This is a genomic window from Microbispora sitophila (assembly GCF_014892245.1).
In the GTDB taxonomy this organism is placed as follows: Bacteria; Actinomycetota; Actinomycetes; order Streptosporangiales; family Streptosporangiaceae; genus Microbispora; species Microbispora siamensis.
On sequence record NZ_JADBGC010000003.1, the window covers coordinates 31,951 to 88,824 of the forward strand.

Sequence of the window (56,874 nt, forward strand, 5' to 3'; positions counted from 1 at the left end):
GGTTTGTGCCCCCCCCCACCCTGCCCGCGGGGGGGGCCGGGTTGTGCCCCGCCCCCCCCACACCCCCCGCCCCCACCGCTCCCCAGCCCGGTCACGCGTCACCCGCGTCCGCTCCGGACACGGCTCCCGGCGAGCCGGGGCCGGAAACCGGGCCGCCCCTGCTGGTGGGCTACGGCGTGACGGGTCACGCGCCCGCGCGCCGTGCCCGCAGACGACCGGTTCCCGCCCCGCCCGCCGACCGGCGGGTTCTGGCCAAGCCGCCCGTCCGCAAGCTGGCCAGGGATCTGGGCGTCGATCTTCGTGACGTCGTGCCGTCCGGGACCGACGGGGTGATCACTCGCGCGGACGTGCAGCGGGCGGGTGAGAGGTCCCCGGAGCCGGATCCGCCGCCCCGCGACTCCGCCCCGGTCCCGACGCCGGGAGAGCGGCGGATACCGGTACGCGGGGTGCGCAGAGCCATGGCCGAGGCCATGGTGGCCAGCGCGTTCAGCGCCCCGCACGTCACCGAGTTCATCACGGTGGACGTCACGCCGACGACCGAACTCGTCGAACGACTGCGGCGCGACCCGGATTTCGCGGGCCTTCGAGTGACGCCCCTGCTGCTGGTGCTCAAGGCGTTCCTGGTCGCCATCAGAAGGCACCCGGACATCAACGCGTCCTGGGACGACGCGGCGCGGGAGATCGTGGTCAAGGACGCGGTGAACCTCGGCGTCGCCGTGGCCACTCCACGCGGCCTCGTCGTCCCTCACATCAAGGACGCCCAGTCCAAGACCCTGCCGCAGCTGGCGGAGGAGCTGCGGAGCCTGGTGGAGGAGGCTCGGGAGGGGCGGACGGCCCCCGCGGCCATGACCGGTGGCACGGTCACCGTCACCAACATCGGGGTCTTCGGGGTGGACTCCGGCACGCCGATCCTCAACCCCGGCGAGGCCGCCATCCTGGCGGTCGGCGCGATCAAGACCCGCCCGTGGGTGTGCGGCGACCGGGTGGTGCCCCGCCAGGTCATGACCCTGGCGCTGTCGTTCGACCACCGGCTGGTCGACGGTCAGCTCGGCTCCGCCGTCCTCTCCGCGACCGCCGCCGTCCTGGAGCGCCCCGAGCGCCTCATGACCTGGTCCTGACCCGGACATCCGTCCGGGCCGCCGTCGCTCGCGAATGCCACGAGAAATGTGAATGGCGCGCGGCCTTTCCCGCGGAGGCGGCGGCCGTTTTCCGGACGTTTGCTTTGCGCGGATTTCGCTGCAGGCGGCGGCCGGGCGGGTGTGCCGGCGCCGGAGGTTGTACAGGCTTCTGGTCCGCCGGCCCAGCGGCTATAGTCGCCGGTATTGGCGCGGAACCACCGGTTCGCGCGATTTCCCCCAGCGTTTCCCCGTCGTCTGCGGAATCGTTCCACCGCGCGCGGTCCATTCAACGCGGCCCCTTCACCGAAAGTGCCCCGGCTCTACGATCGTTATGGAGGAATTCCATGCACAGCCGTCTCGGAGTCTTTCTCTCCCCCGTTCACGAGCTGGGGCAGGATCCGCATCTGGCGATTCAGCGCAACCTCGACCTGGTGGAGTCGCTCGATCGGTTGAATTTCGACGAGGCGTGGTTCGGCGAGCACCATTCGCTGGGTTGGGGACTCGTAGGCGCCCCGGAGACCCTCCTGGCCGCGGCGTCCCAGCGGACGCGGCAGATCAAGCTCGCGCACGGAGTGGTCCCGCTGTCCTGGCACCATCCGTTCCACGTCGCGACGCGTGCGGTCCACCTGGACCACCTCACCCGGGGCCGGTACATCCTGGGCGTGGGCCCGGGAGTCCCCACAGACGCTCACATGCTCGGCCTGAACCCGGCCGACCAGCGCACCCGGCTCGCCGAGGCGCTACCCAGCGTCATCGAGCTGGTCAACGGCGACGGGCGGGTGAACGACAAGACGGACTGGTACGGCCTCCAGGACGCCAAGCTGCACCTTCCCCGCTTCAGCCCGTCAGGTCTGGAGATCGTCATCGCCAGCGGCGGCACCACTCCCACGGCACCGAAACTGGCCGGCGAGTACGGGATCGGCATGGTGTCGTTCGCGCTGACGCAGCCGGGTATCCCGAACGGGATCAGCCTGGCCGACCAGTGGCGGTTCGCGCAGGAGAGCGCCGAGGCCCACGGCCACACGATGCGGCGCGAGGACTGGCGGATCGCGCTGCCGGTCCACGTCGCGGAGACCCGAGAGGAGGCGTTCGCCGACGTCAACGAGGGCTTCGCCCGTTGGCTGTTCGACTACTTCGGCCGGGCGAGCGGCCGTGACGTGTCCACCCCCGGCGTACGGAGACAGGACGAACTCCAGGCCCGGGTCGAGGCGGGAGGCGCGATCGTCGGCTCGGTCGAGGACGTGATCGCCGGGGTGGAGCGGCTGCAGGACCGCACGGGCGGTTTCGGCACCCTGCTCGTCTACGTGCCGGACTGGTGCTCGTGGGACAAGACCGACCGGAGCATGGAGCTGCTCGCCCGCTACGTGGCCCCGCACTTCACCCGCACCGCCGACCGCCCGCGCGAGTCGATGGAGTGGGCCGTCTCCCGCCGGGAGCAGCGCTGACCGCTGCGACCGACGGGGAGCTCCGGTGATCACGAGCCCTGGGCGCGGCCCGGGCGCCGCCAGGCGAGCAGCCTTCTTCGACGTCGACGAGACGCTCATCACGGCCAAGAGCATGTTCGAGTTCCTGCGCTACTGGCTGGCCCGCAACGGCGACGACGGCACGGACTACAGGCGCCGGGCCGCCGAACTTCTGGACATCGCGGCACGGGGACTGCCTCGCGCCGAGGGGAACCGTGCGTACTACCTGAACTTCAAGGGCGCGCCGTGCGCCGACGTCGCCGAGGCCGGACGCGCCTGGTACGCGGACTATCGGGAGGGGCCCGGCTCCTTCGTCTCCGCGAGCCTGTCCGCGCTCGCCCGGCACCGTACGGCAGGGGATCTCATCGTGCTGGTCTCCGGCTCGTTCGGCGCGTGCCTGGGGCCACTCGCCGCGGACCTGGCCGCGGACCTGGTGCTGTGCAGCGATCCCTCGGTGGCCGAGGACGGCACGTTCACCGGGGAGGTCACCGTGCCGATGATCGGCGCGGCCAAGGCCGACGCGGTCGCCAGGACGATCCGCGAACGCGGCTTGAACGCGCAGGACTGCTTCGCCTACGGCGACCACGTCAGTGATCTCGAAATGCTGCTCGTCGTGGGGAACCCGGTCGTCGTCGGCGCCGACCCGGTCCTGCGCGAGCACGCACGGAGCCGGGACTGGCCGGTGCTGCCGGCGACCGGCGGACGGAGGGAAGTCAGATGAACGGACTGGACGGCAAGGTGGCCCTGATCACCGGGGCCGATCGCGGCATCGGGCGCGCCCTGGCCCGCAGGCTCGGCTCCGAGGGATGCAGGCTCGTCCTCCACTCGAACAACGAGCAGGGACTGCGCAAGGCCGTCGCGGACGACGGCCGGCCCGCGACGGACGTGCTCACCGCGGTGCACGACGTGTCCGACGTCGCGGCGGTCGAGGCGTCGGTCGCCGAGGCGATCGCGGCCTTCGGCCGGATCGACTACCTGTTGAACGTCGCGGGGGTCGCCTTCTTCGGCGGGGTGCTGGACACCACGACGGAGATGTGGGAGCGGACCCTGCGCACGAACCTCACCGGCTATTTCGTCGCGGCCCGCGCCGTCCTCCCGCATATGAAGCAGGCGGGCGACGGATTCGTCGTCAACATGTCCTCGATCTGGGGCAGGCGCGCCGCCGGCCCGGGAGGCCTGGCCTACTCGGTGTCGAAGTGGGGGGTGGAGGGCCTGACCCGGGCGCTCGCCGCGGAGGCCAGGCCGTGGGGAGTCAGGGTCTCGGGTGTCGTCCTCGACAAGGTCGACACCGCGTTCAGCGAGAACATGCCGGGCGAGCTCACCGCGGAGCAGCGTGGCCGGATGCTGACGGTCGACGATGTCGTCGACGCGACGCTGGCCATCCTCACCTCCTCTCCCAACGCCCATGTATCCACCATCGAGCTCGACGCCTGGTTGTGGCGTTAGCCGGGCCGCGGCACAAGGGGGTTGACAGAGATGCCTGTCAGCGAGAGCACGACGCTGTTCATCGTCGGTGACCGGTTCGCGGACTTCGCCGAGCAAGCGCCGGCCAGGAGCGTGTCCCGGTTCGTCGCCGACCTGCGCGCGGGCGTGTTCCGGGACGAGACGAAGGAGCGGAGGCTCGTGCTGGCCGAGGGCCAGGGCCTCACGTCGTACGACTGGGACCTGATCCGCGACGAACTCGAATTCCAGGGGTTGTCCGAGCGCACGGTCATCCACAGGAGCACGCGCGGCCCGCTCGGCGGCCACACCGACACGCACAAACGCCGCGAGGAGAACGTTCTGATCGCCGGGCTCACCCGGCTCACCGAGACCCTGTTCCAGGCGTCCCTGCGACTGCACAACGACCAGGAATTCCAGCTCGACCACCAGGCGGGCCATGTGCAGGGAATGGTCGTCCTGGAGGCCGCCCGGCAGATGTACCTGGCGGTGTGCGAACGCCATTTCGCTCCCAACGACGCCGGACACCGTTATGCCTACGTCTTCGACACGCTCGAGGCGGGCTTCCGCAACTTCCTCTTCCCTCTCGAGACGCTGATCGAGGCCGAGGTGCTCCACACGGACCGGAGCGATCCGGAAATGCTCGTCTTCGACATTCAGATCAGCTTCCGGCAGGCCGGGCTGCAGGCGGCCCTCATCCGGATGAAGGGCACCGCCTTCCACCGGGCGCTGATGGCGAAGAGGGAAAGCAGAGGGGCGCAGCGGGCACTGCGGCACGCGCTCAGGCAACTCCCCGCGGAACTCGCGGAGCCGGATCGGCTCGCCTGGGGCGAATGACCGATCGAGGCACGTCCGTCCGACACCGATCGAGAGGAAGACCACCCATGACCTCCCCATTGCTGCTCGTGAGCGAGTTCCCCGTCGAGCCGAACGCCGTCGACAAGGCGGTCACGGTGATCCGGGAGCAGGTCTCCGGTGACGGCCGGCCCCAGGGGTCGCTCTACCGGGGGCTGGAGGCTCCGACCGTTCTCGAGCTGACGCCGGTCGACACGCTCGCGCAGCTCGACCCGCTCCTGGAGGGCTGGGGCGCCCTGTTCGCCGAACTCGCCCCGCTGCTCACCGGCGACGTACGCCGTCAGGCGCTGCGGTTCGTCGGGGCGCCCAAGCCCGCCGCGGAACAGCTCCCGGACACCCGGTATGTCCAGCTGCGCCATGTCGAGGTCAGGCCTCCCGTGTACGAGGAGTATCTGGCCTGGCGGGAGGGGACCATCTTCGCCGAGGTCCACAAGTCCCCGAAGATCGAGACGTTCCTTGCGTACCACTCCCTCGTCAGCACCGAGCCCGGCGTGATGTTCGTCTCCGGGTTCTCGTGCCCGCCGGAGGAGTACCTGCAGGTGTTCACCTCCGAGCGGTACGCGGAGATCGGCAGGCAGGCGCACCCCCGTTTCGTCACCGACGAAGGGCTCTACACACGGCTCTACGAGCGCCTGACCGGTGCCGAGGGAGCGTGACGGTGACCCGTTCGCGAACCTACGAACTCAGCATGACGACGCAGGGCCCGCTGTATCCGCCGAGCGAGGTGATGAACGCCGACGGGCATTTCGTGGTGATCGGCGGGATCAACCGCGCCCGGCCCGGTGGCGGCGTCGTCACGGAATGGGGCGGCGCGATCGTCGCCCCGGACAGCGAGCTGCCGCCCTTCGGGCAGAACGCGCCCTATCGCATCGTCAGGGAGTTGCCCGCGGACCTGTCGGACGCCGATCGGGCGATGGTCCTCCACACCCTGCCGTTGCCTCTTCCCTGCAACAACTACCCGATGGTCTTCGCCCCGGAGCAGTTGCCCGAGCCGCTCTCCGTGGTGCGGCCGAGCTATCCGTTCCACCAGGTGCCGATCCCCGACCTGCAGCCGGAGGACGGCCCCAAGGTGCTGGAGCCCATCACCCTCGGCCAGTGGGTGAAGGCGGCGGGCGTGCTGACGATCAGCCTGGTCGAGGGCGACACGGCGGCGGACTTCCACGGGGAGTTCACCGGGCTGATTCCGAACACCCTCTATACGGTGATGGCCATACGAGCCCGGGACATGCGACCGGACGGCCGTGCCCATCCCAGCCCTCTGGGCGTCCCCAACGTCCTGATGGCCGATCAGAAGGGCGAAGCCTCCTATCACGCGCGGCTGCCGAACCCCTTCCCCGCGCCCGGGACCGCGCAGGCCCAGAACCGCATCGTCAACGTCGTCCTGCTCTGGATGAGTTACCAGCAGAACTACGGGGGCGCGATCGGCCGGTTCGGGCTCGGCGGGGACGTCCACGCTCAGCTCAAGCTGGCCCGCCCGGGTTTCGCCGAGTTCACGACCCACGCCTGACACTCCGGCCGGACGGTCCTGCCAGGACGCACCCAACAGCCGAGAGGAGACGGTTGTGCTGACCCAGCGTTCTTTCCGCGATGTGCTCGGACGCTTCACCACCGGGGTGGTCCTGGTAACCGCTCGAACCGAGGACCGCCTCGCCGGGATGGCGGCGAACTCCTTCACCTCGGTGTCACTGGACCCGCCGCTCATCGCCCTGTGCGCGGCGCACACCTCCACGACCTGGCCCCTCATCCGCTCGTCGGGTGGTTTCGCCGTGACCATCCTCAGCGACCACCACGAGGAGGTCTGCCGGCTCTTCTCCACTCCGGGCGCCGATCGGTTCGCCGGCCGGACCTGGGCGTCCACTCCCAGCGGGCATCCGGTCCTGCCCGACGGGCTGGGCTGGCTGGACTGCCGCATTCAGAGCGTCCAACGGGCCGGCGACCACGAACTCGTGATAGCCGAGGCGGTGGACTGGAATGTCGCGGCCGCCGGTGTCCCGCTCATTTTTCATTCCGGTAGATACGCCGGGTGGCCGCCGGATTTTTTATAATGCGAGGCGAAGCGTCTTGGTAATCGCCCGGGCGCCCGTTCTCGACTTCGTGGCGGAGGCTATGCCCTATACCGGTGATGTCCATGTCGGTGGTCCGGCGGACGTGCGGGAGACGACGCACCTCACGATCGCCAAAATCGCCGTCGGAAACATCGACAACAATGCGTACCTGCTGCGGTGCCGGGCCACCGGAGAGCAGTTGCTGATCGACGCGGCGGACGAGCCGGAGACCCTGCTCGGGCTCATCGGCGAAGGGGGGCTCGCGGCGGTGCTGACCACTCACCAGCACTGGGACCACTGGCGTGCGCTCGCCGAGGTGGTGGCCGCGACGGGAGCGCGGACGCTGGTCGGCCGGGCGGACGCCGAGGGCATCCCGGTGCCGACGGACGTGCCGCTCGACGACGGCGACGTGGTCCGGGTGGGCGAGGTGGAACTGGTCGCCCGTCACCTGGTGGGGCACTCGCCGGGGAGCATCGCGCTGGTGTACCGCGATCCGCTGGGCCATCCCCACGTGTTCACCGGCGACAGCCTGTTCCCGGGCGGTGTGGGCAACACCCAGAAGGATCCGCAGAGGTTCGCCTCCCTCATCGACGACGTGGAGACGAAGATCTTCGCGGAACTGCCGGACGACACCTGGGTGTACCCCGGGCACGGCCGCGACACGACGCTGGGCGCCGAGCGGCCGCATCTGCCGGAATGGCGCAACCGGGGCTGGTGAAACCTCCGAATAACGCGGCGGTCGCCCGAACGGGCGGCCGCCGCGTTTTTTGTGTCGCAATCCGTTCATCGGTTGCCGACGCGGGCGTGCGGCCGGATCCGCGTTGACGGTGCATCCTGAACCTGCCTATATTGGCGTTCACCGCGAGCGATAAAGCGCGACGCGCATTTCTCCCGGACGCCGAGGTGTTTCCCGTCCGGATCCCCATTTCCGCAAGAGATCTTTTTCGTCATGCCGACGTTCAGCCGACAGATCGGACCAACGAAAAATGCCCCGAGATCTGCTCGCCCCGGCGCAGCCGGCCGAAACCACCGGCGCCCCGTTCGCGAACGCCGCGGCCGGGCTCGCACGACCGGTGGGAATCCACGCGACGGGCCTCTACGTGCCCGAACGGATCGTGACCAACGACGAGCTGACCCGGACGCTGGACACGTCCGACGCCTGGATCACCACGCGCACCGGGATACGGGAGCGGCGTTTCCTGGAGGACGGGCTCGCCACCTCCGACATGTGCCTCGCGGCCGCCCGGGAGGCCATGTCCCGCGGCGGCGTGGCGCCCGACCGTCTGGACGCGATCATCGTCACGACCTTCACCCCTGATCAGCCGCTCCCGTCCACCGCGCTCATGGTGAAGCAGGCCCTGGGCGCGCACCGCGCGATCCCCCTCGACCTCACCCAGGCCGCCTGCGCAGGGGGGATCTACGCGATGCTGGTCGCGGCGCACCTGCTGCAGAACGAGAACTTCTCGCACGTCCTGGTGATCGGGGCCGACTCCGGATCCCGCGCCACCGACCCCGCCGATCGCGGCACCCGGGTCTTCCTCGGCGACGCCGCCGGAGCCGCCCTCCTCGGCCCCACCTCGCCTGGGTTCGGGCTGCTCTCCTGGGACACCGACTCGGAGCTGTCCTACGAGGTGGAGATCCCCGCAGGCGGCTCGCGGATGCCCACGAGCCCGGAGACCGCCGACCTGCGTGCGCAGTACCTGAAGATGAACGGGAAGGCCGTGTGGAACATGGCCACCGACCGGCTCCCGCGCAGTGTGCGCAACACCGCCAGGCTCGCGGGAGTCGAGCTCGACGAGGTGCGGCACTTCCTGTTCCATCAGGCGAACATCAACATCATCAACGAGGCCATGTCCAGTCTCGGCGTTCCCGCCGAGCGGGCTCCGACCACCGTCGCCTGGTTGGGCAACACCGCCGCGGCCAGTATGTTCACCGTTTTGCACGAGACCATGCGCGATGACATCCGGCACGGCGACCTCATGATCATGGCCGGAATCGGCGCCGGTTTCCTCTGGGGATCGGTCTGTTTCCGGCACTGTGCACAGTCCTGATCCGATCGTCGCGAGGAGCGTGTTCCCATGACCAATCCCACCCTCACCCGGGAGACCATCGACCAGTTCGTGTTCGACGCGATGACCAAGCTCGGCGTCGAGCCGTCGGAGATCACCGTCGACGCGTCGTTCGACGACCTGGGCCTGGACTCACTCGACGTCACCGAACTGGGGCAGTCGGTCAAGCGGGAGTACGGCGTCGACCTGTCCCCCCGGGACCTCGAGGACGCGCTGCTCGTCCGGGAGGCGCTGGCCGTCATCTACGCGAAGGCCGGCCTGTGAGAGGCGTTTCCACAGGTCCGGACGAATCCTTCGCCAAGAGAGGAGCACGGTGACCGTCACACTGGCCGGTGCGGGAGCGGCGTTGCCCGAGCGTGTGCTGCGCAACGACGACTTCGCCCATCTGAACACCTCTGACGAGTGGATCGTGAAGCGCACCGGAATCCGGGAGCGCCGCTGGCTGGCGGACGACGCCAGCCTCGCCGAGCTGGCGGAACACGCCTGCGCGCGGGCGCTGGAGGACGCGGGTGTCGCGCCGCGCGATGTCCGGCACGTGGTCGTCGCCACCTCCACCGGAGACAGGATCAGCCCCGGCGTCGCCGTCGAGGTCGCGTGGCGGCTGGGCCTCGACCAGCCCGCCGCCTTCGACGTGAGCGCCGGTTGCGCGGGGTTCCTGTGCGCGCTGGACCACGCGATCGCGGTGGTCGAGTCCGGACGTGCCGAGCACGTCCTCGTCTGTGGCGCGGAGGCCATGTCGCGCCTGACCGACACGACCGACAGGTCCACCGCCGTGCTCCTCGGCGACGGCGCGGGGGCCGTCGTCGTCTCGGCGGCGGGGCGGGCACGGCGGCCGTACTTCGCGCTCGCCTCGGACGGCCGGCAGATCGAGTTGCTCTACGTCGATCGCCGGGAACGGCTGCTGCGGATGCGCGGACGCGAGATCTACGAGCACGCGGTGGAGGCCATGGCCGGGCACACCAGGCTCGTTCTCGACGCCTGCGGGCTGGGTGCCGAGGACCTCGATCTGTTCGTCGCCCACCAGGCCAACGCGCGCATCGTTCGCGCGGTCGCCCGGGAGCTCAAGGTGCCGGACGACCGGGTCTTCCTCAACATCGACCGGGTCGCCAACACCTCCGCCGCGTCCATCCCGCTCGCTTTGGCGCATGCGCAGGAGGAGCGGGTCCTCCGACCCGGAGCGCTGCTGGGCCTCGCGGTTTTCGGAGCGGGGTTCACCTGGGGCGCGGGGGTCGTCACCTGGAAGGACGGGGTTCCCGCGGCGCCCGCCGGGCACGAGGGCTGAGCGGGCGTCCGCGGGAGAAGGGAGGGGCACCCTCACGACTGGCGCCTCGGGAGGGTGCAGGCGGCTACGGCGGTGACCAGCGCGAGGGCGGCCTCGACCAGTTCCGCGGTGACGGTGGCGGAGCCGAACCCGTGTCCGGCGGCCACCGAGAAGAACAGGGTGCCGATGCCCGCGACGCCCAGCGCTGTCGCCGTCTGCTGGGTGGTGGTCAGCACGCCGCTGGCGACGCCGGCCCGTTCCGGAGGGACGCCGATGAGGACCAGGCCGGTCAGGGGGATCGCGATCAGCCCCTGACCGAAGCCGATCACCACCAGCGCGGGCGCCAGCGACAGCGGGGTCAGGCCGTCGTAGTTCGACCAGGCCTGCAGGGCCGTGATGGCGAAACCCACGGCGAGCAGGAGAGCGCCGGCGACGGTCACGTACTTGCCGAACCTGGGGACCAGCCGGGGGCACAGCAGCGAGGCGGTCAGGAAGGCGATGGCGTAGGAGATGTAGGTGAGACCCGACTCCAGGGGCCCCAGGTGCATGCCGTACTGCAGTGAGATCGTGGTCGTCAGGATCATGCCGCCGAACGCGGGGAAGAAGGCCAGCGTCGTCAGCAGGCCGCGCCGCATGCTCGGAGCGCGCAGCAGTGACGGCGGCAGCAGCGGTGCCTTGCCGTGACGCTCCTCACGCGACTGCACGACGGCGAAGCCGACGGCGGCGAACGGTACGGCGGCCAGGAGGATCCAGCACCACAGCGGCCAGTTCTCGTCCCGGCCGAGGGTCAGGGGCAGCATGAGCAGCAGGACGGTGGTGGCGAGCAGGGCGGTGCCCGGCCAGTCGATGGACAGGGCCTTGGGCGCGCGGCTCTCCGGGACGACGCGGCGGGCGGCGAGGATGCCCAGAATGCCGATCGGGATGTTGACGAGGAAGATCGGCCGCCAGGACAGGCCGAAGAGGTCGGCGGACACCACCAGCCCGCCGAGGATCTGCCCGGCGGCCGCCGAGACGCCCAGCGTCGCGCCGAAGATCCCGATGGCCCGCTGGCGTGCCGCGCCCTGGTAGAAGACCTGGATGGTGGCCAGCACCTGCGGAACCATGAGGGCGGCGGTGCCGCCCTGGAGCACCCGAGCGACGATCAGCAGCGCGGCGTTGGGCGCGAGCCCGCAGATCGCCGAGGCGACGGTGAAGCCCGCCATGCCCGTGACGAACAGCCTCTGGCGTCCGAAGGCGTCACCGAGCCGCCCGCCGATGACCAGAAGGCAGGCGTAGGCGACGGTGTAGCCGGCCACCACCAGCTCCAGCTCGGCCGGACCGGCGCCGAGAGTGCGGGAGAGAGTGGGCAGCGCGACGTTGACGACGAACACGTCGATGATGTTGAGGACGTATCCCAGCAGGATGACGGGGAGAAGCCAACGGCCCGGTCTCGTGACCTCGCCGGCTGAGGTGGGGACGGTAACTGCCATGTGTGCACCGTGCCCGGCTCTCCTACCTGGTGCCAGGAGCCGGTTTATCCTATTACTGGCACAACCCTGGTCCCGCGCCGCCGACGGCGGCATGCTGGCATGGTGACAGTCACGATCCTCGGCACCGAGACGGGCGCACAAGGCAGCGCGACGGGAGCACAACGCGGCGCGACGGAAACCCAGCGCGGTGAAAGGGGAGCGCAGCGCGGCGAGACGGGATCACAACGCAACGCCGACGCCGCGCGGCGGCAGGAGCTCGGCGCCTTCCTGCGGTCGAGGCGGGACCGGCTCGCGCCCGAAGCGGTGGGCCTGCCGTCCACGGGCCGCCGCAGGGCGCCCGGCCTGCGCCGGGAGGAGGTCGCCCAGCTCGCCGGCGTCGGAGTGACCTGGTACACCTGGCTGGAGCAGGGGCGGCCGATCAACGTCTCGGCCCAGGTCATCGACGCGATCGCCCGGGCCCTGCGGCTGGACAACGACGAGATCGCCCACCTGTTCACCCTGGCGGGGCTGCCCGCACCCACCGTCGTCAGCGAGGACGAGGTCATCGCCGCGTCGCTGTCGGCCATCCTCGACGGCCTCGACCCGCTGCCCGCCTACGCCGTCTCCGCCCGGTACGACCTTCTGGCGTGGAACCGTTCCTGCACGAAGCTGATGGGCGACTTCGCCCGGCTGCCTCCGCACCGCCGCAACATGCTGTGGCTGCTGTTCGTCGAGCGGTCGTTACACGAGCTGGTGGGCGGCTTCGACACCGAGACCGGAACCCAGTGCGTGGCCAGGTTCCGCCGGAACTTCGCCGCCCACATCGGCGACCCCGCCTGGCAGGCTCTGGTCGACGAGCTGTACGAACGGTCCGAGGAGTTCCGCCGGCTGTGGGACCGGCACGACGTCGCCTCGAACTCCTCGAAGATCAAGAACTTCCGTCACCCCGTGGTCGGCCATCTTCGCCTCGCGTCCACCACGCTCTGGCTGGCGGACCAGCCCGGGGCGCGCCTGGTCGTCTACAACCCCGTGGACAGCCGGGGCCGGGATCTCCTCGAACGGCTGACGTACCTCACCGACACGACCTAGCCACCGAGAGGTCAGCGGGGGATGAGCCGCCCCGCTCACGACGGCGTTCTGAACGGAGCCATACGTTCATCGGATCGAACCGGCATCCGCGTCGTTCGCCGCGAGGGCGTCGCCGAGGGGCGTGCGGTAGTACAGGACCGATCGCCCCGTCCGGCGGCGCCGTACGAGACCGGCGTCGAGGAGCACCTTGAGGTGGCGGCCCACGGACCCCAGCCCCTGGCCGGTCAGCGCCACGAGGTGCGTGGTGCTCTTCGGCGCGGAGAGCAGCACGAGCACCTGCGCCCGCGCCGGGCCGAGCAGCCTGCCGAGCGCCTCGGGCGCCGGCGCCCGGCCGGGCTCGGCCAGCGTGCCCGAGCAGGGGTAGACCAGGGCGTAGTGCCGGCCCGCCGTCCAGGCGGTCCACGCCTGGCGGGGAGTGACCGGGACGAACATCAGCCTGGCCCCGCCGATCTGCCTCGGCGGGTAGTCATAAGTGTTGATCTGCAGCCGGTTGTCGCCGAGCCAGCGCATCCCCTTGCGCATGTCGTTCAGCGCGGCGGCCCACCCGCCCTGGCTCACATGGCCCACGCGGGCGACGATGTCGGCCTCCATGATCCGCCGGCGGCGCGGCCAGTCGGGCAGCACGGTTCGCGTCCACACCCACTCCAGCAGGCCGGCCGCCCGCTCGGGCAGGTCGGGACGGCGCAGCGGCTCCGGCAACGGGCCGCGCAGCGCCACCTCGATGTCGGCGTGCGCGGTCTCGGGCGGGGTCGCGCGGACGCGGGCCAGCTCCTCCTCGAAGGCGGGCTCGCCCTCGCCGGTGGGCGCGGGCGTGAGGAAGTCGGCGGTCCAGTTGCGTCCCCGCGCGGCCTTCAGCAGCAGCGCCGTGATCGGGTCGCCGGCCAGGCGGGACCGGTAGGCGGGCAGGTGCGTGTCGAGCCATGCCCGCTCGCCCGGATGCGCCGCCGACGCTCTTTCCAGCGTGAACAGGCAGGCCGTGGCCTCGGCCAGCGGGGAGATCACGAACCGGCTCTCCGCGAGGGTGTCGGCGTTGACCAGCCACCAACCCATGTTTCGCCTCCCCGCGAAACAATAACGGCGCAGCGCGGCGGTGATCGAGGCTCCCCTCATGCGTACCTATCGGGAACTGTTCCGCACCCCGGAATTCACGCCCTTGTTCACCGTCGCGTCCGCGCAGGTGGCGGCATCGACCGTGAGCGGCCTGGCGCTCGGCACGCTCGTCTACGGGGCGACGGGGTCGCCGCTGCTGTCGGCCCTGAGCATGTTCGGCGCGTCCTTCGCACAGGTGCTCGGGGCGACGGTGCTGCTGTCGGCCGCCGACCGGCTGCCCCCGCGCGCCGCGATGACGGCGCTGGCGTTGGTCCACTGCGCCGGCACGGCCGCGCTCGCCGTGCCCGGGCTGCCGCTGTGGGCCGTGTTCGCCGTCGTCCTCGGCATGGGGCTCGCCGCCTCCCTCGGCGGCGGAGTCCGGTTCGGGCTGCTCAACGAGATCCTGCCCAGGGACGGTTATCTGCTCGGCCGCTCGGTGCTCAGCATGTCGGTCGGCGTGCAGCAGATCATCGGCTTCGTCACCGGAGGCGTGCTCGTGACCGCGCTGTCCCCGCGCGGCACCCTGCTCGCCGGGGCGGTGCTGTATCTCGCCGCCGCGGCCGTCGCCCGGTGGGGGCTCACCGCCCGCCCGCCCCGCGCGCAGGGACGGCCCTCGCCCGCGGAGACGTGGCGGATCAACCGCGCGCTCTGGTCGTCAGGGGCGCGCCGCCGCCTCTATCTCGCCCTGTGGGTGCCGAACGGCCTGATCGTCGGCTGCGAGTCGCTGTACGTCGCCTACGACTCCCGGCACGCCGGGCTGCTGTTCGCCTGCGCCGCCGCCGGGATGCTCACCGGTGACACGCTGATGGGACGGTTCGTCCCCAAGCGGTGGCGCGAGCGGCTGAGCGCTCCGCTGCGGCTGCTGCTCGCCGTGCCGTACCTGGTCTTCCTCCTCCACCCGTCACTGCCGGTCGCGGTCGCCGCCGTCATGCTCGCCTCGGCCGGATATTCGGCGAGCCTGCTGCTCCAGGAACGCCTCATGGCGGTCACTCCGGAGGAGATGAGCGGGCAGGCGCTCGGGCTGCAGTCGTCCGGCGTGCTCACCATGCAGGGGGTCGGCGCGGCGATCGCGGGGGCGGTGGCCCAGTTCACCTCGGCCGCGGCCGCCATGGGCGTGATGGCGGTGGCCTCCGTCGCGGTCACCCTCGCGCTGGCGCCCGGCCTGCGGGCCGACGCGGCTGCGGGGGTCCGCTCCTCCACACCTGCTGTGGGGGTGGCTCGGCCCCGCCAGGGACGCGCTACTCCTTATGGGCGAAAGTGATGGACTCCTTGTGCGCGAACGCGGCGGGCTCCTGGGCGCGCGCCAGGGCCGCGACCGCGGCGATGGCCGCGAGAGCCTGGGCGCCCGGCGGGCCGCCGTGGCCGTGGCCGTCCACGGCGGCCCGCGCGACGGCGAGAAGCGCGTCGAGTACGCCCTCCCGGGGGTGGTAGTGCGCGACCGTCAGCAGCACACCCCCCACGGTGTCGTCCAGTTCCTTGTGAGCCTGGGCCGGCGTGTCCTGGACGAAGTCCCGCAGCCGGTCGAGAGAGGTCTCGCTGACCAGCCCGACGGCGTTGAGGTATTCACCGGCACGCAGCAGCGTACGGATCCGGACCTCGGCGGGGCTCCCGTCGTCCCCGTCCAGATCGGGACTGTTCAGTGCGGCTTCCACAGCCCAACCGAGCCGAGCCGCCTCGTCCAGAGAGATGCTCATGGGGGATTCCTCTCGTCTACCGGCTGTTGTCGAGTATCACGGCATCGTGGACTCGGGTGACGGAGGTTGACGAAAATGGACGGCTCAGAACGGCGGCTCAGAACGGCGGCTCACAGTTCGGCCAGGTGCCGTCTCACCTCGTCCGCCTCGGGGAGGTCCAGCTCGTCGAAGAGCGTGAGCGCCCGCCGCCACGCCTCGGCGGCCCGCGGCGTGGCGCCGTGCAGGCGGGCGATCCCGACCAGAGCCCTGGCCTCCTCGTAACGGTCGCCGGTCGAGGCGACGCGGGCGAGCGCGGCGTCGTAGTGCGCCTGCGCCGGCTCCCGCTGGCCCATGGCGCTCAGCGTGTCGCCCAGGCCGACCAAGGCGCTGGTCTCCGTCTCGGCCTCGCCGATCTCCCGTGCCGTCGTCACGGCCAGGTGGAACTGCTCGAGCGCCTCCTGGTGCCGTCCCTGCCGCAGTTCGAGCGTGCCCAGGCCACACCTGCTGTCGGCCTCGCCCACCCGGTAACCGGCCTCCAGGTAGATGGGCAGCGCCGAGTCGTGGCAGAGGCGCGCATCGTCCCAGCGGCCCAGCTTCGTGCGGACGTTGCCGAGGTTGGTGAGCGCGACGGCCACGCCCACCTGGTTGCCGATCTTCTGGTTCAGCGCGAGCGCCTGCTCGTAGTGCTCCTGCGCCTCGCCGAGGCGGCCCAGCCGCTCGTACGCGGCTCCGAGATTGTTGAGGGCGCGGCTCTCGCCGAGCTGGTTACCGGTATCGCGGTGCAGGCCGAGGGCGCGCACATGGTGCGCGATGGCCTGCCGATACTCGCCGAGCTGAAGGTGGACCGTGCCAAGGCCGTACAGGACGGTTCCCTGCGCCGTCCGATCGCCCAGCGTCTCCCACAGGGCCAGCGCCTCGAGCAGGTGGTCGCGGGCCTCGATGTAGCGCCCGCCACGCCAGCACACGATGCCCAGCCCGTGCAGGGCCTCGGCCTGCCCGGCCAGGTCGCCGCCGTCCCGGTACAGGCTCAGCGCCGCGCGGTGGTGCTCCCCCGCGGCGGCGTAGTCGCCGAGCCGCCGGTGGGTCACGCCCAGCCTGTTCAACGCGCCGGCCCGATCCTCGGGGGAGCCCGCGGCATCGAGCGCGTGGCCGTGCAGCGCCAGTGCGGCGCCGAACTGCCCCAGCGTGTCGAGACGGCCGGACAGCGCGGCCGAAAGGGGGCCCGCGTGGCTCGGTCGCGTACGCGCCAGGGTCAGCAGGTTGGGCAGCTCGCGCACCAGCCACTTCCCGTCGTGCAGCGCCACGGCGGCCTGGTAGTGATCGGCCAGCCGGGTGAGCGCCGGCGCGGCGTCGGCGTGATCCTGCTCGGCCCCGTACGCGCGGAGCAGGTCGTGCATGCCGTACCGGCCCATGGGGGTCTCCTCCACCAGGTGGCTCTGGCACAGGACGTCCACCAGCCGGGCGGCGACGGTGTGGTCGAGCCCCAGGAGGGCGGCGACCGCGGGGAGGTCGAGGTCGGCGTACGGGTGGGCGCTCAGGAGGAGGAAGGCGCGGTCCGCCGCGGCCGACAGGTTCCTCCGTGACCAGGAGAAGACGGCGCGTACGGCCGTGTACTCGTCGTCTCCCGCCGCGAGGAGGTCGAGCCTGCGCGACTCGTCCCGCAACTGGCCCACCAGGTCCGCGAGCGTGAGGCGGGGACGGGCGATCGCCAGCTCCGCCGCCACGCGCAGGGCGAGCGGCAGCCGCGCGCACAGCTCCGCCAGCGTCGCCGCCTGCTCCGGCTGGGCGTCCACCCGCCCGCCGAGCAGCGTGCGCAGCAGCGCCACCGCCTCCTCGCCGGTGAGCAAGTCGAGGCCGATCCGTACGGCACCGTGCCGGGCGACCAGGGCGGGCAGCGTGTCGCGGCTGGTGATCAGGACCAGGCAGGTGCCCGACCCGGGCAGCAGCGGGCGCACCTGGGCCACCGTATGGGCGTTGTCCAGGAGGACCAGCATGCGGCGATCGGCCGTCAGCGTGCGCAGCCGCGCGGCGCGCTCGCTCTCGCGCTGCGGGATGGCCGAGTCCGGCACGCCCAGGGCACGCAGGAGCGTCTCCAGGGCCTCGCCGGGCTCCAACGGCTGGTCCGGATCGTAGCCGCGCAGGTTCAGGTAGAGCTGGCCGTCGGGGAAGTGCGCGGCGACGCGGTGGGCCCAGTGCACGGCCAGAGCCGTCTTGCCGACTCCCGCCGGGCCGGAGACCAGCGCGATGGGGGCGGGGCCCGAGGGGCGCAGGAGGGGATCCAGGGCGGCGAGCTCGTGGGCACGCCCCGTGAACCCCCTGACGTCGGTGGGAAGCTGGCGGGGCACCGCGGCGGGCGCCCCGGCAGACGCCGCGGTCTCGGCGGCGGGCGGCCGGGGCGTCGTGGCGGCCAGCCAGAGCCGGTGGAAGTGCTCGACGTCGCCGTGCAAGGTCTCCACGATCAGCTCGAGCAGCCCCCACCGGGGGACCCTCGCCGTGGAGAACGCCGCCGAGATCGTCGTACGGCTGCAGCCCACCTCGCCCGCCATCTCGCGCAGGCTGGGCCAGCCCGCCTGATGGTGCAGATCGTGCAACGCGTCGAAGAGCTGACGGACCGGACCGTCCGGCAGCCGAGGTCTCGGTAACGCCGCCACACCACGACGGTGCAGGGAGCCGTCCGGTTTCGTCAACATCCGGCAACCGGCTTCCGGGCGCTCCAACACTCGGAGTCGTTCCCAGCGAACGTCGTCCCCAGCGAACAGGGGAAGGAGCCCCAATGCTGACGTCAGATCTTTCCGACGGCTTCTTCGAGGCCGTCACGGCCACGTCCGACACCCTCGGCTGCGCGCCGCTCGACCTGCTCGGCGTGATGATGAACGAGAGCGGTGTCAAAGCCGCGGCGCACAACCCCAACGGCGACGCCAGCGGCCTGATCCAGTTCATGCCGCAGACCCTCGTCAACCTCGGCTGGACCGAGGGCCACGACGCGTTCAGGAGCCTGAGCGCCGAGGAGCAGATGCCCTTCGTGGAGCGCTACTTCACGCCGTACGTCCACCAGGACCTGAGCTCCGCCGCCCGCCTCTACCAGGCCACCTTCCTGCCCGCCACGCTCGGCCTCGGCTCCGGCTTCGACGTGGTGATCTGCGACAAGGACGGCCTGAACTCCTTCGCCTACGGCCCCAACCAGGGCTTCGACCGGGACCACAAGGGCTCCATCACCGTCGGCGACCTGCAGGCCGCCGTCGACCGCGCCTGCCAGGGGTTGCGCTGGGACGAGATCGCCGGCCGGGCCAACGGCACCTTCGCCGACGGGGTGATCGACCTGACGGTGACCTCGGGCGTGCAGGCGGCGCTGGCGGCGCTCGGCTACGACCCCGGCCCGGTCGACGGCCGGAGCGGCCCGCGGACCGTCGGGGCCATCGCGCAGTTCCAGTCCGACAACGGCCTGTCGGAGTCGGACGGGGATCTCGGCGACGAGACGCGCTCCGCGCTCGGCGCCGCCCTGGACGGCATCGGCGTCTCCCACACCGGCTTCTAACTCATCGGAGGTCAACCATGTCCCTCGACGAACGCATCGCGCTCACCCTCTACGACCGCATCTACCAGGTCATCAGCGGGGCCGACCCGCACTCCGGGATGCCCTCGGCCTTCGACACCGCCACCACGATGTTCGCGATGGCCCAGCGCGGCATGGTCCTCAACGCCGCCGACTACCGCAACCCGTGGTCCCCCGGCAACACCGACGGCAGCATCCAGGCGGCCTTCAACATCGCCTCCCTCGTCGACGACATCCCGGCCGTGAGCCACATGTACGCGCCGACCGGGCGCTCCGTGTCGGACGTGTACTCGAAGATGGTCAGGACGGTGCACGTCTCCGAGCCGCCGCCCTCACCCGAGATACAGCGCCAGCGCGACGAGCTCAAGAAGGTCCTCTTCGAGCGGGCCAAGGACGACGACGGCCACGAGATCGAGCGCCCGACGGCGCTGGCGAACGCCGAGCAGCAGGCCTTCAACGACTACCAGGACGCCTACATGACGTACGTGAGTCAGTGGGCCGCCGCTCAGGACGACCCGAACCTCAAGAAGGTCTGGCCGGTCGTCGGCGCCCAGGCGCTCCAGCGGCCCAGGCGGGCCTTCGCCGACTGGGGCGCCGCCGGCCGGGACCAGATCGCCTCCACGAAGGCACAGCTCGCCACCTTGAACGAGGGCCAGGTGGCGCGCGCCTTCGCCGACGCCCAGTTCCGCCTGGTGGCGTACGAACTCGTCAACGAGCTTCAGGAGACCTTCTTCAGGACGACGATCTCCCCCTCGGACTGGGCGGGAGCCGACGCCTCCGGCTGGCCGCAGTTCACCTTCTCGGAGTCGACGCTGAAGAGCGACTTCTCCGCCGAGGCGACCTCGTGGGGTGCGTCGGCCCAGGTGAGCGTGGGCCTGTGGAGCTTCGGCGGCGGGGTGTCGTCCTCCGACAGCCGTGTGAGCATGAGCAACGACACGACCGGCGTCAGCCTCTCCTTCCGCTGGCGGGTCTGCCCCGTCTACCGCAAGTGGATGGACGGCACCCTGTTCAAGCTGCCGAACTGGGACGTCGGCACGCTGACCGGGGCCGGCGGCGTCTCCGGCGGGCCCGACCCGCTCATGCCGCTGATCCCGCAGGCGGTGGTGATCGTCCGCGACGTGCACGTGTCGGCGAACTGGTCCCACCAGGACTCCGAGCACCTCGACTCGGCCATCAGCGGCTCGGCCAGCGTCGGCTGGGGGCCGTTCGCCGTCTCGGGGAACTACAGCCACAGCTCGACCAGTGACAGGTTCGGGGCGCACCGGACCGACCAGGGCTTCGTGATCCCGGACATCCAGGTGCTCGGCTTCGTCTGCACGAAGGTGCCGCCCTGCCCGCCCAAGTAGCCGAGAAAGGGGACGACAGTGTCCGGAGCGGAAACGGCCGGAGGCCAGCTGTACGCCCAACTCGCCCAGTTGCTGGCCCCCGCCGACAGTCTCGTGGGCTCCTCGTCGATGGTGATCCTCGAACCCGCCGGCAAGGACGTCGGGCCCATGGCCTCCCTGACGGGCCCCGAGGCCAGGGAGGCCATGGCGGATCTCGCCAACGCGATCCCCGCCGTAGCCCCCTCCTTCCTGGACACCGGGAGCTTCTACGACGACATCTGGAACTTCGTGCTGACCAGCGCGCTGCCGACCGGGCCGGTCGACGACCCGGTGCGCGCGACCGTGGCCAGGGTCATCGCCGACAACCGGGCCGATTTCGAGCTCATGGGCCTGGCCCGGCTCGATCTGCCCGCGGATCTGTACCATCCGGTGCTGGCCGCGCCGGCCGCCTGGCTCGGCCCTGACGGCTGGAGTTCCGCATCGTTCCGGGTGGGCGGCGAGGACGCCGATCCCGTGCCTCGGGCCGCTCCGGACCTGTTCATCCCGGAGGAGATCCCGGAGCTGACCTGGCGCGAGATCGATCCGCTGGAGCCGGAGGGGAGCGGTCCGGACCCCTTCAAACAGCCGGACCTCCTCAAACAGCCGGAGACCCTCACGCGGCGAGACGTCTTCAAGCAGCCGGAGCTGGTCATCCCGGTACAGCGGCGATCGGCACTGAACGACTCGCGCCTGCTGAAGCAGCTCCTGGAAGGGATCCGGACGAGGGAGCCGGTCATGCCGTCCGAGGGGCTGGTCTGGAGGGACGTCTTCACGGTGTCCAGGGCCGTCGAGACGACCGGGAAGCAGAGCCGGACGACCTCCCGGTTCCGGCTGTCCTTCGACTACCGGGTGGTGGGACTGCGCCGGCCCTGGCTGGAGCCGCAGTTGTGCCACCTCGGCGGCTGGATCATCCCCGGCCTGCCCGCGCACGGCCTGTCCACCGGGCTGCTCACGGACAACAAGGGGCTGATGCCGGTCCTCACCACCCGGATGCTCGTGGTACGCGACCTCGTCGTCGAGGCCGAGTGGAGTGACGCCGACCGGGAGAAGGCCAGGAGCGGCGCCACGGTCGCCTTCGGTCCCTTCAAGGTGGCGGGCGAGGCGGCGTTCGACGGCACCCGCCTGACCCGCGCCGATCCGCAGGTCGTCGCCTGGCTCGCCACCGTCGTCCCCGCCTGCCCGGCTCCGTAGGGCGGGGGCGTGCCAGGTCATGAGAGCGAGCCGGAAGCGCGGGTGAACCCCGATTCCGGCTCGCTGTCACGCCGACGATCACCATCGGCGGCTCCTGCCCGTATCGCACCGCCCGGCCACGAGGAGAGGTTGGAGTAGCGTTGAGAACCGTGTCAGATCACAAAGGCATCCGGCATGTCGAGATCGGCGTCGCCGACCTGGCCCGCTCGCTCGACTTCTACCGCGACCTGCTGGATCTCACCCCTGCCGAGGGTCCGGCGGAAGGTCCGGGCGTCGCCTGGCTGCCGGCGGGATCCGTGCTGCTCAAGCTGGTCGAGACGGGCGACGGCGATCTCGGCGGCTGGGTGAACGACGACCTCCAGCGCGGCATCCGGCACATCGGCTTCAAGGTCGGCGACGTCGATCTGCGGGCCGAGCGCGTCCGCGACGCCGGGGTGCCCTTCACGCTGCCGCCGCTCGACGCGGTCGGCGGCGTGCGCATCGCGTTCTTCCAGGACCCGGACGGCACCCACCTGGAGATCACCGACAACCACCTCCGGTATCACCGGGTCGCCTCGCCGGAACTGGCCGAGCGCGAACGGCTGGCCGCCCTGAGCAGGCCGCGTACGGCGCCGCCGGTCTTCGACCACGTGGCGGTCACGTCCGCCGGCCTCGACGCCGCGCTGGCCTTCTACCGGGACACGCTCGGCTACGAGGTCATCGGCCAGATAGCGCAGGACCAGGACCCGCGAGGCTTCCTGATCACCTATCTGCTGGCCGGGGACGCGGTCCTGGAGGTGTTCACGTTCACCGCCCCCACGACCGCGAGCCCGTGGACCCCCGACCCGTGCCGGCGGGGTTTCCGGCACGTCGCCATCGCCGTCGAGGACCCGGAGGAGGCGGCCTCGCGGCTGACGGAGGCGGGCGCGAGGGTGGCCCACAACGGCGTGGTGGTGGACGCGGACGGCGTGCCCCTTGTGACCGTCTGATGTGACCGTCTGATCCCCGATGATCAGACGTGCTGCCGGGCGTCGACCGGCAGCGGGATCAGGGCCTCGACCACGGTTCCGCCGCCGGTCCGGGAGGTGATCGCACAGGTGCCGCCGAATTCGGCCGCACGCTCGCGCATGGAGGTCGTTCCGACTCCGGCACGTGCCGCCGGGGGCAGTCCGGCGCCGTCGTCGCTGATCCGGACCCGCACCGTGCCGGTCCGCGTCACCTCCACCTCCACCTCCGCCGCGCCGGCGCGGGCGTGCCTGCGGACGTTGGTGAGCGCCTCCTGGACGATGCGGTAGACGGCCGTCTCCACGGCGGACGGCAGACCGGCCAGGTCGCCCGACACCGTGACCCGGGTCGCGGGCGGCCCCTCCCCGGCGAGTGCCCGGATCGCCCCTTCCAGGCCGAGGTCGTCCAGTGCCGGGGGACGCAGGCCGTACACGAGCCTGCGGATGTCTCCCGCGACGGCGTCCATTCCCGTGCGCAGGTCGGCGAGCAGGCTGTCGGCCTTCGCCGAGTCCTGCAGCGTGATCCTGGCCATGTTGATCGTCATGGCCATGGTGCTCAGCGTCTGGCCGAGGCCGTCGTGCAGGTCGCGGCGGATCCGCCGGCGTTCCTCCTCCCGCGCGGCGAGGACGCGCTCCCGCGAGCGCCGCAGGTCGGCGGACACCCGCACCGCGTGGGCCGCGTCTGCGGCGTAGGGCGCGAGCGCGGCCAGCACGCGGTCGTGTGCGAGCGCGAACCGGCGTGGTCCGCGCGGACCGATGAGGAGGCTGCCCACCAGCTCGCCGTGCCAGACGAGCGGGATCCGCCGGGGATCGGGGCCGACGTCGCCGCACTCCAGAGGGCCGGGCAGCCCGTCGGTGACCTCCACGGCCACGCCGGTGACGCCCAGGCCGTCATGCAGGGTGGCGACCACGGATGCCAGCGCCTCGGCCGGTCCCGCCTGGCGCAGCCGGTCGACGAGCGCTTCGGCGAGGAGCCGGGGATCGCCCGCGCCGCCGTACGGCATCCTCTGTGTCCGGTGCCGGAGCGCGCGCCACACGCGGGGGAGGAGACTGCCGGACAGCCCGGCGGCCAGGACGCCCACGAGCCCGGCGGCGCCGACACCTGTCAGATCGAGACCGGTGACCGGCGACGCGGCCGTGGCGGAGACGAGCACGCCGGCAGGTGCGATCGCGGCGGCCGGCGCCGCCAGGCCGATCACGGCTGAGGCCCACATGGCCTGGGCGGGGTGGGGGACGAGCTCACGACGGGCACTCCTCGGTGGCCGGCGGACCATCCGCCGCCTACCGAGAACGATGACCGAGCGCTGTCCCGGTTCGCATGAGCCCGCGGTCCCCTTCCTGCATGGCAATTGTCCCGTCCGAATGGGACACGGGCGGCGCAGAGAGCGCGTCCTGCCTGCTCACGCGTGGAGGGCCGGCACCCCCGATCAGACGGGGCGGGGCGCCTCGTCCGGGACGGGCGGCGCGTAGCCGGCGTTCACGAGGTGGGGGAACAGATGCGCGGACAGGACGGCCCGATGGGTCGGGGTCGCCTCCGCGTGCCGTCGCCGGCCCTCCTCGGTGACGTGCACGAACACCCCGCGACGGTCCGCCTCGCACAACGCGCGGGCGACCAGCCCCTCACGTTCCAGCCGGGCGATGAGGCGTGACAGCGCGCTCTGGCTCAGGTGGACCTGGCCGGCGAGCTCCTGCACGCGGAACTTGACCGTATCCGGCTCCGTGCAGAGGGACTGGCCCTCCACGAGGCGCTCCAGCACCTCGAACTCGCTCACACCGAGCCCGTGCTTGTCGCTCAGCTCCCGCTCCAGCGCGCACGACACCTCCGCGTGCCGGGCGAGCAGTTCGCGCCAGGCCATGACCACGAAGCCGGCGTCGATGTCGTTCATGCGAGACCGCCTTTCTCGGCGCGACCATACCATGCGCACACATTAGATGCAAACGCATTAAGTGCTTGTGCATTGAATGCATGTGCATGTAAGTTTCCGTGCCATGACTTCCTCCACTCGGGACGAGCGCTGGGGGGCCCGCCTGTGGGGTGCCCTCACCGTCCTTTGCGCCGTCGTGTTCCTCGACGCCCTTGACGTGTCGATGGTCGGGGTGGCGCTCCCGTCCATCCAGGCCGATCTCGGCATGTCCACCTCCTCGCTGCAGTGGGTGGTGAGCGGCTACGTGCTGGGGTACGGCGGTCTGCTGCTGCTCGGGGGCCGGACCGCCGACCTGCTCGGCCGCCGCCGGGTGTTCCTGACCGCCTTGGCCGTCTTCGCGGTCGCCTCGCTGCTCGGCGGGCTGATGAGCGACGGGACGCTGCTGATCGCGGCCCGTTTCGTGAAGGGCGTCAGCGCCGCGTTCACCGCGCCCGCCGCGTTGTCCATCATCACCACGACCTTCGCCGAAGGTCCCGCCCGCAATCGGGCCCTGAGCATCTTCACCGCCTGCGGCGCCAGCGGGTTCTCGCTCGGACTGGTCCTGTCCGGCGTGCTCACCGAGATCGGATGGCGCTGGACGTTCCTCATGCCGGTGCCCGTCGCGATCATCGCTCTGGTGGCCGGGCTGCGGCTGCTCGAGCGGGGTGAGGAGCGCGGCGAGGGCGGCCACGACCTCCTCGGCGCCGCGACCATCACCGCGGCCATGCTGCTCCTGGTCTTCGCCGTGGTGGAGGCGCCCAAGGTGAGCGTGGTGCGCACCGTGCTGTCGCTCGCGGGGGCCGCCGCTCTGATCGGCCTGTTCGTCTGGCTTGAGCGCCGGGTGCGGCACCCGTTGGTCCGGCTCGGCATCCTGCGCTCCGCGCCGCTCGCCCGGGCCAACATCGGCTTGGTCATCCTGTTCGGCTCGTACGTCGGCTTCCAGTTCGTGGCGATGCAGTACTTCCAGAACCTGCTGGGCTGGAGCGCCTTGCAGACCGCCCTCGCGTTCCTGCCGGCGGGGCTGCTGGTCGCGATCAGTTCGACCAAGATGGGCGGCTTCGCCGACCGCTTCGGCACCGCGCGCCTGATCGTGGTGGGCTCGGTGGCGCTGCTCGCGGGGTACGCGGTGTTCCTGCGGGTGGACCTCCACCCCAGCCTGCTCACGATGGTGCTGCCGGGCATGGTCCTGCTGGGCATCGCGTTCGCGCTGTCGTTCCCCTCGCTCAACATCCAGGCGACCGCCGGGGTCGACGACGATGAGCAGGGGCTGGCCTCGGGCCTGCTGAACACCTCCGGCCAGGTCGGCGGAGCCGTGGTGCTGGCGATCGTCACCGCCGTCCTGACCTCGGGGGCGGACGGCGGCGACCCGATCGCCCGCTTCCGCGCCGCGATCGTGGTCTCGGCCGGGTTCGCCCTTGTCGGCCTGGCCGTCGCCCTCACCGGGCTCCGGTTCAGGCGACAGCCGGTCGAGGCACGGGAGGAGCCGGTGCTGGAGACGGTCTGACCCGTCCGCCGGTTCCCTGCCGTCGTCGGCAGAGGGGCGTCCCGGTCGCCGGGGCGCCCCTTTCCGCCGTCCGGCTCAGCACGGCCAGATCAGCACGGCCAGATCAGCACGGCCAGATCAGCACGGCCAGATCAGCACGGCCAGATCAAGACGCCCGGCTCAGCACGTCCGGGTGAGCATGCCCGGGTCAGCGCAGCGTGCCGGGGACCCAGAGGGCGGGCACGCCGCCCGCCTCGTCCAGAGAGATCGGCCGGGCCGCCCCGGTGCGCACGTCGACCGCGTGGACCGAGTATTCCTCCTCCTCCTCCTCGTCATCGTCGCGGATCCGCTCCGCCTCCACGATCACCTCGTGCTCGCTCGCCCAGCCGCGTACGGCGATGACGTGCGCGTCCTCGGGGAGGGCCGCCTCGCGCCGGGTGAGCACCCGGCCGCTGGCGGAGTCGAGCGTGACCAGCAGGCCGTGGTCGTCCTCGGCCGGGTGGGCGCGCTCGGCCGCCACGGCGATGGCGCGTCCGTCCGGGGAGACCGCGGCGCCGGCCCGGAACAGCGCCGAGTCGATGGGCGTACGGCTCAGCGTGCGCCCGTCCGGCCGCACCCGCAGCAGAACGGTCGTCGTGAGCCGGCCGGGAGCCGCGTCGCTGTCCCACGTGGCCGTGCCCGTCACCGTGCCGTCGTCCGAGACGGCCAGCACCCGCATCCGCCGGGGCAGCGTCCTGACCCGATAGTTGGCGAGGTTCTGCACCCGTGGATGGAGCGCTTCGGCGGCCGGGCCGAAGTCGGCGGCCATCCACCGTCCGCTGGGCGAGATGACGAGGTGGGTGTCCTCCGGTGACACCGCCTCGGCGAGCGGGACCATGTCGGTCCTCCTCGTCGTGGTGTCGAGCCGATCGATGAGGACGAAGTCGGACGACGCCGCGCTGAAGTAGACCAGGCGGTTGCCGTCCCTGCTGATCGCGAGGAGAGGCTGCCATCCGTCGCTGAGGGCGGGGGACACGTCCGCCACGCGCCACTGCTCGCCCGTGGTCGCCACCACGCGCCACTGGGCGCAGCCGTTGTCCGCGAACTCGTCGGCGAACACGTCATAGTCGTCGGCCGTGCAGAACCCCCGGTAGGCGAAGCGTACGGGGGCGGGCAGGGCGGGCGGGAGCCTGGGAGCCGCGGCGCTCTCGTCCAGCACGCCGGGGGAGGCGCCGTCCGCGCTCCGCCCGGCGCGCCCGAGCAGGCCCGCCGCGCCGAACGCGAGGGGAACGACCACCAGGGCGGCGAGCGTGACGCTCATAGTGGTGACCAGGGCGCGACGTCGTGTGCCGTGCCGCCGGCCGACCCGCGCGGCCTCGGCGGCGAGCGGGACGGGGTCGAGCGCGGGCATCCCCGCGGACAGGACGGCCAGCTCCCTGCGCAGGGCCGCCTCCCACGGACCCTCGCCGCGATCGTCCGGACCTGTGCCGCCTTGGGGAAAAGCGGGGGGAGAAGCGGGCGGAGAGGTGAGAGCGGCGGGCGGGGCGAACGGCGCCGCGGGAGGCGTGATCTCCGCGGGTCTGGCCCCAGGAAGCGCGGCCTCAGGAAGCGCGGTCTCGGGGAGCGCGGTCTCCGGGTGCGCGGCGTGGGACACCGGGCCGGCGGCGTGGCCCGTCTGCCACGGTGACGCCCAGGAGGTCATCGAGGGGTCGGAGGCCTGGGACGGCGACGCCCAGGAGGTCGCCGAGGGGCCGGAGGCCTGGGACGGCGACGCCCAGGAGGTCGCCGAGGGGCCGGACGCCGCGCCGCGTGTGCCGCCACCCCTCTCCCCGTCCTCGTGGTCCGGCGCCGCACGGCGCCGGACCGTCTCCGGCGGCATCCCCTCCGGTGCGGACGCCTCCGAGGCCGGGGAACTCTTGACGGATTCCGAGGGCGTCTCGTCCGGGGCCGTCCCCTCCGCTGGCTCCGGCGGCGTCCCCGCCACGAACGAGGCGGGAAGGCGGTTGCGCAGTTCGGCGACGGCGAGCACGGTCTCGGTGTTGGCCGTCCGCGCGTCCATGCGGCACAGACCGGCCGCCTGCCAGGTGGTGTGCCCGTCGTGGAAACAGGCCACGACCAGGGCGCGGCGCCGCGGCGTCAGCCCGGTCAGCGCCTCCGCGAGGGCCGCCGCGTCCGTGCCGGGAGTGAGGTGGCCGTCCCCGCGTGCGGCTCCGCGGGCGCGCGGGCGCTTCAGATAGGCCGCGTACAGCGCCTCACGGGCGGCGTGGGCGGGAAACGACCAGCGTACGGTGCGCCACTTGGCCGCCGTGGCCGTGAGCGCGGTCACCACGAGCGCGCGGGCGGCCCGCGGGTCGCCCGTCAGCGCCAGGGCCGTACGGGCGAGCGGCTGGGCCTGGTCGGCGGCGAAGGCGTCGAAGCCCGGCAGATCTCTCACCGCGGCTCCTCGTCCGTACGGCGACGAGGCTTGTGTCGTGTCTGGTTCACATCGCACTCCCGGCCCGGCGGTCTCTCCCGCCTCTGCAGCCGCTCAAGCGTAGTGCGAGATGTGCACATATGACGTTATTCCGGATCAACTGACACACTGGGCGGCATGGTCAGGAGGATCGAGGGCCCCACCCGCATCCCGGTGCCGGGCGGCAAGGTCATTGACGAATACGTGGGCCGTGTCAACAGCGGCGACGAGCAGGTCTCCATCGCGCACATGGTGGCCCCGCCCGGCTGGGAGGAGCCCGCGCAGACCCCGGACTTCGCCGAGTACACGCTCGTGCTCAAGGGGTCGGTCGTCGTGGAGCACGCCGGCGGCACGACCGTGGTCGAGGCGGGCCAGGCGTTCGTCAGCGAGCCCGGTGAGAAGATCCGCTACAGCTCCGGGCCGTCGGGCGCGGAGTACGTGGCCGTCTGCCTGCCCGCGTTCTCCCCGGAGACCGCCAACCGCGAGGAGTAGGGCGGCCAGGCTTAGGATTGCCGGAAGAACGACGGCGGTCGAGGAGGGTGCATGACCAGGCTGCCCACGCTGGAGGAGATTCGCAGGGCGCCCAAGGTGCTGCTGCACGACCATCTCGACGGCGGGCTGCGGACCGGCACGATCGTCGACCTCGCCCGCGAATGCGGCCACACGCTGCCGACGTACGACCCGGATGAGCTGGCGATCTGGTTCAGGGAGGCCGCGGACTCCGGTTCGCTGGAGCGTTACCTGGAGACGTTCTCCCACACCGTCGGGGTGATGCAGACCCGCGAGGCGCTGGTCAGGGTGGCCGCGGAGTGCGCCGAGGACCTGGCGGACGACGGCGTGATGTACGCCGAGGTCCGGTACGCCCCGGAGCAGCACACCTCCCGGGGACTGTCGCTCGACGAGGTCGTGGAGGCCGTGCTCGAAGGCTTCCGGCTCGGCTCGGCCGGGCCGGACGGCAGGCCGCGGATCCGGGTCGGCACCCTGCTGACGGCCATGCGCCACCAGGCCCGCTCGATGGAGATCGCCGAGCTCGCCGTACGCTACCGGGACCTCGGCGTGGTCGGGTTCGACATCGCCGGAGCCGAGGCCGGCTACCCGCCCACCCGGCACCTGGACGCGTTCGAGTACCTCCAGCGGGAGAACGCCCACTTCACGATCCACGCGGGGGAGGGCTTCGGGCTGCCGTCGATCTGGCAGGCCATCCAGTGGTGCGGCGCCGACCGGCTCGGCCACGGGGTGCGGATCATCGACGACATCACGGTGTCGGACGGCGGCGAGGCCAAGCTCGGCAGGCTGGCGGCGTACGTCCGCGACAAGCGGATCCCGCTGGAGATGTGCCCGACCTCGAACCTGCAGACCGGGGCCGCCCCGTCGATCGCCGAGCATCCGATCGGCCTGCTGCGCCGCCTGTACTTCCGGGTGACGGTCAACACCGACAACCGGCTGATGAGCGGGACGAGCGTGTCGCAGGAGTTCGCGAAGCTGGTGGACGCCTTCGGCTACGACTGGGACGACCTGCAGTGGTTCACGGTCAACGCGATGAAGTCGGCCTTCATCCCGTTCGACGAACGGCTCGCGCTGATCAACGGTGTGATCAAACCCGGCTACGCGCAGATGAAGTGGCGCGCATGAAGCCGCAGGTCTTCCGGTCGAAGGCGGCCTGGCTCTTCGGCTGGCTCTGGATGCTGTTCGCCGCCTGGAACGTGTGGGACCTGACGGCCCACGGTCACATGCCCAGCGCGCTGATCGCGGGTGCGGTGCTCGGCGTCATCACGGCGCTGGTCTTCGTGATGGCGCTGCGGCCCGCCGTCGTCGTCGAGGAGGGCGGCGTCCGCGTGCGCAACGTGCTGAGGAACGCCTACGTCCCCTGGAGCGGCGTGGACGACGTGTCCGTGACCAACGCCATCGTGATCGAGTCCGGCGACACCACCGTGCGCTGCTGGACGCCGCAGGCGACGGCCCGGGAGCGGGTCAGGGCCGCCGGGCGGGCCGCCAAGGCGGCCAAGTCTGCGAACAAGGCCGAGCGGGCGGCGGCCGAGGCCGTCGGCGCCCGTACTCATGCCGACTGGGTGGCCGACCAGCTCACCGAGATGAGCCGGTCGCGCCGGGAGAACTCCGCCGGCGAGACCAGCGTCACCTGGTCGCCGTCCGCCCTGGCGGCCGTCGCCGCCGCGGTCGCCCTGGTCGTGGCCGCCTTCGTCGCCTCCTGATCAGGTAGAGCGACCGGGAGCAGGCGCCGTGCGCGATGCCGCGCGACGCCGGGGCGGTAATCGCATGCCGAAGGGGTCCGAGTGCGTCTGGCGCGAGTGATCGTCGTCGTTGTGCTCGCCGCGCTCGCGAGCGTCTACGTGGTCGCGGGTGCGCCGATCGCGCTGGCGGTGTTCGGCGTGCAGGTCCTCTACCTGCTGAAGCTCAGGAAGTGGTGGCTGCTCGCCGCGCAGGCCGTCCTCGTCTACACGGCGAGCGTCGCCGGGGGCGTCTCCACCGGGATCCTGGGCTTCCTGGCCGGTTCGCTGCTGCTGACCAAGGCGCGCGTGCTCGCGCCGCTCGTGGTGGTGAGCGCGGCTTTGATCGACGCCGCCCGCGGCGGGGCGACGGCCGACGCGACGATCACCGTGGTGCTGGTCTCGCTGGTCGTCTTCGGCCTCACCCGGCTGGTGGAGCGCGCGGGCGAGATGCACGCCGCCCGGCTCTCGCTGGCCGCGGCGGCCGTGGCCGCCGAGCGACTGCGCCTGGCGGCGGAGCTGAACGACGGCCTCGGGCGGAGCCTGGAGGTGATCGTCGAGGGCGGCCGCCGCGCGCTCGCGGAGCCGGACGGCGCGGCCGAGGTGCTGGCCTCGGTGACCGCCACCGCGCGTGCGGCGCTGACCGACGCCCGCGCCGCCTCCGCGAACTACCGCGCCACCTCCCTCGCGCCGGAGCTGGTCACGGCGCGGGCGATGCTCGACGCCGCGGGGATCGCCGTCGAGGTGCGCGGCGGCCACACCGAGCCGCTCGGCCCCGGCGGGGCGCTGCTGGCGAGCGTGCTGCGCGAGGCCGTCACCGACGTCGTACGGCGGGGCACGGCACGGCTGTGCGTCATCGAGACGAGCGAGCAGGGAGACGAGCGGGGAAACACCGAGACGAGCGAGCAGCGAGACAAGCGGGGAAGCACGGTGCGGCTGCGGGTCGTCGACGACGGCCACCGCACCGCAGAGGCCCCGGACTTCGACGGCCTCCGGCTGGAGGAGGCGGGCGGCACCCTCACCACCGGTCTGTCGCCCACCGGGCGCTTCGTCGTGGAGGCGACACTTCCCCGCGGCACTTCCACCGAGGCGGTGCCCGGCGAGACGGTCACCGGCGACGCCCGCGCTCCGGAACCCCCGGGGGACCGTAGGCGGCGACGGCCCCTGCCGAAGCTCGCCCACGAGGCGTCGTACGCGGTGTCGGTCACGGTGCTCGCGGCCGTCCTCGTGGGCTTCAGCGTCAAGGCGCTGCTCCAGCTCCCCGGCGCCCTCGTGATCCCGGCCGCGGCGTGCCTCACCGTGATCGTCGTCATGCAGCTCCGCTCCGTCAACGGGCGTCACATGGCGGCGCTCACGGTGATGGCGGTGCTCACGTACGCGCCCATCCCGGTCTTCGGGCCCGTCTGGCTCGGAGTGGCGGGCTTCCTCGCCGGGCCGGTCCTGCTCGCGTTCCCGTGGCGGGCCGCGTGGCCGATGGTGGTGGCGATCCTGGCGAGCGTCGCCGGGGCCGGGATGCTGTTCGGCCTGCCCGTCCCCGTTCTCGCGAACAGCACGATCAGCGCGCTCGTCACCGGGCTGGTGGTCTACGCCCTGCTCCGCCTGGCCCAGATCGTGAAGGAGCTCCAGGCCGCGAGGGAGAGCCTGGCCCGCTCCGCGATCGTCGAGGAGCGCCTGCGCGCCGCCCGCGACCTGCACGACCTGCTCGGGCACTCCCTGGCCGCGATTCTTCTCACCTGCGAGCTGGCCCGCCGTCTGAAATGCCCGCGGGAGCGGATCGAGGAGATCGTCGCCATGGCGGAGAGCGCGCGGGCGGACCTGCGTTCGGTGTCGGGCGAGCAGCGGGAGCTGTCCCTGGCGGCCGAGGTGGAGTCGGCGCGCACGGTGCTGTCGGCCGCCGGGATCCGGGTGACCGTGGAGCCGGTCGAGCTGAACCTGCCCGCCGAGGTCGAGACCGTGCTGGGCACCGTGCTCAGGGAGGCCGTGACGAACGTGCTCAGGCACAGCGAGGCCCGCAACTGCTCGATCACGATGCGCGCCGACGAGACCGGGCTGCGGCTGCGGGTGCGCAACGACGGGGTGAGTGCGGGGAAGACGCGGCGGGGGTCGTCCGGCATCGGCAACCTGACCACCCGGCTCGCCGCCCTGGACGGCCGGCTGACCTCGCACGTCGACGGCGACCGGTTCACACTGGACGCCTGCGTGCCGCACCCCGCGCCGGTGCCCGCGCGTTAGATCCAGCCGGCCCTAGATCCATCCGGCCTCTGTCGCGATGCGCACGGCGTCGGTCCGGTTGCGGGCGTTGAGCTTGGTGACGATCACGGTGAGGTAGTTGCGCACGGTGCCCGCGGCCAAGTGGAGCCGCACGGCGATGTCCGTGGCGTCCGCGCCGGAGGCGGCCAGGCGGAGCACGTCGGCCTCGCGCGGGGTGAGCGGGTTGTCCGCCAGGTCCCACGCGGTGACCGCGAGCGAGGGGTCGAGCACACGCTCGCCGGCCGCGACCTTGCGGATGGCGGCCACCAGTTCGTCCGGCGGCGCCGTCTTGAGCACGAATCCGGCGACACCTGAGCCGAGGGCGCGGCGCAGGTGTCCCGGCTTGCCGTACGCCGTCAGCATGAGAGCGCGGCAGGAGGGCAGGCGCGTGCGGAGCTCGGCCGCGGCGGCCAGGCCGTCCAGCCTGCCGGGCATGTCGATGTCGAGGACGGCGACGTCGGGGCGGTGCACCAGCGCGGCGGCCAGGGCGGCCTCTCCGGACTCCACGGTCGCGACGACTTCCAGGTCCTCCTCCAGCCCGAGCAGGGCGGCGAGTGCGCTCCTGATGACGTGCTGGTCCTCGGCAAGGAGTACGCGAATCACGCGCATATGTCTACCAGTGTCCGGATCGTGAGGACGTCATGGGCAGGAGGTGAGGCCGTCTCTGGGACGCATGATCGCTGATCGGCAGGCTTGAGCACATGACAGAGGTGCTTCGCCTTGACGCGGTGAGCAAGGTGTACGGAAAGGGACAGGGCGCGGTGGCCGCCCTGCGTGAGGTCTCGGTGAACATCCCCGGCGGGAGCTTCACCGCCGTGATGGGACCGTCGGGTTCGGGCAAGAGCACGTTCCTGCACTGCGCGGCGGGGCTCGACACGCCATCCTCCGGCTCGGTGCGGCTGGGCGGCACGGAGCTGTCCGGCATGGACGAGACCCGGTTGACGGAACTGCGCAGGCAGCGGATCGGCTTCGTGTTCCAGGCGTTCAATCTGGTCTCGTCCCTGACCGTGCTGGAGAACATCACGCTGCCGATGCGGCTGGCCGGAGCGCGGGTCGACCGGGCGTGGCTTGAGGAGATCGTCGGGCGGGTGGGGCTGGCGGGCCGCACCGGGCACCGCCCCGCCCAGCTGTCCGGCGGGCAGCAGCAGCGGGTGGCCATCGCCAGGGCGCTGGTGACCCGGCCGCAGGTGGTCTTCGGCGACGAGCCGACCGGCGCGCTCGACACGGTGACCGCCCGTGACGTGCTCCGGCTGCTGCGGGAGGTGGTGGACGGCCTCGGCCAGACCGTGGTGATGGTCACCCACGACCCGGTGGCGGCCTCCTACGCCGACACCGTCCTGTTCCTCGCCGACGGCCGGATCGTGGACGCGATGGCCGCGCCGAGCTCGGAGAAGGTCGCCGAGCGCATGACCAGGCTGGGGGCGTACGCGGCATGATCACCGGACTCGCGCTGAAGACCCTGCGGCACCGCAGGGCGGCGTTCGCGGGGGCGTTCGTGGCGCTGGTGTGCGCCGCCGCGCTGGTCTGCGCGTGCCTGATGCTGCTGGAGACCGGCCTGCGGGGCGGGGTCGCGCCGGAGCGCTACGCGGGGGCGCCGCTGATCGTCGCCGGCGATCAGAACGTCCACGAGACCGTGACCAAGTCCTCCGGCAAGGTCAAGACGAAGGCCAAGCCGCTGTCCGAGCGGGTCTGGATTCCCGAGGCGACCGCCGCGAGGCTGCGCGGCCTGCCCGGCGTCTCGAAGGTGCTCACCGAGGTGACGTTCCCCGTGAACGGACACGCTCTCGGGCACGGGTGGGAGTCGGCGGGGCTCACGCCGTTCACCATCGCCCAGGGACGCCCGCCGCGTGCGAACGGCGAGGTGGTCGTGGACGCCCGCGCCGGCCTGTCCGTGGGCTCGGCCCTGCGCGTGCGGGGCGAGGCGTACCGGGTCGTGGGGGTCACCGCGCAGGCTCTGCCGAGCCAGGACACGGTGTTCTTCTCGACCTCCGAAGCTCGCCGGCTGGCCGGACGTCCCGGGCTGGTGACCGCGATCGGCGTGTTCCCCGGGGTCGATGTGGGGTCGGTGCTTGGCGGTCGTCTCGTGGCCTACACCGGGGACGAGCGCGGCACCGTGGAGTTCCTCGACGCGGAGCAGGCGCGGGTGCGGCTGATCAGCCTGGGCGGCGCGCTGGGCGGCACGTCCCTGCTGGTGGCGATCCTCGTCGTGACCGGCACCTCCGCCCTCGCGGTCCAGCAGCGACGGCGCGAGATCGCCCTCCTGCGCGCGGTCGCCGCCACGCCCGGCCAGGTGCGCACGCTGCTGGGCGGCGAGGCGCTGCTGGTCGGCCTGGCGGCCGGCGTCATCGGATCGGCGGCCGGTGTCGGCCTCGGGTTCTGGCTGCGCGGCCGGTTCGTCGACCTGGGCGCCATGCCGGAGAACCTGCGCCTGGTGGTCAGCCCGTTCCCGGCGGCGGCCGCCCTGCTGGCCGCCGTGGCCGCGGCCTGGGCCGCGACCCGTCTCTCGGTCCGCCGCACCGCCAGGATCCGTCCCGTCGAGGCGCTGGGCGAGGCCGCGATGGGCGGGGGCCGCCTGCCCCTCGGCCGGTCGATCGCGGGCGTCGTCTGTGTCGCCGGCGGGATCGTGCTGACGCTGGTGCTGTCGGGACTCGAGACCGAGGCGGCGTCGAGCCCCGTGACGATGCTGACCGCGCTCGTCTGGACGGTGGCCGTCACCCTGCTCGGGCCGGTGCTCGCCCGCGCCGCGACCGCCCTGCTCGGCATCGCGCTGGGCACGTCCCGCGCCGGATACCTCGCGGCGCGCAACCTGCGGACGGGCCCGGGACGGATGGCCTCCGTGATGGCGCCGCTGACCCTCCTGGTCGCCATGACCTGCACCATCCTGTTCACCCAGACCACGATGGGGCACGCGTCGGCCGCGCAGGCCGCCGCCGGCACCCACGCCGACTACATGGTGAGCGGCGCGACGGCGGACGCGGTGCGCCGCGTGCCGGGCGTGAAGGCCGTGACCTCGGTGGTGCGCACCTCCGTGCGGATCGGGCTGGACAAGTACGGCGCGCAGGGCGTCGAGGGCGGCGAGCGGCCGATCGGGCAGGCCGTGGACCTCGGGGTCGTGTCCGGCTCGCTCGGCGGATTCGGCGCCGGGTCGGCCGCGTTGAGCGAGTCGGCGGCCTCCAGGCTCGGCCTGTCGGCCGGTGACGCGGTCAGACTCACCCTGGGCGACGGGACCCCGGCGGAGCTGAAGGTCGTGGCGATCTACTCGCGCGGTCTCGGGTTCGGTGATCTGACCCTGCCGTACGCGCTGGTGGCCGGCCATGTCGACGACCCCTCGGGCACCCTGCTCGTCGAGGCCCCCTCGGTCTCCCGTGCGGCCCTGGCCGCCGTGGCGCCGGTGGTGTCGCCGACGGGAGGGGCCGCGGCGGAGACCCCGAACGCCGAGGTCAACTACGTGGCCATGGGCCTGATCATCGCGTTCGGCGCGATCGCCGTGGTCAACACGCTGGCCATGTCCACCACGGACCGCTCGCGAGAGCTGGCCCTGCTCCGCCTGGTCGGGGCGACGCGGCGGCAGGTGCTGCGCATGCTCCGCCTGGAGACCCTGACCGCGCTGGTCGTCTCCGTGCTCGCCGGGACCGCCATCGCGCTGATCACGCTGTCGGCCTTCAGCAGGGGGATGACCGGGTCGGCCCTGCCGTACGTGCCCCCGACCGGCTACGCGCTGGTGATCGCCGCCGTGGCCGCGCTCGCCCTGGTCGCCACGGGCCTCCCCGGGCGTCTCGCGCTGCGCACCCGACCGGCCGAGACCATCGGCGCCCGCGAGTAGCCGGGCACCCGCTCTTTCCCGGACAACCTCGAAGGCTTCCCCGAACACCTATGAAGGCTGGAATCATGAACCGCATCGCCTCGGCAGCCGCCGTGATCTCCCTGTCCACCGCCCTGGTCGCGGCCCCGTCCACCGCCCGGGCCGCCCCGGCCTGGACCTCCTGCGGCACCGGCGCCGAGCTCGACCCCCGCCAGGAGTGCGCGACGCTCCAGGTCCCCCTCACGTACGGCAGGCCGGGCGGCGGCACGATCTCCCTGGCCGTCTCCAGGATCCGTACGGCGCGGCCGGGACTGCGCAGGGGCGTGTTGCTGCTCATCCCCGGAGGACCGGGCAGCCCGGGCCTGAGCAGGCCGAGCACGATGGTGAAGCGCCTGCCGAGCGCCGTGCTCGACCGTTACGACCTGATCGGCTTCGACCCGCGGGGCGTCGGCCTGAGCTCGCCCGTCTCCTGCGGGCTCGCCCACGAGGACCTGGCGCCCTCCCGGCTCAAGCCCTACCCCTCGGCCGGCGGTGACATCAGTGCGAACGTCGCGTACGCCCGCAGGTTCAGCGAGGCCTGCGCCCGCAACGGCGGCCCCCTGCTGCGCACCATCAGCACGCGCAACGAGGCCAGGGACGTCGACGCCATCCGCCGGGCCCTCGGGGAGGAGCGCCTGTCCTACTGGGGCGTCTCCTACGGAACGTACGCCGGGGCCGTCTACGCCACGATGTTCCCCGGCCGGACCGACAGGGTGATCCTGGACAGCAACGACGATCCCGACCCGCACAAGGTCGCCCGCGCCTGGCTGGCCAACTACTCGATGGGCGTCGAGGACCGCTTCCCCGACTTCGCCGCCTGGGCGGCCGAGCGTGACGACGAGTACGGCCTGGGAGCGGACGGCGCGGCGGTCCGCCGCACCTTCCTGGACCTCGCCGAGCGCCTGGACCGCGCCCCGATCCCGTGGCCTGGGGCCAACCCGCCGCGGCTCGACGGCGCGGTCCTGCGGGAGACCATGCTGAACGCGCTGTATTCCGACACCGGCTTCCCCGCCCTGGCCGGGCTCATGCGGGCGGGCCTCGGCTCGGCTCCCCTCCCCGAGCCCTCCACCGCGCCGGACGCGGCGCTGCAGAACGCCGCGGCCTCGGTGGCCGCGACGATCTGCAACGACGTCGAGTGGCCGGGCTCGGCCGACCTGCACCGACGGCTGGTGACCCGCGACCGGGCGGCCCACCCGCTCACCGGCGGCATGCCGGTGAACATCGGTCCCTGCGCCTACTGGCCCTACCGGCCGGCGGAGGCGCCGATGCGGGTCACGTCGCAGGGACCGTCCAACGTGCTGCTCGTGCAGAACCTGCGCGACCCGGCGACGCCGTACAGTGGCGCCCTGCGCATGCGCGAGGCCCTCGGGAGCCGGGCGCGCATGGTCGCCGTCGACTCCGGCGGGCACGGGTCCTACCTGGTCAACGGCAACGCCTGTGGTGACGACGCGGTCACCACGTTCCTGGTCAGCGGTGAGCGGCCGGCCCGGGACACGATCTGCCGGTAGGCGTCAGAGTCCGAGGGCGACGGCGAGGTCCTTCTTCAGGTCCTCCAGGTCCTGCGCGGCACGGGCCCGGGCGGGCGCGACGTCGTCGCCCTCGACCGGCACCACGACCTCCAGGTAGCACTTGAGCTTGGGCTCGGTGCCGCTGGGCCGCACGACGACCCGGGCGTCGCCGGACAGGCGGTAGCGCAGGCCCTCGGTCGGCGGCAGCCCCGCCACCCCCTCGGACAGGTCCTCGGCCGACTCCACCGTCCGGCCCGCCAGCTGCACCGGCGGGTGCGTACGCAGGCGCTCGATGGCCTTGGCGATCAGCGACAGGTCCTCGACCCGGACGGAGAGCTGGGTGGTCGCGTGCAGGCCGTAGCGGCGGGCTTGGTCGTCCAGCAGGTCGAGCAGCGACCTGCCGTCCCGCTTGGCCGCGGCGGCCATCCCGGCCACGGTGAGGGCGGCCCCCACGCCGTCCTTGTCGTGGACCGGCAGGCCGGCGTCCGACCCCACGCTGTAGCCCAGCGCCTCCTCGTAGCCGAAGACCAGTCCCGGGCCCGACTTCATGATCCACTTGAAGCCGGTGAGGGTCTCGGCGTGCCGCACGCCGTGGTCGGCGGCGATCTTGGCGAGCAGCGACGACGACACGATCGAGGTGGCGACCAGCCGGTCGCCGCCCGAGGTGTGCCGCAGCACGTGCTCGGCCAGCAGGCCGCCCACCTCGTCGCCGGTCAGCATGCGATAGCCCCCGCCCGGCAGCGGGGTGCCCACCGCGCACCGGTCCGCGTCCGGGTCGTTGGCGATCACCAGGTCGGCGCGGGTCGCGGCGGCGAGTTCGAGGGCGAGGTCCATGGCGCCCGGTTCCTCCGGGTTGGGGAACGCCACGGTGGGGAAGTCCGGGTCGGGCATCGCCTGCCGGCTCACCATGACCGGCACCTCGAAGCCCGCCACGCGGAACGCCTCGGACACGGTCGCGCCGCCGACGCCGTGCAGCGGCGTGTACGCGACCGCGATCTCGCGGGCGTCGCCGATCGGGAGCGCGGCCAGGGCCCGCAGGTACGGCACGAGGATGTCGTCGTGGTCGAGGGTCTGCCAGTCCTCACCCAGCGGCAGCGCGTCCACCCGGCCGACCGCGTCGATGGCGGCGGAGATCTCCTGGTCGATCGGCGGCACGATCTGCGCGCCGTCGCCCCAGTAGACCTTGTAGCCGTTGTCCTGGGGAGGGTTGTGCGAGGCGGTGACCATGACGCCCGCGTCCGCGCCCAGATGGCGCACGGCGAACGCCAGGACGGGGGTGGGCCACCTGGCGGCCATGACCGAGGCGCGCAGACCTGCCCCGGTCAGCACCCGCGCCGTGTCGGCGGCGAACACGTCGGACTTGTGCCGCGCGTCGTAACCGATCACCACGTGGCGTCCCGGCCCGAGGACGCGGGCCAGCCCGGCGGCCGCCCGCATCACCGTGACCCGGTTCATCCGGTTGGGCCCGGCTCCCAGCGCGCCGCGCAGGCCCGCCGTGCCGAACTCCAGCTTCGCGCCGAAGCGGTCCTCCAGGGCGGCCGGATCACTGCGCTTCAGGAGCGCGTCGAGCTCCGCCCGCGTCTCGGGGTCGGGGTCCTGGTCGCGCCACTCTTCGGCCAGCCGTACGAAGTCGGTCATGGTGCTCCCTACAGCTTGTCGACGACCTGAGCGAGCAGGACGCCCATGCGGGCGGCCGTGGCCCGGCCGACCTCCAGGACCTCCTCGTGGTTGAGCGGATCGCCCACCAGGCCCGCGCCGGGGTTGGTGACCAGGGAGATCCCGAGCACCTCGGCCCCGGCCTCCCGGGCGGCGACCGCCTCCAGCACGGTGGACATGCCCACCAGGTCGCCGCCGAGCGTGCGCAGCATGCGGATCTCCGCGGGCGTCTCGTACGTCGGGCCGCGGAAGGCGACGTAGACGCCCTCGGACAGCGTGGGGTCCACGGCGCGGGCGAGGTCGCGCAGGCGCTTGGAATACACCTCGGTGAGGTCGATGAACGTCGCGCCCGTGATCGGGTTGTCGCCGGTGAGGTTGATGTGGTCGCTGATCAGGACCGGGTCGCCGACCTTCTGGGTCTCCGGGCGCAGCCCGCCCGCCGCGTTGGTCAGCACCACCGTGCGCACCCCGGCCGCGACGGCCGTGCGCACCCCGTGGACCACCGGCTCCACTCCGCGGCCCTCGTACAGGTGCGTACGGCCGAGGAAGATCAGGGCGTTGAGCCCGGCGGCCGTGCGCACGGCGCGCACCGTGCCCGCGTGACCGGCGACCGCGGGAGGGGAGAACCCCGGCAGTTTCGTCACCGCGAGTTCGGCGACCGTCTCGCCGATCGCGTCCGCGGCCGGGACCCAGCCCGAGCCCATGACGAGGGCGACGTCGAAGGAAGGGATGCCGGTGAGGTTCCTCAGCGTGGTCGCGGCCTCGGCCGCCAGGTCATATGGGGTCACTTTGCTGAGGGTACAGAAGAGCATGAACCCGGCCGATAAGTGCCGGGCCCGTGTCAGTCGCCCAGCTTCTTACAGGGACGGGTGCGCAGCCACGCGACGTAGTCGTCGGGCGCGCCCGCCTTCTCCGCGGCGTCGGCCAGGATGCCGATGTATCGCGCCGACGGCAGCCCGCCCTCGTAGGAGTTCAGCACGTACGACCAGGCGAGCACGTCGCCCTCCAGCGTCGCGACGCGGAGCCGGACCTTGCGGTAGAGGCCGAGGTCGGTGGCCATCCAGCGGTCGAGGGACGCCTCGTCCCACTCCGGCACGTCGTACAAGATGACGAATACCTGCTCGTCGGCGTCCTCGACTATCGTGGCGAGAGCGCCCTCCCAGCTGACGTCCTCGCCGCCGAAGGTGAGCCGCCAGCCCGGGAGCCAGCCCGTTCCTCGCATGGGCGAGTGGGGCGCCCACTCCGCCATCTGCTTGGGGTCCATGTTGCTGCCGTAGGCCGCGTAAACAGGCACGGCACAGAAGCCTAAACCAAGATCCCGAAAGTTGGACGGGTAGCGCGCGCACGGAGGTGTGGCGAAAGAAATCCGCGTAGTTGGCCCGTTACGCGCACCTCGCCGGGAATACGAAGCCAGGATGCGGGACAATGGAGCATGTGACAAGGATCGTGATCATCGGTGGTGGCCCCGGCGGATACGAGGCGGCCCTGGTCGCCGCGCAACTGGGCGCCCAAGTCACCGTCGTGGAGGAGGACGGGCCCGGCGGGGCGTGCGTGCTCACCGACTGCGTGCCGTCCAAGACTCTGATCGCCTCCTCCGTCCGCAAGCAGGCGCTTCTCGACGCGTCGTCCCTGGGGGTCCGCTTCGACGGCGGCCTTGACCACGACGCCGGCGGCGTCGCCGTGGACATGATCGACGTGAACAAGCGCGTCAAGGAACTCGCGCTGGCGCAGTCGAACGACATCGCCGCCCGGCTGGCCGCCGAGGGCGTCGAGGTCATCCGCGCCCGGGGCCGCCTGGTCGACCCCCAGGTGGTGCGCGCGGGGGACCGTACGATCCGGGCCGACGTGGTCATCGTGGCGACCGGCGCCCACCCCCGCGTGCTGCCCGGGGCGGAGCCCGACGGCGAGCGCATCCTCAGCTGGCGGCAGCTGTACGACCTGGAGGAGCTGCCCGAGCACCTGATCGTGGTCGGCTCCGGCGTCACCGGCGCCGAGTTCGCCGGCGCCTACCGGTCGCTCGGGTCGGAGGTCACGCTGGTCTCCTCGCGCGATCGGATGATGCCCAACGAGGACGCCGACGCGGCCGAGGTGCTCGAGGAGGTCTACCGGCGCCGCGGCATGAACGTCATGGGCCGCTCGCGCGCCGCCTCGGTCAAGCGCACCGAGCACGGCGTCGTCGTGACCCTTGAGGACGGCCGCACCGCCGAGGGCAGTCACTGCCTCATGACCGTCGGCATGGTCCCCAACACCTCCGGGCTCGGGCTGGAGGACAACGGCGTGCGGCTCGACCGCAACGGCTTCATCGAGGTCGACAAGGTGTCGAGGACCTCCGCCCCCGGCGTGTACGCCGCGGGCGACTGCACCGGCGTCCTGATGCTCGCCTCGGTCGCCGCCATGCAGGGCAGGATCGCGGTCTGGCACGCGCTCGGCGAGGCCGTGCAGCCGATCCGGCTGGCCACCGTCGCCGCCAACATCTTCACCGACCCGGAGATCGCCGCCGTGGGCGTGTCGCAGCGGCAGATCGAGGCGGGCGAGATCGAGGCGAACGTCGTCAAGCTGCCACTCGCCACCAACGCCCGGGCCAAGATGCAGGGCTTCAACGACGGTTTCGTGAAGCTGTTCTGCCGTCCGAACACCGGCATCGTGCTCGGCGGCGTCGTGGTCGCCCCGCGCGCGTCGGAGCTGATCCTGGCCGTGTCGGTGGCCGTGCAGCATCGCCTGACCGTGGACCAGCTCGCCCACACCTTCGCCGTCTACCCGTCGCTGTCGGGCTCGATCACCGAGGCCGCCCGCCGCCTCATGTCCCCGCTGACCGCCGGCATCTGACGGCCGGCCCTCAGTCGGCGCACGCCGAGGCGACCGGCACGCGGGCGGCGGTGCCGGCGCGTGGGCTCAGCGCGCGCGCCGGCCGGATCATCGCCGCGACCATGCACGTCACCAGGGCGAACGCGAACGGGAAGGCGAACGTGCCGGCCAGCCAGCCGATGACGGAAGGCGCCACCAGCCCCGACATCCAGGTGATCGTCGCGACCCCCGCGACGCCCTCGGCGGGCGTACGGGCGGCCTGGCCCGCCGCCGCGAACACCAGCGGCACGACGACGGCGACACCGGCGCCGAACAACGCGAACCCGGCGATCACCGGCGCGGGAGTGCGGAACGCGACCACTATCACGCCGCCGAGCACGGCCGTGACGGCCCCGGCCCGCACCGTAGCGACCGGTCCGGCCCTGCGTACGACGAAGTCCCCGCCGAGCCGCATCGCGACCATGCAGGCGGTGAACACCGTGAAGCCCGCCGCGGCGACGCCCGGGCCCGCCCCGGTCACGTCCTTGAGGTAGATCGCCGCCCACTGGCCGCTGGCCCGCTCCGCGAAGGTGGCGAAGAAGCCGATCAGGCCGATCAGCAGGACGGCCCTCGGCGGCACCGTGAAGCGGGACGGCGGCTTCTCGTCCGGCGCGGGCGTGTCGTCCAGGAGCGCACGGCTTCCCACGGCGCCGGCGGCGATCAGCGCCGCCGCCATGAGGGTGAGATGCGCACGGGCGTCCAGGCCCGCCTGCGCCGCCACGGCCCCGAGACCCGCGCCACACAGGTTGCCGACGCTCCACATGCCGTGCAGGCCGGACATGACCGAGCGGCCCAGGCGCCGTTCCACGAGCACGCCCTGGGCGTTCATCGCCAGGTCGCACATCCCGGCCGCGGCGCCGTACAGGAGGAACGCGGGCACCAGCCACAGCGGGCCGGGCGCGAGCACGGGCAGGGCCAGCGCCGCGCACCACAGGGCCAGCAGGGTCCGGGTCGTCGCCTTGGCCCCGAAGCGGTAGGCCAGCCGCGCCGTCATCGGCATCGCGAGAAACGAGCCGATCGGCGGGCAGAGCAGGACGAGCCCGAGAGCGGCCGTGCCGAGGCCGAAGTGGTCCTGGAACCAGGGCATCCGGGTGGCGAGGGTGCCCGCCACCGCGCCGTGCACGGCGAAGACGAGGGCGGTGGCCCGTTGATGTCTGTCTCGCATGGGGATAAATTAACAGGCAGGGTTCCTGATAAAAAGTGGGTTTTCATGAAGACCGCGACACCCCAGCTCGCGCGGGCCATCAACGACCGGCTCGCGCTCGACCTGCTCCTGGAGCGGGGCCCGCTGACCGCGCCCCAGTTGCGCGCGCTCACCGGCCTGTCCCGCCCGACCGTGTCGGACCTGATCGAACGCCTCCAGGTGAACGGCCTGATCGGGATCACGGGGGAGAGCGGAGGCGACCGGCGCGGCCCCAACGCCCGGCTCTACGGCATCGTCGCCGACCGGGCGTTCGTGGGCGGGGTGGACGTGCGGCGTGACGTGGTCAATGTGACGGTCGCCGACATCACCGGCGCCACCGTGGGCGAGGCGACGCGGCCTATCGGGGAGAACCTTCCCGCGCTGGTCGCGGAGGCGCTCACCGAGGCGGCCGGCTCACGTCCCCTGCACGCCGTCGTGATCGGCGCGCCCGGGATGGTCGACCCGCAGACCGGAGACCTCGCGGCCGGGAACGTGGAGCCTGCCTGGCGGCCCGGGCTGCTCCCGGCCCTGCGCACCCTGGTCGACGCGCCGGTCATCGTGGAGAACGAGGTCAATCTGGCCGCCGTCGCCGAGCAGGCCACCGGGGCGGCCGCCGGGCGGGACGACTTCGTCCTGCTCTGGCTGGACGACGGCGTCGGCGCGGCCGTCGTGCTGGACGGCAGACTCCGCCGGGGCGCCTCCGGCGGCGCCGGCGAGATCGGCTTCCTCGGCCGGCTCGACATCAAGGTGTGCGACCTGCTGGGCGCGCAGGCCGTACGCGGGCTGGACCTCCCGGCCCTGGCGGAGAGGGTCGCGACGGCGGCCTTCACGCTCGTCGCCGTGCTCGACCCCGGCCTCGTCGTCCTTGGCGGGGCCACCAGCCTGGCGGGCGGCGACCCGCTGGCGGCCCTGGTCGCCGAGCGCCTGGCGGAGGTCTCGCCCGTCCCCGTACACGTACGCGTGAGCGGCATCCCGGACAACCCCGTCCTGAGGGGCGCGGTCTCCACCGCGCTCTCGATCGCCCGTGACGCCGTCTTCGGGCAGGGCCGCCGCTGAACTCGCCGAGGTCAGTGGTGGCCGCCCGTGGCGGACAGCCGTGACCTGACCTCCTGCAGGGCCTGCCGTCCCCGCGCGACCGCCGTGGCCGCCGCCCGCAGGTCGTACGGCGTCTGGGCGACGTTCAGCGCCTGCTTGGCGGCCTCGTACGCGTCGAGTGCCGCGCGCCACTCGAACGCCGGGCCACTGACTTGGTTGATCTTCATCTCGAAGTCGAGGGTGTCGATCTCCTCGCCGAAGCGGGTCACGTCCTCCTCGGCCGCGTGCCTGGCCACCGCCATCTCGGCCACGAACCGCTCCTTGCGCCGGTGCGCGACGCCCCAGAGGATCAGCGTCAGGCTCAGGCCGAGCCCGGACACGATGACGAGGATGAGCGCGGGCGACGGGCCCTTCGGGCGTACGGCGTTCGCGGGCACGTCCTGATCCCAGTTGGTCGTCCTGTCCGCGGCCGGTTCGTCTCCGGCGGCGGCGCCGGGCGCGACGGCGTCGTCGGGGAGGTTGACCGGCGTGCCCCGCGCCCCGGTGAGGTCCACGTCGTCGGCCTGGATGAAAGAGGCCTTGTCGACGTTCGCCCCGTGGAAGTCCGCGCCGTCGAGTTCGGCCTGGGTGAACTCCACCTCGGACAGATCGGCGTCCTTCAGTACGGCGTGCTCCAGGTGGGCCTGGCCGAGCTTGGCCTCGCCGAGCTTGGCCCGGGTGAAGTCGGCCTTACGGCCCTTGATCTGCCCGAGCGTGGCGTCCTTCAGGTCGGCGTCCGCGAGTTTCGCATCGGTGAGGTCGGCCTGGCTGAGCACGGCCCGGGTGAGGACCGCGCCGGTCAGGTCGGAATGCGGGAACTCGGCCTGCACGGCCTCCGCGTCGACGAGAATCGCCCCGCGCAGGTTCGCCCGCTTGGCCCGCATCTGGCCCATGTCGGCATCGGTGAGGTCGGCACCGCGCAGGTCGGCGTAGTCGAGATGCGCCTGGCCGAGGTCTGCCTCCTTCAGCGAGGCCTTGCGCAGGACGGCCCCGGTGAGGTCCTTGCCCGTGAGGTCCACCCCGTCGAGCTTCGCGCCGGTGAGGTCGGCGCACCGCAGGACCGGAGGCAGGGCGGCGCTGGTGAGGTCCTTGCCACGCAGCTTGACGCCGCTGCCCGGTTTGCAGGGCGCGGCGGCCGCGTGAGCGGCGACCGCGGGAAGCGTCAGGAACGCGAGCGACAGGAACAAGGCGGCGACGGAGAGGGGGGTGAAGCGACGCACGGGGGGCCTCCTGAGGGGAACGCTCCGAGTTTCCCACGCGATCTTTAATCGCACTTGCAATCCGCTGACCGGCCCCCGGAGCCGGCACTTCCGGGCTGGCGAACGGGGCCGCGAGCGTGGTCGCGGCTCCCGGACATGACGGAGGGGCGGACCGTGGGGTCCGCCCCTCGTCGATGCCGTGCCGGAAGCGTTCAGGCGTTACCAGTCGCCGCCGCCGAAGTCCCCTCCGCCGAAGTCGCCGCCGCCCCAGTCGCCGCCACCGCCGCCGAAGTCTCCTCCGCCGCCCCAGTCGCCGCCGCCGGCCTCCACGCCCGCGGCATAGCCGGAGTCGTAGCCGGCGCCGTATCCGCCGTGGCCCCAGCCGCCGAACGCGTTGCCGAGCATGGTGCCGACGAGCATGCCGGTCAGCAGGTCGCCGCCGCCGAAGCCGCCGTAGTAGCCGTACGCGTAGGGCTGGTAGGCGGGACCGGCGTCCCAGTAGGGCCTGCGGTGGCCGTCGACCATGACCTCGCGCATCTGCGGGTCGAAGCCGCGCTCCACCGCCTCGGCGTCCGCCGCGCAGGCCGGGACGTCGCGCACCGCGCCGCCGGGGGGCGCCCAGCGGACGTTGCGGACCGACGGGCCGTGCTGCGGGTTGAAGAAGCACGGGGGCAGCCGCTCGGGCAGCGGCTGGTTGTTCACGCGTGCCTTGACGCAGGCCAGCGCGTAGCGGCCGTCCTCCAGCGTGGAGGTCACCGTGCGCAGATCCTCGGGCCGCTTGATCCCGTCCAGTTCGGCCTTGGCCCGCTCGTAGGAGTCGAGCGCGCGCTGCCAGTCGCCCGCCGTCTCGGCCTGCGGGAGCATCTTGACGTCCACGTCGAGCGCGGTGATCTCCTCACCGAACTTCGTGACATCCTCCTCGACCGTCTGCTTGACGGCGGCGAGCTCGGCGGCCTCGCGCTCCTCGCGCTTGCGCTTGTTACGGCGTCCGATGATCCACAAACCGGCACCTCCCACAACCGCGATGCCCAGAATGCCGACGAGCACACCCGAACCGCCACCGCCGCCGACCGTGCTGCCCTTGGCGCGGGCGCCCTTGACGTCGCCCTCGCGCACCAGGTTCACCCGGTTGATGAAGTCCTTCATGCCGGTGACCACGTCGCTGTTGGAGTTGGTGGACAGCCGGGCCAGCACGCCCGGCGCGTTCCTGGGCAGCTCGGTCGACCCGGCGAACAGGCTCGTGCCGTCGAGAAGCGCCACGGTCGCGCTCGACTTGCCGGCCTTGTCGAGCTCGGACAGCAGCTGCGGGATGTAGGTGCTCACCTGGCTCGTGCTCACGGTGCCGTCGGGCATCGCGACCACGTAGATCTTGGACTTCGAGTCCTTCAGCGCCTCGCGAATCTCGCTCTGCTGACTGGACGAGAGGGGCGCTCCGCTCATCACGAACAGCGGGTCTTTGGCGTTCTTCCAGGACGACAGGACCGTGGTGGGGTCCGGGGGAGCCGCCGCCATTGCGGACGGCGCGAGCGCGAGCAGGGTGATGAGCCCGGCGAGCAGCGCCGCCAGGGCGGCCCCCACCCGGCCGAGCGGTGTCTTCATGGTCACGGCTTCAAGCCTCCTTCGCCCTACTGGACGAACGGCAGGGCGCGATGGTTCCTCCACAAAAACCTATCGTTCCGCACCCGGAACCCGGCATGCGTCCTCCTGCCGGTGAATCACCGTGGCGCCGGTCGCCGAACCGTCCGCCGTGATCTCGCATCGAACCCCTCAACGATCGACAAAGTGAGGTGACAGTTGCGTGTTTACTTGGGCATCGCGGCCAAGCGGGCCGGTGCGCCGTTGCCTCCCGTGGGGTTCGCCGCGGCCCGGGCCTCGATCGACCGCGCCTTCCCCGTGCCCGCCGAGACCGTCACCGCGGAGGAGTGGCGGTCCGTCGCGGGCGACGTGGCGCTGCTGTCGTGGTCGAACGAGCCCGGGAACGGCGTCCTGCCTCTCCTGATCAGGGCGACCGCATCACAGGTGACCGGCGGGTCGTCGGCATCACCGGTCACCTCACCGACCCCGCCGACGCCGCACGCCCGCTGGCCGCCCGCCGCCTGGGAGAGGCCGCCTGCCGCACCGGCGGCTGCTTTTCCGTGTTCCGCGCGGGGGAGGGCGAGCTGACGGCCGCCACCGGCATGACGGCGGCCTGCCCGGTGTTCCACGCCGAGACTCCGGACGTCCACGTCGTCGGCGACCGGGCGCTGCTCGTTCATCTGGTCGGCCGCGCCGTGGTGACGGGCACGGCCCGGCCCGCCGTCGCCTGGAACCTCCCGGCGCTGCAGTCCGTGGTTCGGATGGGCTACTTCCTGTCCGACGAGACGCCGTTCGACGGGGTGCGCGCGCTGCCGCCGGCCACCGAGATCGGCGTCGTGCGGGGGTTGGTTGCGACCGATGAGAGACCGTCACCCGAGGCGCGGCCCCGGCCCGGCTCCGCCCGCGGCATGCGCGCCCAGGCCGACGAGCTCGCCGCGGCGTTGCTGGCCTCCGTGCGACCGCTGGCGGCCGTCACCGAGCCCGTACGGCTGTCGCTCACCGGCGGCAGGGACAGCAGGCTCCTGGCCGCGCTGCTCCATCACGCGGGCATCCCGTTCACCACCGCCACCTCCGGACGCGAGGGAACCGCCGACGTCGTGCTGGCACGGCGCGTCGCCGCGGCCCTCGGCGTGGAGCACCGGACGGTCGAGCCGAAGCGGTCGGCCGACGATGTGGCGGCGGTCCGAGGAGGTGGTCCACCGGTGCATCGCGGCCTTCGCACCCGGGCTGAGGGACGTCCCGATAGAGGGCAGGCCGTGGCGGTTCGCCGCCGAGCCCGCGGGCCGGACGTTGCTGGACCGCGTACGGAGTCGCCTGCGGGACGTCCCGTCGTCGATCGCCGGTGGAGGCGGCCCCACCCCCTGGAACTGGCGCGTCGACGTTCCGGAGGCCCTGGCCGCCGAGCTCCGGGCCGGCGTCCTCGCGTGGGACGGGACGGCCGTCACGGGCGAACTGGCGCGGATCGTGGACGAGGCGGCGGTGGCCGGTCTGTTCTCCGCTCTGCCCGCCGAAGCCGTGTCCGCGATACCCGTCGGGCGGCCGAAGGCGCGGCGGCCTCACGTGGCGCGGCGGCCTCACGTGGCGTGGCACCTCTACACGGTGGCCGCGATGCTGGCCGACGGCTTCTCCGGCTCCGCGCCGCCGGAGGACGCGCCGCTGCGGATCGCCGATCCGGTCAACGACCGCAGGGGCGAGGCAGGCACCCGCGCGCCTTCGGGGACACGGGCGTGACCCGGCCCCCACGGCCGCCGCGCAGCGTCAGGCGCCCCGGCTCAGACGTCCTTGATCTCGCACAGGATGGCCCCGGCGGTGACCGTCTGGCCGACGGCGGCCGCGAGGCCGGTGATCGTGCCGCCCTTGTGAGCGGTCAGCGGCTGCTCCATCTTCATCGCCTCGAGGACGACGACCGTGTCGCCGGGCTCGACGGTGTCGCCGTCGGCGACGACGACCTTCACGATCGTGCCCTGCATCGGGCTCACGAGGGAGTCACCGCTCGCCGCGGCCTTCTTGGCGCCGCTCCCGCCGGACCGCCGGGGCGCCGCCTTCCTGGCCGGGGCGGAGCCGCCGGCCGCGCCCGAACCCGACGAGCTCAGCCCCGCGGGCAGGACGACCTCCAGGCGCTTGCCGCCGACCTCGACCGTGATCCGCTCGCGCTCGGCGGGCTCGGCCGCCTCCACGGCCCCCTCGTACGGAGGGATCTCGTTGACGAACTCGGTCTCGATCCACCGGGTGTGCACGGAGAACGGCTCGCCGGTGAAGGCGGGGTCGTCCACCACGGCCCGGTGGAACGGCAGCACGGTCGGCATGCCGCCGATCTCGTACTCCGCCAGGGCCCGGCGCGACCGCTCCAGTGCCTGCTGCCGGGTCGCGCCGGTGACGATCAGCTTGGCCACGAGCGAGTCGAACGCCTGCGGCACGCTCATCCCGGTCTCGTAGCCGCCGTCCAGCCGCACGCCGGGGCCGGACGGGACGCGCATCGAGGTGATCGTCCCCGGCGCGGGCAGGAAGTTGCGGCCCGCGTCCTCGGCGTTGATGCGGAACTCGATGGAGTGGCCGCGCAGCACCGGGTCGTCGTAGCCCAGCGGCTCGCCGTCGGCGATGCGGAACATCTCCCGGACCAGGTCGATGCCGGCGACCTCCTCGCTGACCGGGTGCTCGACCTGCAGCCGGGTGTTGACCTCGAGGAAGGAGATCGTGCCGTCCTGGCCGACGAGGAACTCACACGTGCCCGCGCCGACGTAGCCCGCCTCGCGCAGGATCGCCTTGGAGGAGGAGTAGAGCAGTTCGAGCTGCTCGTCGGTCAGGAACGGCGCGGGAGCCTCCTCGACCAGCTTCTGGTGGCGGCGCTGGAGTGAGCAGTCGCGGGTGGACACGACCACGACGTTGCCGTGGGCGTCGGCCAGGCACTGGGTCTCGACGTGGCGCGGCCGGTCGAGGTAGCGCTCGACGAAGCACTCCCCGCGCCCGAAGGCGGTGACGGCCTCGCGCACGGCGGACTCGTACAGGTCGGGGATCTCCTCCAGGGTGCGGGCCACCTTGAGCCCGCGCCCGCCGCCGCCGAACGCCGCCTTGATCGCGATCGGCAGTCCGTGCTGCTGCGCGAACGCGACGACCTCGTCCACACCGGAGACGGGGTCGGGGGTTCCGGCCACGAGCGGGGCGCCGACGCGCTGCGCGATGTGCCGCGCCTGGACCTTGTCGCCCAGCGCGGTGATCGCCGAGGGCGGCGGGCCGATCCAGATCAGGCCGGCGTCGAGCACGGCCTGGGCGAAGCCGGCGTTCTCGGCGAGGAAGCCGTAGCCGGGGTGGACGGCGTCCGCGCCCGTCTTCCTCGCCACCGACAGGATCTTTTCGATGTCGAGGTAGGTCTCGGCCGGGCTCTGCCCGCCGAGCGCGTGCGCCTCGTCGGCCACCCGCACGTGCAGCGCGTCCAGGTCCTGGTCCGCGTAGACCGCGACACTGGACATCCCGGCGTCTCTGCAGGCCCGGGCGATCCGTACGGCGATCTCACCGCGATTGGCGATCAGGACCTTGTGCACCGCGTCCATCCTTCCCTCGGGCCCCTGGGTGACGAGCCTTCGTGGATTTTATGCACCTGTCGACGCTGGACGGAGTCCGCCCCCTTACTGAGTGGGACTGCTGTCGCGCCTCGTTCCCGCCGCCCCCGATCCCCATCACCGGTATGCCGGTTTTGAACCGGCATCACCGGCCGAGCTCGACCGGTTAGGCTGATCACTCATGCGGGGACCCGGCCTTCTGGCGACCGTGCTGGCTCTGCTTCTCATGGCACCACCGGCGCCGCCCGCACAGGCGCGCGCCGCGCCGGTGCGATGCACGCCGCGCAAGGGCAGCATGCAGGTGGCCGAGCCGTGGGCGCAGCGCAGGCTCGATCCGAAGCGAGTGTGGCCGCTCACCACGGGCGAGGGGGTCACCGTCGCGATCATCGACAGCGGGGTGGACCTGACGCATCCGCAGCTCCGCGTGGCCAAGGAAGTCGACTACACCGGCACGGGACACCGCGACTGCGTCGGCCACGGCACCGCCGTCGCCGGGATCGTCGCGGCCCAGTACGTGAAGGGCGTCCCCTTCGTCGGCGTCGCGCCGGGCGTGCGGCTGATCTCGCTCAAGCAGACGAACGAGGAGAACGGAGACCCGGACACGCTTGCCAGGGCCATCGTGGACGCGGCCGACTCCGGCGCCGACGTGATCAACGTGTCGATCGACGCTCACGACGATCCGAAGCTCAGGCAGGCCGTGGCGTACGCGCTGGGCAAGGACGCGGTGATCGTGGCCGCGGCCGGCAACAGGACCGCGGAGGACGGCACGCCGGAGGCCTCCTATCCCGCCGCCTACCCGGGTGTGCTGGCGGTGGGTTCCGCCACGCCCGACGGCAGGCGCGCCGACTTCTCCAACACGGCGACACCCGTCGGGGTGCTCGGGCCGGGCCAGGCCATCACCTCCACCTGGCCCGGAAAGGCGTACATGAGCGGGCTGGAGGGCACCAGCTTCGCCGCGCCGTACGTCGCGGGGGTGGCGGCGCTGGTGCGTGCCCGTCACCCGGAGCTGAACCAGGAGCGGGTGCGGTGGCGCATCACCGCCACGGCGGACGGCGGCGTGGGGACGGGCACGGGGGCGGGGATGGTCAACCCGCTGCTCGCCGTCACCGCGATCCTGCCGCTTGAGGCCGTCGACGCACCCGTCATCGCGCCGCCGGCGCCGGCCCCGCTGCCGCAGAACGCGGTGAGCAGGGCGGCTCCGGTGGACCAGGAGGCGATCGACCTGGCGCTCACGATCGCGGCGGCGGCGCTGTGCGCGGTGGGTCTGATCGTGGCTGTGCGGGTGTTCGCGCCGATGGGCAGGCGCAGAAGGTGGCGCCCCGGCCGCGAGGGTTGACATGTCTGCTTTGAGTAATTGACGGTTAAATGTTTTGGCCTGCCGTAAACCGCTGCTTTGTGCCGCGTCCTCTTGGTTGAATGATCCTGATCAGGTCACTTCCAGAAAGGACTGAGATGCACCCTTTACGGCCGGGTGATCCCGAGCAGATAGGCGAGTACGCCATCCTGGGACGGCTGGACGAGGGGCCCCGCGGCGACGTCTATGTCGGCAAGGAGACCGGCGACGACGCCCCTGTGCGGGTGATCAAGCTCTTGGCCGCCGAGCCGGGTTCGGGGCAGGCCGTCCTCGACCGGCTCACTGTGGCCACGCGTGTGTCCAGCTCATATGTGGCCCGCACGATCACGGCGGGCCTGCTCGGTGATCGGCCCTACGTCGTCAGGGAACACGTCGAGGGGCGCAGTCTGGCCGCCGCCGTCGCGGCCGGGGGCCCACTCTCCGGGGAGGCGCTCGAACGGGTCGCGGTGGGCGTGCTCACCGCGCTGACCGCCGTGCACCTCGCCGACCTCGCGCACGGCGCGCTCACCCCGCACAACGTCATCGTCGCCGACGACGGCGTCAAGCTGACCGACGTCGCCGTCGGACCGCCCGTGGGCGAGCCGGCGTACCTGGCTCCCGAGCAGATCAGGGGCGAGCGGTACGACGCGTACGCGGACATGTTCGCCTGGGCCGCCACGGTGGTCTTCGCCGCGACCGGGCGTTCGCCGTTCCCGCAGGAGCCGCAGGCGGTGCTGAACGCGCAGCCCGACCTCGGCGGCCTGGAGGAGCGACTGCGCCAGGTCGTGCTGCCCGCGCTGGCCAAGGAGCCGGGGCAGCGGCCCACCGCCTACGCCGCCATGCTGCAACTGCTCGGCGGCGGTGCCGCCGGGGCGCAGCCGGCGGCGGGCCCCGGCGCGACGGCGGTGCTGCCCGCGCAGCCGCCGCAGCCGCCGGTCGGGGGAGTCCCCGTTCCGCCGGTCCCGCAGCAGACGTGGGGTCCGCCGCCCGTCCCCCAGCAGCCCCAGCAGGTGCCCGCCGTCGCCTGGCAGCCACCCGCCATGCCGCAGGAGCAGCCCCAGCAGCAGACGTGGGGTCCGCCGACCACCCAGGGCCAGGTCGAGACGGCCAGGCGCAAGCCGTTCCCCGTCGGCCTCGCGGCCGCGGTCGGCGCCGTGGTCCTGCTCTCCGGAGTGGGGCTGTGGGGCGCCGGCCACTACGCCGAGGTCCAGCTGTCGCCGGCCGCCGCGGAGCGCGCCGCGGGCCAGCACGGTTCCGGTGGGCGCGTGATCGCGGACGGCGGAAACGCGGGTGGCGGGACCACGGGAGGCGCGACCGGAGGCGGCGGGCAGGCCCCGACGGCGGCGCCGCAGGTGACGGTGCCGTGGGCACTGTCGTCCGACGACCCGGACTCGCCGGTGCAGCCGCTGGTGCTGCCGAGCGAGTGGCCGACCGACGCTCCGGTGACGCCGGAGCTCACCTCGGTCCCGACCCCCGGCCCGATCGTGCCGCTGCCGACCCAGCCGGTGGTCCCGCCGCCGGCGCAGCCCACCGGCCGTACGCAGCCGACGGCGCATGTGACGACCACCGCCACGGTCACCGCGACACCCAGCCCGGTGCCGACGGAGCCGACTCCCGAGCCTCCGCCCACGCAGTCGCCGAGCCCGGCGGCCACGGAGACGCAGGAGGCGGTGCCGAGTCCGGAGCCCACCGTGCCCGCGCGGCCGAGCCCGTCCGACCCGCCGGCGCCGACCACCCCGGCGCCCAAGCCGACCACCCAGGCGCCGAAACCGAGCACTCCGGCACCGAGGCCGACGACCGCGGCGCCCAAGCCGAGTACCCCGGCACCGAGGCCGACGACCGCGGCGCCCAAGCCGAGTACCCCGGCACCGAGGCCGACGACCGCGGCGCCCAAGCCGAGTACCCCGGCACCGAGGCCGACGACCGCGGCGCCGGCCAGGAACCCCTACAGCGCGGCCCAGGTCTGCGGGTCGGGCTTCTACGTGCAGCACAGCAGCACTCTGGCGGCAGGCACCGTCTACCAGCTGTACAACGCGGGCACGGGGGAGAACTGCGTCGTCACCATCAAGACGGCCGATGTCGGCAAGGCGACGCCCGTCTCCGCGACCCTGGAGGTCCAGGGCGGCGGCAGCAAGACCGACAGCGGTAGCTACGAGTACTACGCCGGCCCGGTGAAGCTACAGGCCAAGGGCAAGTGCGTCAGGTACTCCGGCCGCGTCGGCTCGGCCGGCGCCAGCTCCGACTGGGGCAACTGCGGCTGACCGATCCACACGAAGGCCGGGCGGGCACCCGCCCGGCCTTTCGTCTGCGCGGGCCCTGTGGGCTGCGCCTCAAGAGGCGGTTGCGGCAGGGTGAGGCGCGTCACGCGGGATCGGCGTCGTTCACCACTCGCCGGCCATCTCCCCGCCGGTCGTGAGGGGAGATCGCATCGCCGCCGGGGCCGGGGAGGGTCCAGCTCGCGAGAAGGTCCAAGGCGCGTTTCGAGGGTGAGCCGGCTTCGGCGGTGTAGACGAAGAGCGTCGTATCGGGGTCTCCGGGCAGGGAGAGCGTCTCGTACTCGACGGTCAGTTCACCGACGAGAGGGTGACGCAGACGCTTGGAGCCGTGGGTGCGCTGGTGGACGCGGTGCTGGTCCCACCAGTGGGCGAACTCGCGGCTGTGCTCGCGCAGGTCGGCGATGAGGGCGGTGGTGGCCTGGTCGTCCGGGTCGCGGCCGGCGTCGAGCCGCAGGCTCTCGACCGCGGCCCGTGCCTGGACCTCCCAGTCGACGAACAGCGATCGGGCGTCGTCGTCGAGGAACATCCACCGTGCGTAGTTGCGGTGCCGGGGCGGCAGCCGTTCGAAGTCGGTGAACAGCGCTTTCGCCATCTGGTTGGCGGCGAGCACGTCGGTGCGGCGGCCGAGGACGAGAGCGGGCTCGCCGTCGAGGGCGTCGATGAGCTGGTAAAGGCCGGGGCGCACGCGCTGGACACCGCGGGCTCGTGGCCGTACGGGCGCCGCGGTGATTCCGATGAGGTCGTGCAGATGCGCGCGTCCCGCGTCGTCGAGCCCGAGGGCACGGCCGATGGCCTCGACGACGGCCGGTGACGGGATGATGCGCCGGCCCTGTTCGAGGCGGGCGTAGTAGTCGGTCGAGACTCCGGCCAGGAGGGCGACCTCCTCGCGGCGCAGGCCCGGGACCCGCCGTACGCGGCCGTCCGGGGGCAGGCCGGCCCGTGACGGATCGACCTGGCTCCGGGCCCGTCTCAGGAAATCAGCGAGTTCGCGGTTGGTCTCGGCCATGGGATCCAGTTTCTCTCTCGCCGTCCGGTCCTGACTGGCCCTGTGCGTCCTAGGTTCCCCGGTGCTCGGTCGCGGAGTGCTCGGTCGCGGAGTGCTCGGTCGCGCAGGGCGCGATATGGGCCTCGACAGCGGGTCGTGCTGAACCAGGCTGGTGCCGTGCCGGTCGCGGGGGCTCCCCGGCCGGCGCTACGGCGACATCGACAAGCAGAGCATTCGACAAGCAGAGCATTCGACAAGCAGAGCATTCGACAAGCAGAGGATGACCATGAGCTTCCCGACAGATCGACCGGCCGTCTGGTTCGTGACCGGCACCTCCCGCGGCCTGGGCCTCGAACTGGTCAAGCAGCTGCTGGAGCGCGGTGACCGCGTGGCCGCGACGACGCGGTCGTCCGAGCGGCTGCTCGCCGCGCTCGGCGGCGACGGGATCGACCCGTCGCGCCTTCTCCCGCTCACCGTCGACCTGCGCGACGAGGCGGCGGTCAGGCGGGCCGTCCGGGAGACCACCGAGCGATTGGGAGGCCTGGACGTCGTCGTCAACAACGCGGGCTACGGGTTCCTGGCCGCGGTGGAGGAGACCGGCGACCGCGAGGTCCGCGACATGCTCGACGTCCAGGTCGTGGGCGTGTGGAACGTGCTGCGCGCCGCCCTGCCCGTGCTCCGCGAGCGACGCGGCGGCCACATCGTCAACGTGTCCTCGATCCTGGGCCTGACCGCCGTCCCGGGCTGGGCTCTCTACTGCGCGGGCAAGTTCGCGCTGGAAGGGCTGAGCGAGGCCCTCGCCGCCGAGGTGGCGGACTTCGGCATCAGGGTCACCATCGTCGAGCCCGGCTACTTCCGGACGGAGTTCCTCACGGAGGACTCGCTCGCCCTGCCCGCCGAGACGACCGC

Annotated in this window: 50 protein-coding genes and 1 pseudogene (1 of these 51 only partly in view); 33 read left to right on the forward strand and 18 right to left on the reverse strand. The window is 72.4% G+C overall.

Annotation, left to right across the window (positions count from 1 at the left end; all coding sequences use genetic code 11):
- The first annotated feature begins 176 nt into the window (after nt 1–176).
- The 12 genes from IL992_RS06115 to IL992_RS06170 all read left to right on the forward strand — a co-directional run bounded on the left by IL992_RS06115 (nt 177) and on the right by IL992_RS06170 (nt 10,272).
- Nucleotides 177–1,118, forward strand: a complete 942-nt coding sequence (locus IL992_RS06115) for a dihydrolipoamide acetyltransferase family protein (RefSeq protein ID WP_319018375.1) — start codon at nt 177–179, stop codon at nt 1,116–1,118.
- Between the two features lie 344 nt (nt 1,119–1,462).
- Nucleotides 1,463–2,563 (forward strand): LLM class flavin-dependent oxidoreductase, encoded by a 1,101-nt coding sequence (locus IL992_RS06120; RefSeq protein ID WP_193202340.1) that lies wholly within the window; start codon nt 1,463–1,465, stop codon nt 2,561–2,563.
- A 25-nt stretch (nt 2,564–2,588) separates the two neighbouring features.
- Complete coding sequence (locus tag IL992_RS06125) at nt 2,589–3,302, forward strand: HAD family hydrolase (RefSeq protein ID WP_319018376.1); 714 nt, start codon at nt 2,589–2,591, stop codon at nt 3,300–3,302.
- Nucleotides 3,299–4,027 carry an SDR family NAD(P)-dependent oxidoreductase gene (locus IL992_RS06130; protein WP_193202341.1) on the forward strand — a complete coding sequence of 243 codons (729 nt, stop codon included), beginning with the start codon at nt 3,299–3,301 and terminating at the stop codon, nt 4,025–4,027. The genes IL992_RS06125 and IL992_RS06130 overlap by 4 nt, the downstream gene beginning before the upstream one ends.
- 30 nt (nt 4,028–4,057) lie before the next feature.
- Nucleotides 4,058–4,858, forward strand: a complete 801-nt coding sequence (locus IL992_RS06135) for an AfsA-related hotdog domain-containing protein (RefSeq protein ID WP_193202342.1) — start codon at nt 4,058–4,060, stop codon at nt 4,856–4,858.
- Between the two features lie 47 nt (nt 4,859–4,905).
- Nucleotides 4,906–5,532: a hypothetical protein gene (locus tag IL992_RS06140; protein WP_193202343.1), complete on the forward strand. Its 627-nt coding sequence runs from the start codon at nt 4,906–4,908 to the stop codon at nt 5,530–5,532.
- Nucleotides 5,533–5,534: 2 nt separating this feature from the next.
- On the forward strand, nt 5,535–6,383 hold the full coding sequence (locus tag IL992_RS06145; protein WP_226872450.1) for a hypothetical protein: 849 nt from the start codon (nt 5,535–5,537) through the stop codon (nt 6,381–6,383).
- A gap of 55 nt (nt 6,384–6,438) precedes the next feature.
- Nucleotides 6,439–6,921 (forward strand): flavin reductase family protein, encoded by a 483-nt coding sequence (locus IL992_RS06150; protein ID WP_193202344.1) that lies wholly within the window; start codon nt 6,439–6,441, stop codon nt 6,919–6,921.
- A 61-nt stretch (nt 6,922–6,982) separates the two neighbouring features.
- Nucleotides 6,983–7,639 carry an MBL fold metallo-hydrolase gene (locus IL992_RS06155; protein ID WP_193202345.1) on the forward strand — a complete coding sequence of 219 codons (657 nt, stop codon included), beginning with the start codon at nt 6,983–6,985 and terminating at the stop codon, nt 7,637–7,639.
- A 268-nt stretch (nt 7,640–7,907) separates the two neighbouring features.
- Nucleotides 7,908–8,972, forward strand: coding sequence for a 3-oxoacyl-ACP synthase III family protein (locus IL992_RS06160; protein ID WP_193202346.1), 1,065 nt, complete (start codon nt 7,908–7,910; stop codon nt 8,970–8,972).
- A gap of 27 nt (nt 8,973–8,999) precedes the next feature.
- A complete protein-coding gene (locus IL992_RS06165) occupies nt 9,000–9,254 on the forward strand; it encodes an acyl carrier protein (RefSeq protein WP_193202347.1) in 255 nt (84 codons plus the stop codon).
- A 49-nt stretch (nt 9,255–9,303) separates the two neighbouring features.
- Nucleotides 9,304–10,272 carry a beta-ketoacyl-ACP synthase III gene (locus IL992_RS06170; RefSeq protein WP_193202348.1) on the forward strand — a complete coding sequence of 323 codons (969 nt, stop codon included), beginning with the start codon at nt 9,304–9,306 and terminating at the stop codon, nt 10,270–10,272.
- Nucleotides 10,273–10,304: 32 nt separating this feature from the next.
- Here the strand turns inward: IL992_RS06170 and IL992_RS06175 are convergent, their stop codons facing one another.
- A complete protein-coding gene (locus IL992_RS06175; protein ID WP_193202349.1) occupies nt 10,305–11,720 on the reverse strand; it encodes an MFS transporter in 1,416 nt (471 codons plus the stop codon).
- Nucleotides 11,721–11,822: 102 nt separating this feature from the next.
- On the opposite strand from IL992_RS06175, the gene IL992_RS06180 reads away from it, so the two are divergent.
- A complete protein-coding gene (locus IL992_RS06180; RefSeq protein ID WP_319018377.1) occupies nt 11,823–12,788 on the forward strand; it encodes a helix-turn-helix transcriptional regulator in 966 nt (321 codons plus the stop codon).
- A 66-nt stretch (nt 12,789–12,854) separates the two neighbouring features.
- On the opposite strand, the gene IL992_RS06185 is transcribed toward IL992_RS06180, so the two are convergent.
- Complete coding sequence (locus tag IL992_RS06185) at nt 12,855–13,838, reverse strand: ArsR/SmtB family transcription factor (protein WP_193202351.1); 984 nt, start codon at nt 13,836–13,838, stop codon at nt 12,855–12,857.
- Between the two features lie 58 nt (nt 13,839–13,896).
- On the opposite strand from IL992_RS06185, the gene IL992_RS06190 reads away from it, so the two are divergent.
- A complete protein-coding gene (locus IL992_RS06190; protein ID WP_226872451.1) occupies nt 13,897–15,138 on the forward strand; it encodes an MFS transporter in 1,242 nt (413 codons plus the stop codon).
- On the opposite strand, the gene IL992_RS06195 is transcribed toward IL992_RS06190, so the two are convergent.
- Entirely contained in the window at nt 15,116–15,571 is a 456-nt protein-coding gene (locus tag IL992_RS06195; protein ID WP_193202352.1) for a hypothetical protein, read from the reverse strand. The genes IL992_RS06190 and IL992_RS06195 overlap by 23 nt on opposite strands.
- A gap of 110 nt (nt 15,572–15,681) precedes the next feature.
- Nucleotides 15,682–18,201, reverse strand: coding sequence for an ATP-binding protein (locus tag IL992_RS06200; protein WP_193202353.1), 2,520 nt, complete (start codon nt 18,199–18,201; stop codon nt 15,682–15,684).
- A gap of 122 nt (nt 18,202–18,323) precedes the next feature.
- Between IL992_RS06200 and IL992_RS06205 the strand changes: the two genes are divergently transcribed.
- From IL992_RS06205 to IL992_RS06220, 4 genes are all read left to right on the forward strand, one after another.
- The gene (locus IL992_RS06205; protein WP_226872452.1) at nt 18,324–19,085 is read left to right on the forward strand and encodes a peptidoglycan-binding domain-containing protein; all 762 of its coding nucleotides are present in this window, start codon (nt 18,324–18,326) and stop codon (nt 19,083–19,085) included.
- A gap of 17 nt (nt 19,086–19,102) precedes the next feature.
- Entirely contained in the window at nt 19,103–20,449 is a 1,347-nt protein-coding gene (locus IL992_RS06210) for a hypothetical protein (protein ID WP_193202354.1), read from the forward strand.
- Nucleotides 20,450–20,467: 18 nt separating this feature from the next.
- On the forward strand, nt 20,468–21,658 hold the full coding sequence (locus IL992_RS06215) for a hypothetical protein (RefSeq protein WP_193202355.1): 1,191 nt from the start codon (nt 20,468–20,470) through the stop codon (nt 21,656–21,658).
- 149 nt (nt 21,659–21,807) lie between these two features.
- Nucleotides 21,808–22,626 carry a VOC family protein gene (locus IL992_RS06220; protein ID WP_193202356.1) on the forward strand — a complete coding sequence of 273 codons (819 nt, stop codon included), beginning with the start codon at nt 21,808–21,810 and terminating at the stop codon, nt 22,624–22,626.
- A gap of 23 nt (nt 22,627–22,649) precedes the next feature.
- On the opposite strand, the gene IL992_RS06225 is transcribed toward IL992_RS06220, so the two are convergent.
- Nucleotides 22,650–23,915: a sensor histidine kinase gene (locus IL992_RS06225; protein WP_193202357.1), complete on the reverse strand. Its 1,266-nt coding sequence runs from the start codon at nt 23,913–23,915 to the stop codon at nt 22,650–22,652.
- 153 nt (nt 23,916–24,068) lie between these two features.
- Nucleotides 24,069–24,527 (reverse strand): MarR family winged helix-turn-helix transcriptional regulator, encoded by a 459-nt coding sequence (locus tag IL992_RS06230; RefSeq protein ID WP_193202358.1) that lies wholly within the window; start codon nt 24,525–24,527, stop codon nt 24,069–24,071.
- Nucleotides 24,528–24,630: 103 nt separating this feature from the next.
- On the opposite strand from IL992_RS06230, the gene IL992_RS06235 reads away from it, so the two are divergent.
- The gene (locus IL992_RS06235; protein ID WP_226872454.1) at nt 24,631–26,049 is read left to right on the forward strand and encodes an MFS transporter; all 1,419 of its coding nucleotides are present in this window, start codon (nt 24,631–24,633) and stop codon (nt 26,047–26,049) included.
- 187 nt (nt 26,050–26,236) lie between these two features.
- Here IL992_RS06235 and IL992_RS06240 read toward each other — a convergent pair whose 3' ends face one another.
- A complete protein-coding gene (locus IL992_RS06240; protein WP_193202360.1) occupies nt 26,237–28,441 on the reverse strand; it encodes a hypothetical protein in 2,205 nt (734 codons plus the stop codon).
- A gap of 156 nt (nt 28,442–28,597) precedes the next feature.
- On the opposite strand from IL992_RS06240, the gene IL992_RS06245 reads away from it, so the two are divergent.
- The 4 genes from IL992_RS06245 to IL992_RS06260 all read left to right on the forward strand — a co-directional run bounded on the left by IL992_RS06245 (nt 28,598) and on the right by IL992_RS06260 (nt 32,916).
- Nucleotides 28,598–28,951 carry a cupin domain-containing protein gene (locus IL992_RS06245; protein ID WP_193202361.1) on the forward strand — a complete coding sequence of 118 codons (354 nt, stop codon included), beginning with the start codon at nt 28,598–28,600 and terminating at the stop codon, nt 28,949–28,951.
- Between the two features lie 51 nt (nt 28,952–29,002).
- A complete protein-coding gene (locus IL992_RS06250) occupies nt 29,003–30,091 on the forward strand; it encodes an adenosine deaminase (RefSeq protein ID WP_193202362.1) in 1,089 nt (362 codons plus the stop codon).
- Entirely contained in the window at nt 30,088–30,669 is a 582-nt protein-coding gene (locus IL992_RS06255; protein WP_193202363.1) for a PH domain-containing protein, read from the forward strand. Before IL992_RS06250 ends, IL992_RS06255 begins: the two co-directional genes overlap by 4 nt.
- An 81-nt stretch (nt 30,670–30,750) precedes the next feature.
- The gene (locus tag IL992_RS06260) at nt 30,751–32,916 is read left to right on the forward strand and encodes a sensor histidine kinase (protein WP_319018378.1); all 2,166 of its coding nucleotides are present in this window, start codon (nt 30,751–30,753) and stop codon (nt 32,914–32,916) included.
- A gap of 12 nt (nt 32,917–32,928) precedes the next feature.
- Here the strand turns inward: IL992_RS06260 and IL992_RS06265 are convergent, their stop codons facing one another.
- The gene (locus IL992_RS06265; protein ID WP_319018379.1) at nt 32,929–33,537 is read right to left on the reverse strand and encodes a response regulator transcription factor; all 609 of its coding nucleotides are present in this window, start codon (nt 33,535–33,537) and stop codon (nt 32,929–32,931) included.
- A gap of 98 nt (nt 33,538–33,635) precedes the next feature.
- Here IL992_RS06265 and IL992_RS06270 point away from each other — a divergent pair, with 98 nt between their 5' ends.
- From IL992_RS06270 to IL992_RS06280, 3 genes are all read left to right on the forward strand, one after another.
- Nucleotides 33,636–34,370, forward strand: coding sequence for an ABC transporter ATP-binding protein (locus tag IL992_RS06270; RefSeq protein ID WP_193202365.1), 735 nt, complete (start codon nt 33,636–33,638; stop codon nt 34,368–34,370).
- Nucleotides 34,367–36,757 (forward strand): ABC transporter permease, encoded by a 2,391-nt coding sequence (locus IL992_RS06275; RefSeq protein WP_193202366.1) that lies wholly within the window; start codon nt 34,367–34,369, stop codon nt 36,755–36,757. The genes IL992_RS06270 and IL992_RS06275 overlap by 4 nt, the downstream gene beginning before the upstream one ends.
- Nucleotides 36,758–36,822: 65 nt before the next feature.
- Nucleotides 36,823–38,283, forward strand: a complete 1,461-nt coding sequence (locus IL992_RS06280) for an alpha/beta hydrolase (protein ID WP_193202367.1) — start codon at nt 36,823–36,825, stop codon at nt 38,281–38,283.
- 3 nt (nt 38,284–38,286) lie between these two features.
- Here the strand turns inward: IL992_RS06280 and IL992_RS06285 are convergent, their stop codons facing one another.
- The 3 genes from IL992_RS06285 to IL992_RS06295 are packed head-to-tail and all read right to left on the reverse strand — an operon-like array spanning nt 38,287 to nt 41,233.
- On the reverse strand, nt 38,287–39,921 hold the full coding sequence (locus tag IL992_RS06285; RefSeq protein ID WP_193202368.1) for a phospho-sugar mutase: 1,635 nt from the start codon (nt 39,919–39,921) through the stop codon (nt 38,287–38,289).
- An 8-nt stretch (nt 39,922–39,929) separates the two neighbouring features.
- Nucleotides 39,930–40,727: a purine-nucleoside phosphorylase gene (locus IL992_RS06290; RefSeq protein ID WP_404804735.1), complete on the reverse strand. Its 798-nt coding sequence runs from the start codon at nt 40,725–40,727 to the stop codon at nt 39,930–39,932.
- 53 nt (nt 40,728–40,780) lie between these two features.
- The gene (locus tag IL992_RS06295) at nt 40,781–41,233 is read right to left on the reverse strand and encodes a gamma-glutamylcyclotransferase (protein WP_193202370.1); all 453 of its coding nucleotides are present in this window, start codon (nt 41,231–41,233) and stop codon (nt 40,781–40,783) included.
- Between the two features lie 140 nt (nt 41,234–41,373).
- On the opposite strand from IL992_RS06295, the gene IL992_RS06300 reads away from it, so the two are divergent.
- The gene (locus tag IL992_RS06300) at nt 41,374–42,765 is read left to right on the forward strand and encodes an NAD(P)H-quinone dehydrogenase (RefSeq protein WP_193202371.1); all 1,392 of its coding nucleotides are present in this window, start codon (nt 41,374–41,376) and stop codon (nt 42,763–42,765) included.
- Nucleotides 42,766–42,775: 10 nt separating this feature from the next.
- On the opposite strand, the gene IL992_RS06305 is transcribed toward IL992_RS06300, so the two are convergent.
- Nucleotides 42,776–43,948, reverse strand: a complete 1,173-nt coding sequence (locus IL992_RS06305; protein ID WP_193202372.1) for an MFS transporter — start codon at nt 43,946–43,948, stop codon at nt 42,776–42,778.
- A 45-nt stretch (nt 43,949–43,993) separates the two neighbouring features.
- On the opposite strand from IL992_RS06305, the gene IL992_RS06310 reads away from it, so the two are divergent.
- Nucleotides 43,994–45,022 carry an ROK family transcriptional regulator gene (locus IL992_RS06310; RefSeq protein ID WP_193202373.1) on the forward strand — a complete coding sequence of 343 codons (1,029 nt, stop codon included), beginning with the start codon at nt 43,994–43,996 and terminating at the stop codon, nt 45,020–45,022.
- A gap of 11 nt (nt 45,023–45,033) precedes the next feature.
- On the opposite strand, the gene IL992_RS06315 is transcribed toward IL992_RS06310, so the two are convergent.
- From IL992_RS06315 to IL992_RS45900, 4 genes are all read right to left on the reverse strand, one after another.
- Complete coding sequence (locus tag IL992_RS06315; protein ID WP_193202374.1) at nt 45,034–46,260, reverse strand: pentapeptide repeat-containing protein; 1,227 nt, start codon at nt 46,258–46,260, stop codon at nt 45,034–45,036.
- 198 nt (nt 46,261–46,458) lie between these two features.
- Entirely contained in the window at nt 46,459–47,838 is a 1,380-nt protein-coding gene (locus tag IL992_RS06320; RefSeq protein WP_264294926.1) for a hypothetical protein, read from the reverse strand.
- Nucleotides 47,839–48,041: 203 nt separating this feature from the next.
- On the reverse strand, nt 48,042–48,494 hold the full coding sequence (locus IL992_RS06325) for a hypothetical protein (protein ID WP_193202376.1): 453 nt from the start codon (nt 48,492–48,494) through the stop codon (nt 48,042–48,044).
- An 86-nt stretch (nt 48,495–48,580) separates the two neighbouring features.
- Nucleotides 48,581–48,814: a hypothetical protein gene (locus IL992_RS45900; RefSeq protein ID WP_226872456.1), complete on the reverse strand. Its 234-nt coding sequence runs from the start codon at nt 48,812–48,814 to the stop codon at nt 48,581–48,583.
- Between IL992_RS45900 and IL992_RS48885 the strand changes: the two are divergent.
- A pseudogene (locus IL992_RS48885) lies at nt 48,768–48,905 on the forward strand (hypothetical protein); the annotation flags it as partial. The gene IL992_RS45900 and the pseudogene IL992_RS48885 sit on opposite strands and share 47 nt — an antisense overlap.
- A 100-nt stretch (nt 48,906–49,005) precedes the next feature.
- Complete coding sequence (locus IL992_RS06335) at nt 49,006–49,545, forward strand: hypothetical protein (RefSeq protein ID WP_193202377.1); 540 nt, start codon at nt 49,006–49,008, stop codon at nt 49,543–49,545.
- Nucleotides 49,546–49,586: 41 nt separating this feature from the next.
- Here the strand turns inward: IL992_RS06335 and IL992_RS06340 are convergent, their stop codons facing one another.
- Nucleotides 49,587–51,353: an acetyl/propionyl/methylcrotonyl-CoA carboxylase subunit alpha gene (locus IL992_RS06340; protein ID WP_193202378.1), complete on the reverse strand. Its 1,767-nt coding sequence runs from the start codon at nt 51,351–51,353 to the stop codon at nt 49,587–49,589.
- A gap of 199 nt (nt 51,354–51,552) precedes the next feature.
- Between IL992_RS06340 and mycP the strand changes: the two genes are divergently transcribed.
- Nucleotides 51,553–52,707 (forward strand): type VII secretion-associated serine protease mycosin, encoded by a 1,155-nt coding sequence (gene mycP, locus IL992_RS06345; protein WP_193202379.1) that lies wholly within the window; start codon nt 51,553–51,555, stop codon nt 52,705–52,707.
- Between the two features lie 116 nt (nt 52,708–52,823).
- Entirely contained in the window at nt 52,824–54,965 is a 2,142-nt protein-coding gene (locus IL992_RS47530) for a serine/threonine protein kinase (protein ID WP_193202380.1), read from the forward strand.
- Nucleotides 54,966–55,065: 100 nt separating this feature from the next.
- Here IL992_RS47530 and IL992_RS06355 read toward each other — a convergent pair whose 3' ends face one another.
- A complete protein-coding gene (locus IL992_RS06355) occupies nt 55,066–55,986 on the reverse strand; it encodes a helix-turn-helix transcriptional regulator (protein WP_193202381.1) in 921 nt (306 codons plus the stop codon).
- A gap of 265 nt (nt 55,987–56,251) precedes the next feature.
- On the opposite strand from IL992_RS06355, the gene IL992_RS06360 reads away from it, so the two are divergent.
- Nucleotides 56,252–56,874: the 5' portion of an SDR family NAD(P)-dependent oxidoreductase gene (locus IL992_RS06360; protein ID WP_193202382.1), read on the forward strand. 241 nt of this gene lie beyond the right edge of the window; 623 of the gene's 864 nt are visible here — the first part of the coding sequence; the start codon lies at nt 56,252–56,254; its stop codon lies beyond the right edge, outside the window.

Bases quoted from the DNA above. Each gene is read 5' to 3' on its own strand.
- IL992_RS06120 (WP_193202340.1), top strand. From the start codon at position 1,463: ATGCACAGCCGTCTCGGAGTCTTTCTCTCCCCCGTTCACGAGCTGGGG.
- IL992_RS06130 (WP_193202341.1), top strand. From the start codon at position 3,299: ATGAACGGACTGGACGGCAAGGTGGCCCTGATCACCGGGGCCGATCGC.
- IL992_RS06135 (WP_193202342.1), top strand. From the start codon at position 4,058: ATGCCTGTCAGCGAGAGCACGACGCTGTTCATCGTCGGTGACCGGTTC.
- IL992_RS06140 (WP_193202343.1), top strand. From the start codon at position 4,906: ATGACCTCCCCATTGCTGCTCGTGAGCGAGTTCCCCGTCGAGCCGAAC.
- IL992_RS06155 (WP_193202345.1), top strand. From the start codon at position 6,983: ATGCCCTATACCGGTGATGTCCATGTCGGTGGTCCGGCGGACGTGCGG.
- IL992_RS06160 (WP_193202346.1), top strand. From the start codon at position 7,908: ATGCCCCGAGATCTGCTCGCCCCGGCGCAGCCGGCCGAAACCACCGGC.
- IL992_RS06165 (WP_193202347.1), top strand. From the start codon at position 9,000: ATGACCAATCCCACCCTCACCCGGGAGACCATCGACCAGTTCGTGTTC.
- IL992_RS06175 (WP_193202349.1), bottom strand. From the start codon at position 11,720: ATGGCAGTTACCGTCCCCACCTCAGCCGGCGAGGTCACGAGACCGGGC.
- IL992_RS06185 (WP_193202351.1), bottom strand. From the start codon at position 13,838: ATGGGTTGGTGGCTGGTCAACGCCGACACCCTCGCGGAGAGCCGGTTC.
- IL992_RS06190 (WP_226872451.1), top strand. From the start codon at position 13,897: ATGCGTACCTATCGGGAACTGTTCCGCACCCCGGAATTCACGCCCTTG.
- IL992_RS06195 (WP_193202352.1), bottom strand. From the start codon at position 15,571: ATGAGCATCTCTCTGGACGAGGCGGCTCGGCTCGGTTGGGCTGTGGAA.
- IL992_RS06205 (WP_226872452.1), top strand. From the start codon at position 18,324: ATGCTGACGTCAGATCTTTCCGACGGCTTCTTCGAGGCCGTCACGGCC.
- IL992_RS06210 (WP_193202354.1), top strand. From the start codon at position 19,103: ATGTCCCTCGACGAACGCATCGCGCTCACCCTCTACGACCGCATCTAC.
- IL992_RS06225 (WP_193202357.1), bottom strand. From the start codon at position 23,915: ATGGTCCGCCGGCCACCGAGGAGTGCCCGTCGTGAGCTCGTCCCCCAC.
- IL992_RS06230 (WP_193202358.1), bottom strand. From the start codon at position 24,527: ATGAACGACATCGACGCCGGCTTCGTGGTCATGGCCTGGCGCGAACTG.
- IL992_RS06235 (WP_226872454.1), top strand. From the start codon at position 24,631: ATGACTTCCTCCACTCGGGACGAGCGCTGGGGGGCCCGCCTGTGGGGT.
- IL992_RS06245 (WP_193202361.1), top strand. From the start codon at position 28,598: ATGGTCAGGAGGATCGAGGGCCCCACCCGCATCCCGGTGCCGGGCGGC.
- IL992_RS06250 (WP_193202362.1), top strand. From the start codon at position 29,003: ATGACCAGGCTGCCCACGCTGGAGGAGATTCGCAGGGCGCCCAAGGTG.
- IL992_RS06255 (WP_193202363.1), top strand. From the start codon at position 30,088: ATGAAGCCGCAGGTCTTCCGGTCGAAGGCGGCCTGGCTCTTCGGCTGG.
- IL992_RS06270 (WP_193202365.1), top strand. From the start codon at position 33,636: ATGACAGAGGTGCTTCGCCTTGACGCGGTGAGCAAGGTGTACGGAAAG.
- IL992_RS06275 (WP_193202366.1), top strand. From the start codon at position 34,367: ATGATCACCGGACTCGCGCTGAAGACCCTGCGGCACCGCAGGGCGGCG.
- IL992_RS06280 (WP_193202367.1), top strand. From the start codon at position 36,823: ATGAACCGCATCGCCTCGGCAGCCGCCGTGATCTCCCTGTCCACCGCC.
- IL992_RS06285 (WP_193202368.1), bottom strand. From the start codon at position 39,921: ATGACCGACTTCGTACGGCTGGCCGAAGAGTGGCGCGACCAGGACCCC.
- IL992_RS06305 (WP_193202372.1), bottom strand. From the start codon at position 43,948: ATGCGAGACAGACATCAACGGGCCACCGCCCTCGTCTTCGCCGTGCAC.
- IL992_RS06310 (WP_193202373.1), top strand. From the start codon at position 43,994: ATGAAGACCGCGACACCCCAGCTCGCGCGGGCCATCAACGACCGGCTC.
- IL992_RS06320 (WP_264294926.1), bottom strand. From the start codon at position 47,838: ATGAAGACACCGCTCGGCCGGGTGGGGGCCGCCCTGGCGGCGCTGCTC.
- IL992_RS06325 (WP_193202376.1), bottom strand. From the start codon at position 48,494: ATGAACGAGCAGCGCCCGGTCGCCGACGACGTGGACGTCCGGAGTCTC.
- mycP (WP_193202379.1), top strand. From the start codon at position 51,553: ATGCGGGGACCCGGCCTTCTGGCGACCGTGCTGGCTCTGCTTCTCATG.
- IL992_RS47530 (WP_193202380.1), top strand. From the start codon at position 52,824: ATGCACCCTTTACGGCCGGGTGATCCCGAGCAGATAGGCGAGTACGCC.
- IL992_RS06355 (WP_193202381.1), bottom strand. From the start codon at position 55,986: ATGGCCGAGACCAACCGCGAACTCGCTGATTTCCTGAGACGGGCCCGG.